This window comes from Chengkuizengella axinellae, from assembly GCF_030730905.1.
In the GTDB taxonomy this organism is placed as follows: Bacteria; Bacillota; Bacilli; order Paenibacillales; family KCTC-33759; genus Chengkuizengella; species Chengkuizengella axinellae.
In genome coordinates this window covers 1-56619 of sequence record NZ_JAVAMP010000020.1, presented here as the reverse complement: position 1 = coordinate 56619, position 56619 = coordinate 1, and the positions used below count along the sequence as shown (strand labels likewise).

The window sequence follows — 56619 nt, the reverse complement described above, 5'->3', positions numbered from 1 at the left end:
TACCATAAGTAGGATATGATTCGAGCCTTTCTACATTTCAACCCGCTAGATCTCCGTCAAAATATCTTAATATCGCATGATAAATGGACTCCGCAATTTTAAGCTGATATTCTTTCATAGCTAAAAGCCTTGCCTCTTCAGGGTTTGACAAAAAACCTACTTCAACCAGTGCACCTGGCATATTTGTGTTTTTCAACATAATAAGCGCATCCTTTGTTAAAGCTTCACGTTCTGTATTTAAATTTGATTTAAACTCATCTTGAATCAATTTAGCCAATCTTTGACTGTCTTCAGATTTTGAATGATAAAAAGTTTGAGCACCGGACCATCGGCTAGAGCCAATACTATTTAGATGCACACTAACTATTAAGTCCGCATCACTTTCATTTATTAGTTTTAGCCTATTGTTAAAATCTGTCCTCTTCTTATTCTTCGTTGCATCACCTTTCAAATCGACATCTGATTCCCTTGTCATGACAACAAATGCACCTGCTTGCTGCAAATAATCTCTCAAATAAAGTGAAATATCTAAACTTATTGTCTTTTCAAGTAAGCTTCCATCCTCACTGACAGCACCAACATCAAACCCACCATGTCCAGGGTCTAATGCGATCACCTGACCAGAAAGAGGGGAAAAACTGCTAGTCCATGTTTTTACAGCAGGGTAACCAACATATAATATAGCAACAACCGAAACCAACAATAATAAAACAAACGTAATATGTAACTTTTTGAATCTAAAGATACGTATGATATTACTCTTTATGTTTTTAAACATAAAAACACCCCACTCCATATAACTTATATATCTATATGGAGTAGGGTGGACAAATATTACTATAAGTAAACATGCTACTTTACATAAATTTGTATATTATAAATTAATTTGTTTGAACTAGATTTTCTGACATTCCCTCAATTAATACTTTTGCAACTTCTGGTCTTGAAAACTCTGGAGGAGGACAATTTCCTTCTCTTAACATCGCTCTTACCTTTGTACCTGACAAATGAAGATGCTCAGATTTGTCATGAGGACAAGTTTTGCTTGAAGCCATGTTACCACACTTTTTACAAAAGAAACTATGCTCAAAGAATAATGGGGTGATTCCAATCTCTTCTTTAGTAAATTGGCTGAAAATCTCCTGAGCTTCATAAGTTCCATAGTAATCTCCGACCCCAGCATGATCTCGACCCACTATAAAATGAGTACAACCATAATTTTTACGGACAATAGCATGGAAGATAGCTTCTCTTGGACCTGCATATCTCATCGCAGCAGGAAAAACGCCTAAATGTACACGATTTTGAGGGTAATAGTTTTCAAGTAGAACAAGATAACTTTTCATCCGTACATCTGCAGAAATATCATCAGACTTTGTTTCACCAACTAAAGGGTTTAAGAATAATCCGTCTACAATTTCCATAGCACTTTTTTGAATATACTCATGCGCACGATGGACAGGATTTCTAGTTTGGAAACCACATACTGTTTTCCATCCTTTTTCTTCAAAAAGCGCTCTAGTTTGAACAGGATCAAAATAAAAATCATTAAATTTTTCTGGTTGTGGTCTGTTTAATACCTTAATAGATCCACCAACGTATGTTGATGGTTTTGTATATAGTTTTTGTACTCCTGGATGCTCACTATCACTAGTTTTAAATACTTTTTCGGCTTCATATGATTGATCTACATCATAGATGCTCTCCACTTGTATAATAGCATAAGGAATACCATCTTGTTCTCCAACCAAAACAGCTTGTTTTCCGACTTCTAATCGACCTGTATCTTCTTTTTCAACACCAAGCGTAATTGGTAAGCTCCATACCATGCCATTTGCCAAACGCATATTTTCAACAACAGATTTATAATCCTCTTCGTTAAAAAAACCAGTTAATGGTGAAAATGCTCCTACACCAATTAAGTCAATATCTGATATCGCCCAAGTATTCACTTTAATTTGCGGCAGTGCCGGAACAAGGTTTAATAATTCCTCTCTTTCTTGCCCAGTTACTAACCGATTGATTAATTCTCCTCCATGAGCATTAATGGTTGTCATTTCACAGCTCTCCTTATAATAAATTTCTCTTTTTAATTACTTATGCAATCCGCATTCTGTTTTACTTGTATCTGACCAACGTCCCGCTCTAGGATCTTCTCCTTCTTGAACTTGACGAGTACAATACAAACAACCAATACTCGGATAGTTTTGATCATGCAGAGGGTTATAAATCACGTCGTTTTCACGAATATAATTCCACACATCATCAGATGTCCAGCTTGCTAATGGGTTAAACTTTACTAATCCAAATTTATTATCGTATTCTACTTTTTTGGAATTTGCTCTTGTTGGTGCTTGATCTCTTCTTATACCAGTTATCCATGCATCGTATTTTCCTAACGTGTTCGTTAAAGGCTGAACTTTTCTAATGTCACAGCATTTATCAGGACTAGACTCCCAAAGCGCATCACCATATTGTTCAGCTTGTTCTTCAGGTGTTAATGCAGGTTTAACTTGAACTAACTTGATTCCTTCATATCGTTCTTTAATTTTTTCAATCGTTTCATATGTTTCTTTAAAGTGAAAATCTGTATCTAAATAAAAAATATCTACATTAGGATTTATTTTGTATAACATATCCACCAAAACAACATCTTCAGCTCCAAAACTGCTTGCTAAAGTAATGCTCGGAAATGTTTCTGCTGCATATTTTATTAATTCCTGTGCTGTTCTCTCTTCAAAATCCACACTTGCTTTTTCTATTAATGATTCCTTCTCCAATAAATTCATAATAATGAACCTCCGTTATCCTTAATTCCAAGTAAATCGATATGAATTATTAACTTATCTTTTAATTATAAAAATTATATATAGAAAGTCAATATTTTTTTTATAAATAAATGAAAAAAACTATAAGTGTCTATATAAAAATTCATTTTTCAGTGTAAGGGAAATGTATAGGTTTATAACGCTATAGGCTATTATCATTACTATGCAAAGCAGTATCTTCTGGTGTATTGAGTAGAAAAGGACAGGAACGATTCCAAATAGATAACGTATAAAAAAAATAATCTATTATTATTGAGGATGTAGAATTCTTATTATAGTCTGGGGGCGACGAACAAGTAATTGGAGTAAACTTTGAAAGTTTAGCTTCACTTTTTTGGGTATCTGAAGGGGTGAAGTATTGATTTTTTGAGATGTTGAATTTGATCAATGTTGAGACTTAGAATTTGAAAATATATAAATTCTTAAGTTATAAAAAAAACCAGTGTTGTAACCAACACTGGTTTTTTGTAAATTGAAATAATGATTAACGTTTTGAGAATTGAGGAGCACGACGTGCTGCTTTCAAACCATACTTCTTACGTTCCTTCATACGTGGATCACGTGTTAAGAAACCAGCTTTTTTAAGATCAGAACGATATTCAGGATCAACTTTTAACAATGCACGAGAAATTCCATGACGAATCGCTCCTGCTTGACCAGAATAACCGCCACCATGTGTATTAACTAAAACATCATAGCTTCCAAGCGTATCAGTTAAATTTAATGGTTGTTTTACGATTAATTTTAAAGTTTCTAAACCAAAATATTGATTGATATCTTCATTATTAATGATTATACGTCCCTCACCTGGAACTAAACGAACACGTGCAACAGAATGTTTACGTCGACCTGTTCCGTAATATTGTACTTGTGCCACGAATCTAACCTCCTTTTATATTAACCTTTTAGTTCGTAAACTTCAGGTTGTTGTGCTTCATGCGGATGCTCGCTACCAGCATAAGCTTTAAGTCTTAATTTCATTTTTTCACCTAAACGCGTTTTAGGCAACATACCATGAACCGCTAATTCCATCATTTTTTGAGGTTTCTTTTCCAACATTTCACCAGCTGTAGTAACTTTCAAACCACCTGGATGCATGGAGTGACGGTAATACTTCTTGTCCGTTAATTTTTTACCTGTTAATACAATTTTGTCAGCATTGATAACAATAACAAAATCACCTGTATCTACATGCGGTGTAAACTCAGGTTTATGTTTACCGCGAATAAGAGTTGCTGCTTCGCTCGCTAAACGTCCTAATGTTTTATCAGTCGCATCAATGATGTACCATTTGCGCTCAATTTCGTTTGGCTTCGCCATATAAGTAGTACGCACTGCTTGTATCCTCCTTTAACTGCTTAAACAATTCTATTTGTTATTCAAATAATAAATCTATTCATTTTACATTACATTTATATGTTAAATTTTAAGGGTCGAACTTTAACTCGGGGCGTGGGATGCCAGTTAAAGAACACCATTAAATATATTACTATATTATGAGTTCAGAATCAAGCAAAAAATTATTTTTTACAACATTTTCATCTCACTAACCTTATAATGCACTTCCCATAAGGTTAATCCATCTGACAAAGCTGTTGAACCTGCTTTTAAACGGTCTTTAGCAGCTAATATAATTTTCATATCCTCGCTTTTTCTTTTCCCTGCCCCAATCTCAATTAATGTGCCTACAATGATTCGAACCATTTGTCGTAGAAAACCATTACCCGTAATAGTAATGTCTATCCTATTTTCAAATTCTGAAGGGTTGTATACTTCTAAATCTGCACGTTGAATCGTTCTTATATGTGAACTTTTATCTGACTTTAAAGAACAAAAAGATGTAAAATCATGCTCTCCTACAATATGTTCCAATGCTAATTTCATCTCGTCCGTATTTAAAAAAGTAGGATAATGTAATTGATACTTTTGTTTAAATACATCCTTGTATCGATGATTATTAATGGAGTATACATACGTCTTTGATTTAGCCCATTTTCTAGCATGAAAGTCTAAAGGTACATCATATGCAGCACGAACAACGATATCCTTAGGTAACCAATCATTGATCGCCAAACACCATCTTTTTGTAGGGATCGATGAATTTGTGTGAAAGTTAAAAACCTGAGCTCTAGCATGAACGCCTGCATCCGTGCGCCCTGAGCTTATGATTTTAATCTTTTCTCCAGTTATTCTTTGAAGTTTGTCTTCAATGACATCTTGGATTGTTTCTTGGTTAACTTGTGTTTGAAATCCGCTATAAGATGTTCCATCGTAACTTACAATCATACATATATTCCGCATAAATCCTCCAGAAGTAACTAATAATGCGTAGGTCTTAGTTCGTTAAAGCTTTTTTAACTTTTAAATCTAGTTTTACCAAACGAAAAAAAGGGCTTCATCAGAATCTACGATTCTGTCCACCCTTTTACTTCTGTTATTTACGCCTGATCCACTAATTCCAAATAAACCATAGGAGCAGCATCTCCTCTGCGAGGTCCAAGCTTTAGAATGCGAGTGTATCCACCTGGGCGCTCAGAGTAACGAGTGGCTAATTCAGAAAATAACTTTTGAAGAACTTCCTGGTCACCAGCTTGCTCTCTACGAACAAATGCAGCAGCTTGACGACGAGCATGAAGATCTCCACGTTTAGCTAGTGTAATCATTTTTTCAGCAATGGAGCGAACTTCTTTTGCTTTCGCTTCAGTTGTTTGAATACGTTCATTAATAAAAAGATCAGTGACTAGATCACGGAATAAAGCTTTACGTTGACTAGAATTTCGTCCTAGTTTTTGATATGCCATGTTCTCTTCCCTCCTTTTGTTGTTTGATCTTGTTAGTTTTTATTCTTCAGTGCGTAATCCTAAAGCCAGTTCAGCTAGTTTTTCTTGGACTTCCTCCAAGGATTTACGTCCGAGGTTTCTAACTTTCATCATATCCTCTTCCGTTTTAGTTATTAGCTCTTGAACTGTATTGATACCCGCACGTTTTAAACAGTTATAAGAACGAACAGATAGATCAAGCTCTTCAATCGTCATCTCAAGAACTTTTTCTTTTTTGTCCTCTTCTTTTTCAACCATAATTTCTACTTCTTTCACTTCATCAGTAAGTCCCACAAACAACATTAAATGTTCATTCATGATTTTTGCACCTAAACTTACTGATTCCTCCGGTCGAATACTACCATCAGTCCAAACTTCGAGGGTCAACTTATCATAGTTTGTCACTTGACCGACACGTGTATTTTCAACCTTATAGTTTACTCTAGTTATTGGAGTATAAATAGAATCCGTTGGAATAACTCCAATCGGTTGTCCTTCTTTTTTATTATTATCCGCTGGTACATATCCACGGCCTTTAGTGGCAAAGATACGCATATGAAATCTTGCACCTGCAGCTAAAGAAGCAATATGAAGATCAGGATTTAAGATTTCAACGTCACTATCTGCACGGATATCTCCTGCTAAGATGTCTCCTTCACCCTCAGCATCAATTTCAAGGATTTTTTCCTCATCTGAATGAATTTTTAACGATAATCCTTTGAGGTTTAAAATGATTTCTGTAACATCTTCTATAACTCCAGGGATTGTTGAAAATTCGTGAAGAACTCCATCAATTTGTATTGATGAAACTGCAGCACCTGGAAGTGAGGACAATAAAATTCGACGTAATGAATTCCCTAGCGTAGTTCCATATCCGCGCTCCAATGGTTCTACAACAAACTTACCATAAGTCCCGTCTTCACTTACAGATACCGTTTCAATTTTTGGCTTTTCAATTTCGATCATAAAAATGAACCCTCCTTCAAAACGTCGTTAAAAATGAATCTCATCATATTCATTAAACTTCGTAGTATTCCTATCCATTACAATTATTATTCACTTGTATAGGATAATTATACCACTCATTTGTCCATGTTTACACACGACGACGTTTCGGTGGACGACATCCGTTATGCGGAATTGGAGTCACATCTTTAATCATGCTCACTTCTAATCCAGCAGCTTGTAAAGAACGGATTGCAGCTTCACGTCCTGCGCCTGGACCTTTTACCATGACTTCAACATGTTTCATTCCATGCTCCATTGCTGTTTTTGCAGCAGCTTCCGCTGCCATTTGTGCAGCAAATGGAGTGCTTTTTTTAGAACCTTTAAAACCTAAATGACCTGCACTTGCCCAAGATACTGCATTACCATGCGGATCTGTAATCGTAACAATTGTATTGTTAAAAGTGGAACGGATATGAGCAACTCCATTTTCAATATTTTTACGATCACGGCGTTTCGTACGTGCCACTTTTGTTTTAGGTTTTGCCATCTTTATCCCTCCTTTTTATTTATTATTTTTTCTTGTTTGCAACTGTTCTACGTGGACCTTTACGCGTACGTGCATTTGTTTTTGTTTTTTGACCTCTTACAGGTAAACCACGACGATGACGGATTCCACGGTAACAACCGATTTCCATTAGACGTTTTACATTAAGAGCAATCTCTCTACGAAGATCCCCTTCAACCTTGATTTGATCAATAGCATCACGAAGTTTACTTACTTCATCCTCTGTTAGATCACGAACACGAGTATCTGCATTTAAGCCAGATTCGTTTATGATTTTTTGCGCAGTTGTACTACCAATACCATATATATAAGTTAGCGCAATAACAATTCGTTTATCACGAGGTAAATCTACACCAGCAATACGAGCCATAACTTAGTGAACACCTCCTATTATCCTTGTTTTTGTTTATGTTTTGGATTTTCACAGATTACCATCACATTTCCATTGCGTCGAATGACTTTACATTTTTCACAAATCGGTTTAACCGATGGTCTTACTTTCATATTCATTCCCTCCTAAGAGATTTACAAACGTAGAATCCTCATTATTTCCGATAAGTGATACGTCCCCTAGAAAGATCATACGGGGAAAGCTGAATGACCACTCTGTCTCCTGTTAAAATACGAATAAAATTCATTCTTAGTTTGCCTGATATATGAGCAAGTATTTCATGTCCGTTATCTAGTTCAACTCTAAACATCGCATTCGGTAAAGGTTCAATCACTGTACCTTCAACTTCAATTACATCTTCCTTGGCCACAATCATTCTCCTTTCAAGTGTTCATCAGTCTGAATGTTTTCGATATGACGACTAATGGAAAACCGCAATTTCCCATTGGTAACTCGACCTGTTTCATTCAAACTATTCACTACTTCTGCACTAATTTCATCCTGCAATTCAAGATGAAGAATGTTCTTCTTTTTCGGATTGTCAAATTTGCGTTTATCACCGTCAGCAATAAGCACATATCGCTCATCCACTACATGGATTACAACAGTATATTTACCATTGTCTCTACCACGAATCACTTTCGCAATTTGACCCAACCTAGGTATACTACTCGATTCATCCACTTCTAATATCACCTACACATCAACCTTGGTTAATATTTCATAACCATCGGCTGTAATCGCAACTGTATGTTCAAAGTGAGCACATAATGTACCATCAGTGCTTACTACTGTCCAATCGTCTTCCAACGTTTTGACAAAACGTTCACCTGCAACAACCATTGGTTCAATGGCTAGGACCATACCAGGTTTTAAACGCGGGCCTCTATTAGGTAGACCAAAGTTTGGGATCTGTGGTTCTTCATGCAGATTGGCTCCTATGCCATGTCCGACATATTCTCTAACAACAGAAAAACCTTCATCTTCAATGCATTTTTGAATAGCATGTGAAATGGTAAATAAACGAACATCCGGTTTAGCTTCATCCAGTCCAACATACAACGATTTTTCAGTGACATCTAAAAGTCTCTGAGCATCATCTGATATGTTACCTACTGGATAAGTCCAAGCTGAATCACCATGATAACCATTGTATTGTGCACCAATATCAATGCTGATGATATCACCTTCGTTTAAAACTCTTTCACTCGGAAAACCATGTACCAATTCTTCATTCACTGAAGCACATACGCTAGCAGGAAAGCCATTATAACCTTTAAAGGAAGGCGATGCATTCTGACTTCGAATAAATTTTTCAGCGATTTGGTCAATCTCTAATGTCGTAATACCCGGCTGAATCACCTTCGCAATTTCACGATGAGTTTCTGCTACGATACGACCTGCCTCACGCATATAATTTAATTCAGCTTCAGATTTGCAAATGATCATTTATTTTGACCTCTCAATAAAGAAATGATTTCACCAGTAACATTATCAATGGATTGTTCTCCATTTACCTGTCTCAATAAGTCTTTCTTGCTATAAAAATCAAGCAACGGAGCCGTTTTACTCATATATTCATCAAGGCGAGTTCCTACCTTTTCCTCTGTATCATCAGAACGCTGATACAATTCACCAGAACATTTATCACAAACATTTTCCTGTTTTGGAGGATTGAAAATTACATGGTAGGTAGAGCCACAACTTTTACAAATTCTACGGCCAGTTAATCTCGCCAAAAGAAACTCACGGTTTACAGAAAGATTAATTACATGATTTATCGTTTTTCCGTTATCTTTTAAAAATACATCTAAAGCTTCTGCTTGTGGAATTGTTCTAGGAAAACCATCCAATAAAAATCCATCATTACAGTCATCCTGCAACAAACGTTCAGTTACAATTCCAATTGTTATTTCATCAGGAACCAAAAGTCCTTGATCAACATACTCTTTAGCTTTTAATCCTAGTGAAGTGCCTTGACTCATAGCCAAGCGAAATGCATCACCAGTTGAGATGTGAGGAATGTTAAATTCTTCTACAATTCTCTCGGCCTGAGTCCCTTTACCTGCACCAGGAGGACCCATGAAAATAATATTCAATTAAGAAAACCTCCTATTTGCTGAACCCACAGACACTTACTTATTGATGAAACCTTTGTAGTGTCGTTTAATTAACTGACTTTCTACTTGTTTCATTGTTTCCAAACCAACACCTACTACGATAAGTAAAGAAGTTCCACCAATCGTTACGGATGAAGGCAAACCTGCAAGTTTAATGAAAAACACAGGTAATATTGAAATTAATGCTAAGAAAATAGCACCTGATAATGTGATTCTAGTCATCAATTTCGTAATATATGCAGCCGTTGTTTTCCCTGGTCTAATACCTGGGATATAACCGCCGTTTTTCTTCATTTGATCCGCCATTTGTACTGGATTTATTTGTACGAAAGTATAGAAGTAAGTAAACCCTATAATCAATACAACATATAAAAACATACCAAGAGGCTGATCATAATATAAATTATTTAAGATCCAATCTGCTGCGCCATTTCCTTGGAAAAAGCTAGCGATTGTAGTAGGGAAGATAATAAGTGATAAAGCAAAAATAACAGGTATTACCCCTGCTGCATTTACCTTTAAAGGAATATGAGTGGATTGACCACCATACATTTTTCTTCCTACAACACGTTTTGCATACTGCACAGGGATTTTACGAACCCCTTGCTGAACAAAAATGACACCAACCACTATTAGTAAAACTGAAAGTAGAATCAAGATAAGTTTTAATACACTTAAGAAAATCGTAACATCCTCTGCAACAAAAAGAGAAGTGTATATTTGTTTTGACATACCTGGAATACCTGCCACAATACCTGCAAAAATGATAATGGAAATACCATTACCAATTCCTTTTTCAGTGATCTGTTCACCGATCCACATCAAAAATGCTGTACCTGCAGTTAAGACAATCGCAATGATTGTGTAAATCATAAAGCTTGGATTAATAACCATGCTATATTGCGTATTAAATCCAATAGATAATCCATAAGCTTGGATTAAACCTAAAATGATCGTTCCATATCTAGTTACTTGAGCCAATTTTCTTTTTCCAGCTTCGCCTTCTTTAGCCCACTGTACAAATTTGGGAATAACATCCATCGTCAATAACTGAACGATAATGGACGCCGTAATGTAAGGCATGATTCCCATTGCAAAGATGGAGAAGTTAAACAGTGCTCCACCAGAAAAAGTATTGATCAAGCCAAATATACCTTCTTGTGCTTCACCGAATCTTTTTAATGCATCAACATCAATGTTCGGTACCGGTATGAAATTACCTATTCTAAAAACAATTAGTATCAATAATGTGAATAGTATCTTTTTTCGTAAATCTTCAACCTTCATTATATTCGAAATTGTTCTAAACATTAAATCACCTCGGTTTTGCCGCCAGCAGCTTCGATTTTAGCCACGGCAGTTTGAGAAAACTTATTTGCTTTAACTGAAAGACTTACAGTTAGTTCGCCGGTTCCCAAAATTTTAATTCCGCTCTTTGCATTTTTCACAAGACCGGATTCTTTTAATGTTTCAGGAGTAATTTCGGTTCCTGCAGCAAACTTGTTCAGCTCATCCACATTAACTACTGCGTATTCCTTACGGTGAATGTTAGTAAATCCTCGTTTAGGTAAACGATTATAAATCGGGTTTTGTCCACCTTCAAATCCTGGACGAACGCCACCACCAGAACGTGAATTTTGTCCTTTATGTCCACGGCCTGCTGTTTTTCCGTTACCACTTCCAGTACCTCGCCCTACGCGTTTACGAGTATGACGGGAACCTGGAGCTGGAGATAGTTCATGTAGTTTCATTGTCGCACCTCCTTAATTGATTCTTATGGTTAATCCTAGGGTGATGCTTATACTTCTTTAACTTCGATTAAATGAGCCACTTTTTTAACCATTCCTCTGATTGCCGGATTATCTGGTTGTACTACAGTTGAATTAAGTTTTCCTAAACCTAATGTTTTAACTGTTACTCTTTGATCTTCCGGACGACCAATCAAACTGCGTTTGAGGGTAATTTCAATTTTATTAGCCAAAATGTTCCCCTCCTAACCTAAAATTTCTTCTACAGTTTTACCACGTAATTTTGCAACATCTTCAGCTCTTTTTAAACGTCCTAAACCTTCTAACGTTGCATTAACCATGTTGATAGGGTTTGAAGAGCCTAGTGATTTTGTTAGGATATCTCCTACACCTGCAAGTTCTAATACCGCACGAACAGGACCACCGGCAATAACACCTGTACCTTTTGATGCTGGTTTTAATAATACTCTTCCTGCACCAAAGCGACCAGTTACTAAATGTGGAATAGTAGTATCAATAATCGGTACTTTAACTAAATTCTTCTTCGCATCATCAATTCCTTTTCGAATTGCATCTGGAACTTCTGAAGCTTTACCGATTCCTGCACCAACCCAGCCGTTTCCATCTCCCACTACAACTAGTGCACTGAAGCTAAAACGACGTCCACCTTTAACTACTTTAGCAACTCGATTTATATTAACGACTTTTTCGTTTAATTCTAAAGCATTGGGATCTACGCGCAAAGGATAAACCTCCTTGTAATCAATTTTTTAAAATTCTAACCCAGCTTCTCTAGCAGCGTCAGCTAATGCTTTCACTCTGCCATGATATATATATCCACCGCGATCAAAAACAACTTGTTCAATTCCGTTTTCTTTCGCTTTTTTCGCAACTAATTCTCCTACTTTTTTAGCAGACTCTACGTTCCCGCCATTTTTAAGTTCTAGACCTTTGTCTAAAGTAGAAGCTGATACTAAAGTGACACCATTGGCATCGTCAATTACTTGTGCGTAAATGTGTTTTGATGAACGAAACACACATAGACGAGGGTTTTGACTAGTTCCATTAATTTTCTTCCGAACACGAAGATGTCTCTTTAAACGCATCTTGTTTTTATTAGGTTTTGTGATCATACCGTTAACACTCCCTTCTGAATAATGTTAACAAAAGACTTTATGCGGTTTTATTATTTACCTGTTTTACCTTCTTTACGAAGAATACGCTCATTTTCGTACTTAATCCCTTTACCTTTATATGGTTCAGGCTCACGTACTGAACGAATGTTAGCTGCAACTGCGCCTACACGTTCTTTGTCAATTCCTTTTACGATGATTTTCGTATTGGATGGAACATCAAATTCAATACCTTCTTCAGGCTCAATTTCAACTGGATGTGAATAACCTACATTAAGCACAATTTTCTTACCAGATTTATTTACACGGTACCCTACTCCAACAAGGTCCAAAGATTTTGTAAAACCTTCAGTTACACCACTCACCATGTTGTTAATGACACTACGAGTTGTTCCATGTAAAGAACGATGCAATTTATTATCAGAAGGACGCTCAACACGAACTTCGTTTTCTTCAACGATTACGCTCATATCTTTGTGAACATCTTTAGTCAGTTCACCTTTTGGTCCTTTAACATTAATTGTTTCAGTAGCTAGATTAATTGAAACTCCATTTGGAATAGCAATTGGTTTATTTCCAACTCGAGACATGTTGTTTTACACCTCCGTTCGATCAAAAGAATTCATTATTACCACACGTAACATAATACTTCTCCACCTGAATTAGCTTGGCGAGCACCTTTATCACTCATTAAACCTTTGGAAGTAGAGATGATTGCAATCCCTAATCCACCAAGCACACGTGGTAATTCATCATTTTTAGCATAAACGCGTAATCCTGGTTTACTGATTCTTTTCAGTCCAGTAATAACACGCTCGTTGTCAACTCCATATTTTAAGAAAATACGGATCAAACCTTGTTTATTATCATCTATATACTCAGCATCACGGATGAAACCTTCACTTTTTAAAATTTCAGCGATATCTTTTTTGATTTTTGATGCTGGAATTTCTACCGTTTCATGACGAACAGTATTTGCGTTACGAATACGTGTTAACATATCAGCAATAGGATCTGACATTGACATATTAAGTAACCTCCTTCCCGAAATAGGTTATTACCAGCTTGCTTTTTTAACACCTGGAATTTGACCTTTGTATGCTAACTCACGAAAACAAATTCTACAGATTTTAAACTTACGTAGTACGGAATGCGGTCTTCCGCATCGTTCACAACGTGTATATGCACGCACTTTAAATTTAGGTTTACGTTTTTGCTTAACGACCATCGAAGTTTTGGCCACTTGTATACACCTCCGATATAGGATTCTTCTTAAGCAATCCGATTTTTATATGGAATCCTTATTTTGCAAAAGGCATTCCGATTTGAGTTAATAACTCTCTAGCTTCTTCATCTGTGTTTGCTGTAGTAACAACTACAATGTCCATACCGCGAACTTTATCAATTTGATCATATTCAATCTCTGGGAAAATGATTTGCTCTTTTAATCCCAAAGTGTAGTTTCCTCTACCATCAAATGACTTCTTGGATACACCACGGAAGTCACGTACACGAGGTAAAGTAACATTCACTAATTTATCTAAAAAGTGATACATGCGATCACCACGTAGAGTTACTTTCACTCCAATTGGCATTCCTTCACGAAGTTTAAATCCAGCGATTGATTTTTTTGCTTTCGTAATTACTGGTTTTTGACCTGTAATAGTTTGCAAATCCTCAACAGCAGAATCTAAAACCTTAGAATTTGAAATCGCTTCGCCGACTCCCATATTCACTACGATTTTCTCGATTTTAGGAACTTGCATCACTGTAGTATAGTTGAATTTTTGAATTAAAGATGGTGTTATTTCGTTTAAATAACGATCCTTTAATCTAGCTGCCATGATTGTTTTAACCTCCTTCCTGCAAACGATTAGTCAATCACTTGACCTGATTTCTTTGCCACACGAACCTTTTTCCCATTATCCAATACTTTATGACCGATGCGAGTTGGTTTTCCACTCTTAGGGTCTGCCAACATTACGTTAGAAACATGGATTGGGGCTTCTTGTGTGATAATGCCACCCTGCGGATTATCTTGACTTGGTCTAGCATGTTTTTTAATCAAGTTTACACCTTCAACAAGCACTTTGTTTTGTCTAGGTAAAGCTGAAATAATGCGACCTTTTTTACCTTTATCTTTACCAGCGATAACAATAACTGTATCATCCTTTTTTACATGCAATTTATTGTTATGGCTTTCTAATTTTTTTGGCTTCGGCATCTCTTCTTTACACCTCCTGGCTTTTTAAAGCTATTTTCATTAAATTACTTCTGGAGCTAGAGATACAATCTTCATGTAATTCCGATCACGAAGTTCACGTGCTACAGGACCAAAGATACGTGTTCCTCTTGGACTCTTATCATCTTTAATAATAACTGCAGCATTTTCATCAAAAGTAATATATGAACCATCATTACGTCTAGAACCACGTTTAGTACGAACTATAACGGCTCTAACGACATCACCTTTTTTGACAACTCCACCTGGCGTTGCTTGTTTCACTGAGCAGACGATCATATCTCCGATGTTAGCTGTACGACGTCCAGTACCACCTAACACTCGAATACACATCAATTCTTTTGCACCAGAGTTGTCAGCGCCTTTTAAGCGAGTAAATGCTTGGATCATGTTAGTCCCTCCTTCCGTCTATCATACGTGCTTATATAATTACAGCTTTTTCAGTAATCTCTACTAATCTCCAACGCTTATCTTTTGAAAGCGGACGAGTCTCCATGATTTTAACCGTATCACCGATTTTAGCTTCATTGTTTTCGTCATGTGCTTTGAATTTTTTAGTAACCTTTAATCTTTTATGATAAAGAGAGTGTGTTTTATAAGTTTCCACAGCAACAACAACTGTTTTGTCCATTTTATCGCTGACTACTTTACCAATTTGGACTCTGCGTTCATTACGTTCACTCATTGAGTGCCCTCCTCTCTGGATATATCATACAGTTTTATCACTGTCTTAATTAATCCCAAGTTCTCTTTCTCTTAGAACCGTTTTAGCGCGAGCAATTGCTTTGCGAACGATTCTTATTTGACCAGGGTTATCTAGTTGACCTGTTGCCATTTGAAAACGAAGATTAAAAAGCTCTTCTTTGTAACCTGTAATTTTTTGCTCTATCTCAGCAGTGGTTAAGTTACGAAAATCAGTTGCTTTCATTTGCTTCACCACCCAATTCTTTGCGTTTAACAAAAGTCGTTTTACAAGGTAGTTTGTGAGATGCAAGTCTCAATGCCTCACGAGCAACTTCCTCTTCTACACCTGCAATTTCAAATAATACTTTACCAGGTTTAACGACCGCAACCCACTTCTCAACGTTACCTTTACCGCTACCCATACGAACTTCTAAAGGTTTAGCAGTAATCGGCTTAGCAGGGAAAATTTTGATCCATACTTTACCACCACGTTTCATGTAACGTGTCATTGCAATACGAGCAGCCTCTATTTGACGATTTGTAATCCAACAAGCTGTTTGAGCTTGGATTCCATATTCACCGAAAGCAACCTCCGTACCGCCTTTTGCACGTCCTCTAAGAGAACCGCGGTGCTCTTTACGATGTTTTGTACGTTTAGGCATTAGCATGATTAGTTGCCTCCTTCCTTAGAAGCTCTTTTCTTCGCAGCTGGTAATACCTCACCACGATAGATCCAAACCTTTACACCAAGACGACCATATGTTGTGTGTGCTTCAGCAGTACCATAATCGATATCTGCACGTAATGTATGAAGAGGTACAGTACCTTCACTATAACCTTCACTTCTTGCGATTTCAGCACCACCAAGACGTCCGCTTACCATCGTTTTAATTCCTTTTGCTCCAGAACGCATTGTTCTTTGGATTGCTTGTTTCATTGCACGACGGAAAGAGACACGACGCTCTAATTGTTGCGCAATATTTTCTGCAACAAGCGTTGCTACGATGTCTGGATTCTTGATTTCTGTAATATTAATATGAACCTTTTTGCTGGTTAACTTCGTAATTTGGTTACGAAGGCTTTCTACTTCAGATCCACCCTTACCGATAACCATTCCAGGTTTAGCAGTGTGAATTGTAATGTTTACTCGATTTGCAGCACGTTCGATATCAAAGTGAGAAACCGCGGAATCTTTCAATTTTTCTTTTAGATAATCACGAATTTTCACGTCTTCTACTAGATACTCACCATACTCTTTATCTGCGTACCATTTGGATTCCCAGTCTCTAATAACTCCGACTCTAAGTCCTATTGGGCTTACCTTTTGTCCCACACGTCATCCCTCCTTATGATTGATTTTCAGTAACCACTAATGTAATGTGGCTAGTACGTTTATTTATACGAGACGCACGTCCCATAGCACGTGGTCTAAATCTTTTCATGATCGGACCTGCATTAACATATGCTTCGCTAATCACTAAGTTATTTGGATCCATTTCATAGTTATGCTCTGCATTTGCAATAGCTGAGTTTAAAACTTTTTCAATTACTGGTGAAGATGCTTTTGGTGTGTGTCTTAAGATAGAAATGGCTTCACCAACTTCCTTCCCACGAATCAAGTCAATCACTAACTTGACCTTACGGGGAGCAATACGAATATATTTCGCTTGTGCTTTTGCTTGCATGGAAGTAAAACCTCCTCTCAAACAATGTTCAATTTTTTTATAGAATTATTATCTTTTACCTGTTTTCTTATCATCATCATGACCTTTAAAAGTACGAGTTGGAGCAAATTCACCTAATTTATGTCCAACCATATCCTCAGTCACATAAACCGGAACATGTTTACGACCATCATACACACCAAATGTATGACCAACAAATTGCGGAAAAATCGTTGAGCGGCGAGACCAAGTTTTAATGACTACTTTCTTTTTAGATTGATCAGCTTCTTCAACTTTTTTCATTAAGTATTCATCTACAAATGGCCCTTTTTTTAAGCTGCGTCCCATTTATGATCCTCCCTTCCTGCAAAATTATTTCTGCTTACGTCTACGAACAATATATTGATCTGAAGCTTTGTTTTTCTTACGAGTTTTATATCCTAATGTAGGTTTACCCCATGGTGACATTGGAGACTTACGTCCGATTGGTGATTTACCTTCACCACCACCGTGTGGATGGTCATTCGGGTTCATTACAGATCCACGAACTGTAGGTCTTTTACCTAACCAGCGTGTACGACCCGCTTTACCAATGTTCACAAGCTCATGATCTTCATTACCTACAGTACCAATTGTAGCACGGCAAGTTTTAAGAATCTTTCTTACTTCACCTGAAGTTAAACGGATGATTACGTATTGTTCTTCTTTACCTAGTAGTTGAGCTTCTGTTCCAGCAGCACGAACTAATTGTCCACCTTTACCAGGTTGTAATTCGATGTTGTGGATAACTGTACCAACAGGTATATTTTCTAGAGGAAGCGTGTTCCCAACTTTAATATCTGCATCTGGTCCAGATACGATTTCAGTACCTACTTTTAACCCTTTAGGTGCTAAAATGTAACGTTTTTCTCCATCTAAATAATGGATAAGCGCAATATTAGCAGAACGATTTGGATCATACTCAATCGTAGCAACGCGTCCTGGTATTCCGTCTTTCAAACGTTTGAAGTCAACAATACGATACTTTTTCTTATGTCCACCACCATGATGACGAGTAGTGATTTTACCTTGGTTGTTACGTCCAGCTTTTTTGCTTAATGGTGCAAGCAAGGATTTTTCCGGTTCCAAAGTTGTAATTTCTTCAAATGTAGAAACTGACATTCCACGGCGAGCTGGACTCGTCGGTTTGTATTTTTTAATCGGCATTTTAATTTTCCCTCCTTACCTCGAAAATTTCTTATACTGTTTCAAAGTATTCCAACGGTTTGCTGTCAGCACTTAATGTGATAATCGCTTTTTTCCATTCGGATGTATATCCATTGTAGCGCCCATAACGCTTAGGTTTTTTAGGCATTCTGATCGTATTTACTTTCACGACCTTCACTTTGAAAATTTCTTCAACAGCCTGTTTGATTTCCGTTTTATTCGCACTTAAAACTACTTCAAAAACGTACTTGTTGTCAGCCATCATATCGCTAGAACGTTCAGTAACGATAGGGCGCTTGATAATATCGTGAGCATATTTCATTACGCAAGCACCTCCTCTATTTTCTGAGCAGCTTCTTTAGTAATAATCAAATTATCATAAGCCAGAACGTCCAAAACATTAATTCCGTCAGCAGCAACGAATTTAACACCTGGGATATTGCGAGCAGATAATGCTGCATTATTGTCAGTATCCAATCCAACTACCAACGCTTTACGTTCAACTTTTAATTTATTTAAAATAGAAGCAAATTGTTTCGTTTTTGGTTGTTCTAACACTAATTGATCTAATACAATAATTTCATTTGAAACCACTTTTGAAGAAAGCGCAGATTTAATCGCTAAACGACGAACCTTCTTCGGCAATTTCGTAGCATAACTTCTAGGTGTAGGTCCAAATACCACGCCTCCACCTTTCCATTGAGGTGCTCTAATTGTACCCTGACGAGCTCTACCCGTTCCTTTTTGTTTCCATGGCTTACGTCCGCCACCGCGCACTTCAGAACGTCCTTTTACTTTGTGTGTACCTTGACGTAATGATGCTTGTTGCATCACAACTGCTTGATGAAGAACATGCTTATTTGGCTCAATTCCAAATACCGCATCTGATAATTCTACATCACCAACTTGTGAACCATTAACATCAAATAAGGCAACCTTTGGCATTATGAAATCCTCCTTTCTGAATAACCTCTATTTTTTAATAGATGCTTGAATTTTTACAAAGCTATTTTTAGCTCCTGGAATAGAACCTTTTACTAAAAGTATATTTTTCTCAGCATCCACTTTAACCACTTCAAGATTTTGTAATGTCACTGTTTCTGAACCCATGTGACCAGGTAACTTTTTACCTTTGAATACACGATTGACAATCGCTCCCATAGAACCAGGGCTACGATGATAATGAGAACCGTGACTCTTAGGTCCAATACGCTGTCCATGTCTTTTAATAGCCCCTTGGAATCCTTTACCCTTGGAAGTTCCAGTTACATCTACAAATTCACCTTCAGCAAATATGTCTGCTTTTAACTCTTGCCCTACTTCATATTCGCCTGAGCTGACGCGAAATTCTTTCACGTAGCGCTTAGGTGTTGCATTCGCTTTTTTCGCATGACCTTTTTCAGGTTTAATTGCGTTGTTTTCTTTTTTATCTCCGAAACCAAGCTGAATCGCTTCGTATCCGTCTGTTTCAAGATCTTTCTTTTGTAAAACTACATTTGGCCCAGCTTCAACAACAGTTACAGGAATCACGATTCCTTCTGGTGTAAAAACTTGAGTCATCCCTAGTTTTTTACCTAAGATACCTTTCGCAGTCATTTTGACACCTCGTTTCTAAATGTAAACTTTCATTTGTAATTATAATTTTATTTCAATATCCACACCAGACGGCAAGTCTAGACGCATTAGCGCATCAACTGTTTGCGGTGTTGGATTCACAATATCGATCAGACGTTTATGTGTACGCATTTCAAATTGTTCTCTTGAATCTTTGTATTTGTGCACAGCTCTTAAGACGGTAACAATTTGTTTCTCTGTCGGTAATGGTATCGGACCAGAAACACTTGCACCAGAACGTTTTGCAGTTTCAACAATTTTCTCAGCAGATTGATCTAAAACTCTATGATCATACGCCTTTAATCGAATTCTAATCTTTTGCTTTGCCATTCAAATTCCCTCCTTCTATCGCCCAAATTTTAATCGGACCTACTCCATGAAAATATCCTAACACATGACTCATGGCAAAGGAGCCGTGTGTGTCAGCAACCTCTCACATCATCGCACTGTCTCAGACCAACTCCAATATTATATAAAAAATATAAGTAGAATGCAAGAAAAAAATATTTTTTTTTCAAAAAGGAACAAATGTTAAACATTATGCAATAAGATAATGAAAAGCCCTTGTCTAGATTGACAAGGGCTTTTCTTATATGAATCAATATTATTTTTCGATTGTAGCAACCGCACCAGCACCAACTGTACGACCACCCTCACGAATCGCGAAACGAGTTCCTTCTTCGATTGCGATTGGGTTGATTAGTTCAACAGTTACAGTGATGTTATCTCCTGGCATAACCATTTCAGTACCTTCTGGAAGTTCAATGATTCCAGTTACGTCAGTTGTACGGAAGTAGAATTGAGGACGGTATCCAGTAAAGAATGGCTTATGACGTCCACCTTCTTCTTTAGTTAAAACGTAAACTTGCGCACTGAATTTAGTATGCGGATTAACAGAAGCTGGCTTAGCTAAAACTTGACCACGAACGATATCACTGCGATCAACACCACGTAGTAATGCACCAATGTTGTCACCAGCTTGAGCAGAGTCAAGAAGTTTTCTAAACATTTCAACACCTGTTACAGTTGTTTTCTTAATTTCTTCTTCAATACCTACGATGTCAATTTCGTCACCTACAGTAACAGTACCACGCTCAACACGACCAGTAGCAACTGTACCACGACCAGTGATTGAGAATACATCCTCAACTGGCATTAAGAAAGGTTTGTCAGTTTGACGCTCAGGCTCAGGAATGTACTCATCAATAATCTTGAATAATTCAATGATTTTTTGACCGTATTCACCATCTGGATCTTCTAATGCTTTTAATGCAGAACCTTGGATGATTGGAGTGTCGTCACCTGGGAATTCGTATTCGTTTAATAGATCGCGAATTTCCATTTCAACTAATTCTAATAACTCTTCATCTTCAACCATGTCACATTTGTTCATGAATACTACGATGTAAGGAACACCAACCTGACGAGAAAGTAGGATGTGCTCACGAGTTTGTGGCATTGGACCATCCGCTGCAGATACAACTAAGATTGCTCCGTCCATTTGCGCTGCTCCAGTGATCATGTTTTTAACGTAGTCAGCATGTCCTGGACAGTCAACGTGTGCATAGTGACGAGTTTCAGACTCATACTCAACGTGAGATGTAGCGATTGTGATACCGCGCTCTCTTTCTTCTGGTGCATTATCGATTTGGTCGAATGCACGCGCTTCTCCACCACCGTATGTTTTAGTTAATACAGTTGTGATTGCTGCTGTTAAAGTAGTTTTACCATGGTCAACGTGACCGATAGTACCAACGTTTAAATGTGGTTTATTACGTTCAAATTTAGCTTTAGCCATTTTAAATTTTCCTCCTTAATTGTATAAACAATAATTTATTTATTATGCACCTTGGTTTTTAGCAGCGATTTCTTCTGCAATTGACTTAGGTACTTCTTCATAATGAGATAATTCCATAGAATAAGTTCCTCGACCTTGTGTCTTAGAACGAAGTGTTGTGGAATATCCAAACATTTCAGATAAAGGCACTTTTGCACGAATAACTTGCGCACCAGCACGTGTATCCATACCTTCTACACGTCCACGTCGGGAGTTAACATCACCCATAATGTCGCCCATGTATTCTTCTGGTACAGTTACTTCAACCTTGAAGATCGGTTCTAAGATGACAGGATTACATTTTCCTTTTGCATTTTTCAATGCCATGGAACCTGCAATTTTAAATGCCATTTCACTTGAATCGACATCATGGTAAGAACCATCAACTAGTCTTGCCTTTACATCAACAAGCGGGTAACCTGCTAACACACCACTTTGCATTGCTTCTACGATACCATTTTGTACTGCTGGAATATATTCTCTTGGAACTACTCCACCGACAATTTTGTTTTCAAATTCAAAACCAGTACCAGCTTCCTGTGGTTCAAATTCAACCCATACGTGACCATATTGACCACGACCACCAGACTGACGTACGAATTTTCCTTCCACTTTTGCCGCAGTTTTAAATGTTTCTCTATAAGCAACCTGTGGTTTACCAACATTAGCTTCCACTTTAAATTCACGCATTAGGCGGTCAACGATAATTTCAAGATGTAATTCACCCATCCCTTTAATAATCGTTTGTCCAGTTTCCTCATCCGTTTCAGTTTTAAAAGTAGGATCTTCCTCAGCTAATTTAGCTAACGCAATACCCATTTTGTCTTGGTCAGACTTTGTTTTTGGCTCAATCGCAACGGAAATAACTGGGTCAGGGAAAGTCATAGACTCTAGAATGACTGGTTCCTTCTCATCACTCAATGTATCTCCTGTTGTTGTATCTTTCAGACCAACTGCTGCAGCAATATCTCCAGCATAAACAGTTCCTACTTCTTCTCTACTGTTTGCATGCATCATTAAGATACGCCCAACTCTTTCACGTTTTCCCTTAGTTGTATTTAAAACATATGAACCTGAGTCCAATGTTCCAGAATATACACGGAAGAACGTTAACTTACCAACAAATGGGTCAGTCATGATTTTAAATGCTAATGCAGAAAATGGTTCTTCGTCGGAAGACTTTCTTACAACTTCAGTCCCATCTTCCAATTCACCACTAATGTCAGGAACATCAGTAGGAGCTGGAAGGTAATCTACTACAGCATCTAATACTGCTTGAACCCCTTTGTTTTTATAAGAGGACCCACATAGTACAGGTGTGATTTGAACTTCAACAACACCTTTACGAAGCGCTGATTTCAGCTCTTCAATTGTAAGTTCTTCTCCCTCTAAGTATTTCATCATCAATTCTTCATCAAGCTCAGCAATCTTTTCAATCATTTCAGTGCGCAGCTCTTCTATTTTATCAGTCAGATCAGCAGGGATTTCTGATTTTTCAATCTCTTTACCTAGATCATCCTTATATAACCAAGCAACATTTTCAATTAAGTCTACAAAACCTTGAAAATTGTCTTCTGCACCAATTGGAAATTGAATAGGTACTGCATTCGCTTGTAGTCTTTCACGCATTTGTGCAACAGCACCTTCAAAGTCAGCACCAATAATGTCCATTTTGTTCACGTATGCAATACGCGGAACTTTATAACGGTCAGCCTGACGCCAAACGGTTTCTGATTGTGGTTCTACTCCACCTTTTGCACAAAATACTCCAACTGCTCCATCTAGTACACGCAGGGAACGTTCTACCTCAACTGTGAAGTCAACGTGTCCCGGGGTATCAATAATGTTAATGCGGTGATCTTTCCACTGAGCCGTTGTAGCAGCGGAGGTAATTGTAATCCCACGCTCCTGCTCTTGCTCCATCCAGTCCATTGTTGCTCCACCTTCGTGAACCTCACCAATTTTATGAGTACGACCTGTGTAGAACAATATACGTTCTGTTGTGGTAGTTTTACCGGCATCAATATGCGCCATGATTCCAATATTACGTGTATCATTTAAGGAGAATTCTCTAGCCATTATATAATCTCCTTTCTTAAGTTCATATTTATTTTACCAGCGATAATGAGCAAATGCTTTATTTGCTTCCGCCATTTTATGAGTATCTTCACGTTTCTTAACTGAAGCACCAGTATTATTACTAGCATCCATAATTTCAGCAGCTAAGCGCTCTTCCATTGTTTTCTCTCCACGAAGACGTGAATAGTTAACTAACCAACGCAATCCTAAAGCAGTACGGCGTTCTGGTTTTACTTCTATCGGTACTTGATAGTTTGATCCACCAACACGACGAGCTTTAACTTCAAGAACTGGCATGATGTTTTTGATTGCTTGCTCAAAAACTTCCATCGGATCGTTACCACTACGTTCTTTAATAATGTCAAAAGCATTATATAAAATAGATTGAGCAACGCCTTTTTTACCATCAATCATAATTCTATTGATTAATCTTGTAACTAGCTTACTGCTATATATCGGATCAGGCAATACATCTCTACGTGTTACAGGTCCTTTACGAGGCATGGTCATCCTCCTTTCCGAGTAATTTCAAATGATGATTCATTTATGATTTCGGTCTTTTAGCACCGTATTTGGATCTTCCCTGTTTACGGTCGTTCACACCAGCAGTATCTAAAGCACCGCGAACGATATGATAACGTACCCCCGGAAGATCTTTAACTCTACCACCACGAACTAAAACAACGCTATGTTCTTGTAGGTTGTGACCAATACCAGGTATATAAGCAGTAACCTCAATACGATTTGTTAAACGAACACGAGCATATTTTCTCAAAGCTGAGTTCGGTTTTTTAGGTGTCATTGTTCCAACACGAGTACAAACTCCACGTTTTTGAGGTGCACTTAGATTAGTTTCTTCTCTTCTTAGCGCATTATACCCTTTTTGTAAAGCAGGTGAAGTTGATTTCACAACTTTTGCTTGACGTCCTTTTCTAACTAACTGATTAATTGTAGGCATTCCTGCACCTCCTTCCTAAAATAATACATTCAAATTGAATTCATTTTATGTCCACAGATCCAGGCGGTTCAAAAATGAACAAAGGAAATGTTTTTGTCTACCTCAGGTCATAATAAACCATGAAACCTAAGGCAAACAAAAACATATTGTTAGTCGTTTATAATAGCTGCTACAGCAGCTCCAACTTCAATTCCACATGCTTTTCCAAGCTGTTTCATTGAATCTACATAAATCAAATTAACGTTTTTTTCCTTACAAAGCGAAATGACTTTGTTCGTCACTTTAGGATCTGCATCCTCTGCTACGTAAACTTCAGTGGCACTGCCACGTTCAATCACTTTTAAAGTCTGCTTCGTGCCTATCGATAAACGATCAGCCTGCTTTACTTTTTCATAAGACATTAATCATCCTCCAAAGCATCAGGAAATTTGTTTTTGGCACACTCGAATATAATATCACCTGGATTAACCATTGTCAATATTATTTTTATTCAACAGTAACTGTTTCTTTCATTGCTTCTTCCAGGTCTACATTTTCAGTCGTTTGATCCACAATTTTTACATTACGGTAACGATTCATCCCTGTACCTGCTGGAATTAATTTACCAAGAATAACATTTTCCTTCAGACCAACCAATTGATCTACTTTACCTTTAATAGCCGCATCTGTCAACACTCTGGTTGTTTCTTGGAATGAAGCTGCAGATAAGAATGAATCTGTTTCTAAGGAAGCTTTTGTTAACCCAAGTAATACAGGTTTCGCAACTGCAGGTTCCTTTCCTGAGAATAATGCTTTTTTATTCTCTTCTTCATATTCATGAATATCTGCAAACGCACCAGGAAGTAAATTCGTATCTCCTGAAATCACGATTCGTATTTTTCTCAACATTTGTCTTACGATGACTTCAATATGCTTATCATTGATTTCAACACCCTGATTTCGGTAAACACGCTGCACTTCTTGTAAAATGTAATTTTGGACACCTTGAATCCCTTTAATACGCAGCATTTCTTTAGGGTCGATAGAACCATCTGTCAATTCATCCCCAGCTTCGATTTGCTGACCTACAGCTATTCTCATTCTAGAACCGTAACTTAACGTATACACCTTAGATTCCGCGTCACCCTCAATCTCAACTTCGCGACCATCTTTCACCTCGCGAATTTCTTTTACAACACCATCAATTTCAGAGATGAGCGCTTGACCTTTAGGGTTTCTAGCTTCAAATAATTCCTGAATACGAGGTAAACCTTGAGTAATATCATCTCCAGCAACTCCACCCGTATGGAATGTACGCATCGTTAACTGCGTTCCAGGCTCTCCAATAGATTGAGCTGCTATAATCCCAACCGCTTCCCCGATCTCAACGTTAAAACCAGTAGCCAAGTTTCGACCATAACATTTTTTACATATGCCATGACGAGCACGACAGCTTAGAACAGAACGGATTTGAATTTTTTCAATCCCTGCAGCAATGATATTTTGTGCAATTCGGTCATCAATCATATCGTCACGTTTGACGATAATTTCATTCGTCTCTGGATGACGAACTGTTGCAAATGCATAACGACCTTCAATACGATCATACAGATTTTCAATGACTTCTTTACCATCTTGTATTTTAGATACCAAGAATCCCTTATCTGTCTTACAGCTATCCTCACGAACTACCACATCCTGAGCTACATCAACTAAACGTCGAGTTAAATACCCAGAATCCGCAGTACGTAAAGCTGTATCCGCAAGTCCTTTTCTCGCTCCATGTGTAGAAATGAAATATTCTAATACTGTCAGACCTTCACGGAAGTTAGATTTAATCGGCAATTCATGAATATGACCTGATGGATCGGCCATTAGACCACGCATACCACCTAATTGAGTAATCTGCGATTTATTACCTCTGGCTTTAGAGTCAACCATCAAGGTGATATTGTTAAATTTATCAAATTTACTCATCAAGATTTCAGAAAGATCATCTTTAGCTTTACTCCAAATCGCAATGATACGTTCATGTCTTTCATCAGGAGTAATCAATCCACGACGATACTGTTTCATTACGGTTTCTACTTTATCTTCATTTTCTTTCATGAGTACATATTTTTCTTCTGGAACCGTAACATCTGACACTGCTATTGTAATTCCTGCTTTAGTAGAGTATGTGAAACCAACCTCTTTTATTTTATCTAAAATAATAGAACATTGTGTCGTTTTATACTCTCTGAAACACTCTGCAATGATATTCCCTAAATAATCCTTCCCAATACCACCGACAATTGGCAAGCTCTTGATGTACTCTCTTACATTTGTTCCTTTTTCATAAATATAATACTCATCTGGTGTTTTATCTAAATTTCTCTTAGTAGGTTCATTTATAAACGGAAATACACTTGGGAAAGTTTCATTAAATATGATTTTTCCTACCGTTGTAACTAAAAGAGCATTTTGTTGTTTTTCCGTTATGTTCTCTTTTCTTAATGCCTTTACAGGAATTGCAACTCTCGCATGTAATGACACGTGTTCCATCTGGTAAGCAGAAATGGTTTCATGAACTGTTTTGAATATCCTTCCGCTACCTTTTGCTTCAGGATTATCAATTGTTAAATAGTACGTACCTAATACCATATCCTGAGATGGTGTTACAACTGGTTTCCCATCTTTTGGATTTAGAATATTCCCTGACGCTAACATCAAGATTCTTGCTTCTGATTGTGCTTCGGCAGATAAAGGTACATGTACAGCCATTTGGTCTCCATCAAAGTCAGCATTATATGCAGTACAAACTAATGGATGCAAACGAATTGCTTTTCCTTCTACTAAAATAGGTTCAAATGCTTGTATTCCCAATCTATGCAACGTAGGTGCACGGTTCAAGAGGACAGGATGCTCCTTGATCACATCTTCTAATACATCCCACACATCTGGACTTACTTTCTCTACTTTTCTTTTTGCGCTCTTAATATTATGAGCTAAACCTTTACTAACTAACTCTTTCATTACAAAAGGTTTAAATAATTCTAAAGCCATCTCTTTAGGCAGACCACATTGATACATCTTCAAGTAAGGTCCAACTACGATTACAGATCTACCAGAATAGTCAACCCTTTTCCCTAAAAGGTTTTGACGGAAGCGACCTTGTTTCCCCTTTAACATATGGCTAAGAGATTTTAATGGTCTATTTCCAGGTCCAGTAACTGGTCTACCGCGTCGTCCATTATCAATCAACGCATCTACTGCTTCCTGCAGCATACGTTTTTCGTTCTGAACGATAATATCAGGTGCTCCTAAATCTAGAAGTCTTTTCAAACGATTATTTCTATTTATAACTCTGCGATATAAATCATTTAGATCTGAAGTAGCAAATCTACCTCCATCCAATTGAACCATCGGACGAAGCTCTGGAGGAATGACAGGTAGCACATCTAAAATCATCCATTCTGGATCATTCGCTGAACTCTTGAAAGCTTCTAAAACTTCCAATCGTTTAACTGCTCTGTTCTTCCTTTGACCTTGAGCTGTTTTCAATTCTTCTTTCAAAACACCAATTTCTTTATTGACATCTAAACTTTGTAAAAGTTTTTTTATAGCTTCTGCTCCCATACCAGCATGAAAACCAAAACCATATTTTTCACGATAACTGCGATATTCCTTTTCAGAAAGCAGCTGTTTTTTCTCGAGTGGAGTTTCACCTGGATCTGTCACCACATAGGATGCAAAATAGATAATCTCCTCCAACGATCTAGGAGACATATCCAACGCAAGACCCATGCGGCTAGGAATTCCTTTAAAATACCAAATATGAGATACTGGTGCAGCTAATTCTATGTGTCCCATACGTTCACGACGTACTTTAGCACGAGTTACTTCAACACCACATCGATCACAGACAACACCTTTATAACGTACTCTCTTGTATTTCCCACAATGACATTCCCAGTCTTTTGTAGGTCCAAAGATTTTCTCGCAGAATAACCCTTCCTTTTCAGGTTTTAATGTTCGATAGTTAATGGTTTCAGGTTTTTTTACTTCTCCACGAGACCATGAGCGTATTAAATTCGGTGAAGCCAATCCTATTTTCATTAATTCAAAGTTATTAACGTCCATCAAGGAGCGACCCTCCTCTAGAGTGTTTTTTTATTAATCCACATTCACTTCAGCACCTTCAATTTGAAGGCTTAACTTGTCTTTATTTGAATCTTCTTCATCATCGTCCGCTTCTTTTAAGTCAATTTCCTCTTCATTTTCGGTAAGCATTTTTACATCCATACCTAAACTCTGAAGCTCTTTGATTAATACTTTAAAGCTCTCTGGGATACCAGGCTCAGGAACATTTTCCCCTTTGACAATGGATTCGTATGTCTTCACGCGACCGACCACATCATCTGATTTTACGGTTAAAATTTCTTGAAGCGTATAAGCTGCACCGTAAGCTTTAAGCGCCCATACTTCCATTTCCCCAAAACGCTGACCACCAAACTGTGCCTTACCACCCAACGGTTGTTGTGTTACCAGTGAGTAAGGACCAGTAGAACGAGCATGAATTTTATCATCAACCATATGAGCTAGTTTAATCATGTACATTACACCCACAGTGACTTCACGTTCAAACTGTTCTCCTGTACGACCATCGTAAAGCTTAGTTTTACCATTTCTCTGCATGCCTGCTTCTTCCATCGTATCAAATACATCAACCTCAGTAGCTCCATCGAATACCGGCGTAGCAACATGTATGCCAAGATATCTAGCTGCCATACCCAAATGAACTTCAAGCACCTGACCGATGTTCATTCGTGAAGGAACACCAAGTGGATTCAATACAACTTGAACTGGTGTGCCGTCTGGTAAGAAAGGCATATCTTCTTCTGGAAGAATTCTAGCGATTACCCCTTTGTTACCGTGGCGACCCGCCATTTTATCTCCTTCAGAAATCTTACGTTTCTGAGCAATGTATACACGCACAAGTTGGTTTACTCCTGGAGGAAGTTCATCGCCATTTTCACGTGTAAACACCTTCACGTCTACAACAATACCATCTGTACCATGAGGAACACGAAGTGAAGTATCTCTAACCTCTCGAGCCTTTTCTCCGAAAATAGCATGAAGCAATCTTTCTTCAGCCGTAAGTTCCGTTACCCCTTTTGGTGTAACTTTACCTACCAATATATCTCCGGCAGAAATTTCAGCACCAACTCGGATAATACCTCGCTCATCTAAGTTTTTCAGTGCATCTTCACCAACGTTAGGAATATCTCTAGTGATTTCCTCAGGACCTAATTTAGTATCGCGAGCTTCTGATTCGTACTCTTCTATATGAACTGAGGTATACACATCTTCTTTTACTAGCTTTTCGCTTAAAAGAATAGCATCCTCATAGTTATAACCTTCCCATGTCATAAAGGCTACGACAACATTTTGTCCTAATGCTAGTTCACCCTTTTCTGTTGAAGGACCATCCGCTAGAATGTCTCCAACTTTAACTGGCTCTCCTGCTTTAACAATTGGACGTTGGTTAATACATGTACCTTGATTAGAACGTAGAAACTTATGGATTCTATGGCGAACTAGATCACCATTCACTACCCTTCCATCTATTGTTTCTTGTCTTCTAACAAGAATTTCATTTGCTGTAACTTTTTCAATATAGCCATCGTGCTTTGAAACAATACAAACCCCTGAATCTTTAGCTGCCTTATGCTCCATCCCAGTTCCTATTAGTGGAGATCTTGGAATAAGTAATGGTACAGCTTGACGTTGCATGTTCGATCCCATTAATGCACGATTCGAATCATCATTCTCAAGGAACGGGATCAAGGCAGTTGCGACAGAAACAACCTGCTTTGGAGACACGTCCATATAATCTACGCGTGCTTTCGGCATTGTTTGAATGTTATCAGCAGATTTATTATAACGAACAATAACCATATCATTTGTAAATGTACCATCTTCGTTTAATGGTGCATTCGCTTGTGCTACTACATAGTTATCTTCCTCATCCGCTGTTAAGTAATCTATTTTTTCAGTTACTTGACCAGTTTCTGGATTCACCCAACGATAAGGAGCTTCTATAAAACCAAACTCATTTACTCTTGCAAACGTTGATAGAGAGTTAATTAATCCGATATTCGGTCCCTCAGGTGTTTCAATTGGACACATGCGTCCATAGTGAGAGTTGTGAACATCACGAACTTCAAACCCTGCACGCTCTCTAGTCAAACCACCCGGTCCCAATGCAGAAAGACGTCTCTTGTGAGTCAATTCTGCCAAAGGATTCGTTTGATCCATAAATTGTGATAACTGGGAACTTCCAAAAAACTCTTTAATTGATGCGATGACAGGACGAATATTGATCAACGCTTGTGGAGTAATCGCATTCGTATCTTGAATGGACATCCGCTCTCTTACAACCCTCTCCATTCTGGAAAGCCCAATACGAAATTGATTTTGCAAGAGCTCACCAACAGAACGAAGTCTGCGATTTCCTAAGTGGTCAATATCATCTGTATGCCCAATACCATGCAATAAATTAATAAAATAATTAATAGATGCAATGATGTCAGCCTGTGTGATATGTTTGGTATCTTTTTCAATGTAGCCATTTGAAATGACTTTTACTACTTTCGCATCTTCAATTGGAGAAAATACATTAATGGCTTGAACCGGGATTGTATCCTCATCTAAAACTCCAGTAGAAACATTATATTCTTTGAAACCTACATTTTTCTCCAAATAAGGCAAAATGGAATCAAGCAATCTACGATCAACAACTTGACCAGCTTCAGCTATAATTTCACCAGTTTCCTGATCAATTAATGATTCAGCAAGTCGTTGATTGAACAAACGATCCTTGATATGTAGTTTTTTGTTGATTTTATATCTACCAACATTAGCAAGATCATATCTTCTTGGATCAAAGAATCGAGAAATCAATAAGCTTTTTGCATTCTCAACTGTTGGTGGTTCACCAGGTCTTAATCTTTCATAAATTTCTAACAACGCTTTATCGGTATTTTCAGTGTTATCTTTATCAAGGGTGTTGCGAATATACTCATCTTCACCTAATAAATCAATAATCTCTTGATCCGAACTAAACCCAAGCGCTCTTAAAAGAACCGTCACAGGAATTTTACGAGTACGGTCAATACGAACATAAATGATGTTCTTAGCATCCGTCTCTAATTCAAGCCATGCTCCACGGTTCGGAATCACTGTTGTAGTATAGGCTGTTTTACCATTCTTATCAGCCTTTGTGCTAAAATACACACTTGGAGAACGAACAAGCTGACTGACAATAACACGCTCAGCACCATTAATAATAAAAGTACCCGTTTCAGTCATTAGCGGAAAATCACCCATGAAAACTTCTTGCTCTTTTACCTCTCCAGTTTCCTTGTTTATCAAACGAACTTTAACTCTTAGCGGTGCTGCGTAAGTCACGTCCCTTTCTTTGGCATCATCGACTGTATACTTAGGTTCTCCTAAGTTATAATCAATGAACTCCAATACTAGGTTCCCTGTAAAATCCTGAATGGGAGAAATGTCGTGAAACATTTCACGTAAACCTTCCTCAAGAAACCACTGATATGATTTCCTTTGAATCTCGATTAAATTTGGAACCTCCAACACTTCACTAATTCTTGCATAACTTCTACGCTCGCGTCGTCCTAATTGAACAAGTTGTCCTGCCAAACTATTTCACCTCTCATGCAATTGACCTATAACAACATAACAAAATCACCTTTCGATGACTTTCCGAAGATGTCGTCGAATCCTTTTCCTTTAAGAAAAACAAGAAAAGCCCTATCAAGCAAAATTTTTAAAAATTGCAGATTCAGGCAGCTTCCAGAATATAAGTTGTAGTAGCCAAGATATTTCTCCGTATGATACACTTATACATATAATGTAGATTTTCCTAAAATCTTAACATTATACGTCATTAGAGAAAAAAATATTCATGAATATTTTCTTGACATTTTAATGAACTAAAGAAATTACGCCCACTTTAATTCTGACATTTATCTATCATAACATAGTGACAAATAAGAGTCAAACGAATATTATGAAAATTATACGTTTATCGCTTTAAATATTTTATATCCTTTTTTCTTCGAAACTTCCTCAACTGTTGAAAATAAACTTTCCAGCTTCTCAAACGCTGAAGGAGCCCCCTGTTTCTTTTGTATAACTACCCATAGTAAACCACCATCATTCAACCTTTCAACAGCACCTGAAAAAATAGAATGTACAACTTCTTTCCCAGCTCGAATAGGTGGATTCGTTAGGATCACATCATATTTTTGACCAGCCTCTAAACGATTATAAATGTCACTTCGATATATTTCTACATTAGAGATGTGGTTAAGTACTGCGTTCTCTTTAGCAAGTCCAATCGCTCTCTCATTAACATCTATCATTGTAACATTGCAACTTTTTTCAATTGAAGCTGCACATAATCCAATAGGCCCATATCCACAACCTACATCTAAAATCTTACCACTACTTGGAATTTCCATATGCTCAATGAGCAGTTTAGAGCCATAATCAATCATATTTTTAGAAAACACACCATTATCAGTGTAAAATTTTAATTCTTTGCCTCTGAGTGACAATTGAATCTTTTGTCGATTACTTTCTACAGAAGGATCCTGCGTGAAATACTGCTCACCCATCACACTCTTCCTTTCATAATAAGAAAATCCTCTACCGGTGACTTTTCGAAGATGCCTCATAAAAGAAAACCCCCTCGAAAATATTCCAGGGGGGGATTCTAAGAAGTTCTACTTCATTTCTACAGAAGCACCAGCTTCTTCAAGTTTACCTTTAAGAGCTTCTGCATCATCTTTAGATACGCCCTCTTTAATAGGAGTAGGAGCACCATCAACTAATGCTTTTGCTTCCTTTAATCCTAAACCAGTTGCTTCACGAACTGCTTTAATTACATTGATTTTAGATGAACCAGCGCTAGTTAGGATTACATCAAATTCAGTTTGTTCTGCAGCAGCATCGCCACCAGCAGCACCACCAACAACTGCAACTGGTGCAGCAGCAGTAACACCAAATTCTTCTTCGATCGCTTTAACAAGATCGTTTAATTCTAAGACACTCATACCTTTAATCGCTTCTAAAATTTGTTCTTGACTCATGAGTAAACCTCCATTATTTTATTTTAATTTTTTTAAATTATATTAAGCTTCTTGTGCTTCTCCGTTTTCGTCTTTATCTGCAACTGCTTTAACAGCAAGTGCAAAGTTGCGAACTGGAGCTTGAAGAACGCTAAGCAACATAGAAAGTAGACCTTCTCTTGATGGTAGGGAAGCTAACTCATTGATTTGATCTACACTAACAACTTCACCTTCTAGTACACCCGCTTTAATTTTTAGGTTATCATTCTTTTTAGCAAAGTCTGATAAAATTTTAGCCGGTGCAATAACGTCCTCTTTACTAAACGCTACTGCAGTAGGACCGACAAAATGTTCACTTAAGCTTTCAAGCTCTGAACCTTTCGTCGCACGTCTAGCTAGAGTGTTTTTGATAACACTGAATTCCACGCCTGCTTCACGAAGAGATTTTCTAAGTTCAGTTACATCTGTAACATTTAACCCACGATAATCTGCAACAACTGTACAAGCATTTGTTTCTAATTTTTCTTTCACTTCAGCAACAACTTGTTGCTTTTGCTCAAGTACCTGTGCGTTGGCCAAATTTCACACCTCCAATTAAGTTAAATTTAACTTGTCGATGACATTCTCAAAGATGTCGTCGAATCCTTCTTAACGATAGATTTTCTTTAAATATGGAATTCAATAAAACCCCTATATCATAAGAAAAACCTTCGTAGACACTTTACGAAGGCAGGATAATGTAAATTTCAATGACAAGAAATTTCAATTTATCACATCACCTCGGCGGGATATTAAGCCATAATGGCACCAGCTGTCTACGGATCAATATATTCATGTTTATTTCATTTCAATAGGTTCTAGGTTATCAAATGAATCAGTACATGTCAAGATCACATTCAATTCCTATTGCTAGCAATTATTTGTAAGCTTGTGTACTCACTTTCACACCAGGACCCATAGTTGAAGAGATTGAGACATGTCTTAAATAAGTCCCTTTTGCAGATGCAGGCTTAGCTCTCAACAATGAATTCATTAAAGAACCAAGGTTTTCATTAAGTTGCTCAGCACTGAATGATGCTTTCCCAATTGGAGCATGAATTTGACCTTGTTTATTTAAGCGGAATTCTATTTTACCAGCTTTGATTTCCTTCACTGCTTTCTCAACATCAAAAGTTACTGTACCTGCTTTCGGATTTGGCATTAGACCTTTACCACCTAGTAAACGACCTAATTTACCAACCTCACTCATCATATCAGGTGTAGCCACACAAACATCAAATCCAAACCATCCTTGTTGGATTTTGTTGATCATATCTTGATCTCCAACAAAGTCAGCACCAGCAGCTTCTGCTTCTTTTGCTTTTTCACCTTTTGCAAAAACTAATACTGTTTTAGTATTACCAGTACCGTGTGGTAGTACAGTTACTCCACGTACAGCTTGGTCTTGTTTTTTAGGGTCAGCACCTAAACGAATCGCTACTTCAACTGTTTCATCAAACTTAGCAGTTGCTGTTTTTTTCACTAATTCAACCGCTTCTGCTGATTCATATAGTTTTTCACTATCGATCAATTTAGCAGCTTCAACATACTTTTTACCTTTTTTAGCCATGATGACTTTTCCTCCTATTGTGGTACTAACGGATAATCCTCCCACGAATTTAAAAAACGAAATTAGTCTTCTACGACAATCCCCATACTTCTAGCTGTTCCTTCAATCATAAGCATTGCAGCTTCAACTGTTGCTGCATTCAAGTCAGCCATTTTAGATTCAGCGATTTCACGAACCTTATCACGCTTAACCGTAGCAACCTTAACTGTATGAGGTTCACCAGAACCTTTTTCAATGCCTGCAGCTTTTTTCAACAATACTGCTGCCGGTGGAGTTTTAGTGATGAATGTAAATGAGCGATCCTCAAACACAGAAATTTCTACTGGAATGATTAAACCAGCTTGTTCTTGTGTTCGAGCATTAAACTCTTTACAGAAAGCCATAATATTAACTCCTGCCTGACCTAATGCTGGACCTACTGGAGGTGCCGGATTTGCTTTACCTGCAGGAATTTGCAATTTAACTTGCTTGATCACCTTTTTTGCCATGCGTAACACCTCCTTGCTGTAATTTTGAATATGAATGGATAGATCCTACACCTTTTCCACTTGATCATACTCAAGTTCTAACGGAGTTTCTCTTCCAAACATATTTACGAGGACTTTGATCTTGTTTTTATCTGGCATAATGTCCTCAATCGTTCCGACAAAATCAGCAAATGGACCTACCTTCACTCGAATATTATCTTTAATATCGAAGTCGAATATAGGGCTTGGCTCCTGAATGCCCATATGTTTAAGAATGGATTCTGCTTCATCCGGTAATAAAGGAGATGGTTTGGAACCTGCTCCTGCTGAGCCGACAAAGCCAGTAACACCTGGTGTATTGCGAACAACATACCAAGAATCATCTGTTTGCACCATTTCTACTAAGACATATCCAGGATAAACTTTGCGTTGAACTGTCTTCTTTTTGCCATCCTTACTCACTACTTCTTCTTCAGTAGGAACAAGCACTCTGAATATCTTGTCTGTCATATTCATTGATTCTACACGTTTTTCCAAATTCGCTTTGACTTTATTTTCATACCCTGAATAAGTATGCACAACATACCAACCTTTGTCCATGTCCATATTCATCCTATGACTCTGATCCAAATAATAATTCTATAAGACCAGAAATACCTAGATCTAGTAAATAAAAATAAATCGTAACGAAAAGTACTGTTGATATGACAACAATCGTATAACTAACTAATTCTTTTCGTTTTGGCCAACGCACTTTCTTAAGTTCAGACCAACTACCTGAAAAAAATGAGAATGTTGAACCAAAACCTTGTTTAATCCTATCAATTACTGCCACAGTAAACACCTCCAAAAACTACCTAGTTTCACGATGAACCGTATGCTGATTGCAATGGCTGCAATATTTCTTCATCTCCATGCGGTCAGGGTGGTTTCGTTTGTTTTTGTTTGATGTATAATTTCTACGTTTACAAACCGTGCACGCAAGAGTCATAATCACCCGCATGATGTCACCTCCCGAGACAACTTCTTAGTATTCATGTCTATGTTAACATATACGCGTAACAAAATAAGGCTACCCAAAAAAATTTATCACAATGAATAAACCATGTCAAGGAAAAGGTAACAAAAAGATGATATTACCCATTATTCTCAATCCATCCAAAGAATAAACAACAACCTTTGTCCAAGATGACATTTCAAGTAATGTGGAAAATTATGGACACTAAAAAAGCATCCTTATGTACTCATTCGGATGCTTAGTTTATTGATTTAATTCACGCACTTCCAAATACCTTTCTAGTTTCCTCTTTACTCTTTGCAAAGCATTATCGATAGATTTAATGTGTCGATCTAAATCGTGTGCAATATCTTGATAGGATCGCCCATCTAGATATAACATCAAAACCTTGCGTTCCAGCTCACTTAAAATCTCACCCATTTTATCCTCAAGCCCGCTGAACTCTTCTTTGTTGATCATTAACTCTTCAGGATCAGTCACTCTCGATCCACAAATCACATCTAACAAGGTACGATCGGATTCCTCATCGTAAATAGGCTTGTCCAAAGAAATATAAGAGTTTAAAGGTATATGTTTCTGTCGAGTAGCCGTTTTTATTGCAGTAATAATTTGCCTTGTAATACACAACTCAGCAAATGCTTTAAAGGAAGCTAACTTGTCCCCTCTAAAATCGCGAATAGACTTATACAAGCCTATCATTCCTTCTTGGATAATGTCTTCTCGATCAGCTCCTATTAAAAAATAGGATCGCGCTTTAGCTCTTACAAAGTTTTTGTATTTATTGATTAGGTACTCTAGAGCAATATTATCGCCTTCTCGGACCGATTCGACAATTTCTTCATCTGTTTTGAGGTAATACTCGTGCATCTTTTCGTTGAGGTCAACACTCACTATAATCCCTCCGGTCCTGCCAAGGTTACTGTCTATTTTTGAGATTTTACTCTAAAATTAAGATAAAAATAGTATACATGATTATTAGCAAAACCGTCAACCACTTGTCTTTATTGAACTTTATGTTTTTTTCGAGGTTAGGTTCGCTATTTTTCTCCTCTGCGCCATTTTTCGAAAATATCTTTTACATCACTTGAAAGTTTACTATCAAAGGTGTAGCTGCTTTTTTTTGATTGTTTTTCTATTCTGGTCTTTACTCTTTTCCTACTCTCATGTATATCTAACAGCAATTCTCGTGCAGATTTACGCAGTGCTCCTTTGCCAAATATTACGCGCTGTTCCACATAATCTGAGGTAGCTACATGAATGTTTCTTTTTCGATGAGCTAACTCCGTTACCAATCTTTCAATACATTCATCTGCTGTTTCTTTTTCTTTTGTATATATCACTTTAATTTTGTATTCTTTTTCTTTCGCTCCCAATCCTGGAACTTGATGGGCATCGAACACAACGATAACCTTCATCCCAGAATACCCCTGATAATCTGCCAGCATTTTAATTAACTGATTGCGTGCTTCTTCTAAACTTGCCTCTGATGTTCTTATAAGTTCAGGCCAATCCCCAACCATATTGTAACCGTCCACAATCAAATATTCTTCCATCATATTTCCACTTTTTAATGTCGCTGCCGAACCACTTCGTACATGATGACACCTGCAGCAACAGAAGCATTAAGAGAATTAATGCGTCCAAACATAGGGAGTTTGATTAGAAAATCACATTTTTCCTTAATCAATCTACCAATTCCCTTATGTTCATTACCGATAACAATTCCAATCGGAAGTGTGAAATCGGTACGGTATATATTTTGTTCTGCTGAGACGTCTGCTCCGGCTATCCATATTCCTTGTTTTTTTAATTTATCTATGGTTTGTCCTAAATTTGTTACCCTAGCAACAGGAATGTGTTCTACCGCTCCAGCAGAAGTTTTTGATACTGAGGCCGTTAATCCTGCTGAACGCCTTTTAGGTATAATCACACCGTGCACTCCTGTACAATCACAAGAACGCAAAATAGAACCCAAGTTGTGTGGATCCTCAATTTCATCCAGTATAAGAAAAAAAGGATTTTCATCTTTGTCAGCAGCTGCAGCAAGAAGGTCATCTAACTCCGCATATTGATAGGATGCAACCTGTGCCACTACCCCTTGATGTTTTACACCTGGAACCATTTGCTCGAGTTTCTTTTTATCTACATATTGCAAAATGGTTCCAGAGGTTTTGGCTTCTGACAAAATCTGGTGAATGGATGATTTTTGAGTTTGATCAGCAATCCAAATTTTATGGATCGACCTTTGTGAACGCAATGCTTCCAACACAGAATGTTTACCTGCTATATATTCTGTCTCCATATTATCTTCCTTTCTATATTTGTGAAGAAATACTAATGTTCATTTTCTTTATAATCTATAATCATTTTTAGTAATTGACTTAATCGTTTGTGCTGCTGTTTATAATACAGGTATCCTATCAAGCATTCAAATGCAGTGCTGTGGCGATAATCCAATACGTTCGCATTTTTGGGAATGGTTGCTGATTTCGCATTTCGTCCCCGTCTTACCATGTCCTGCTCTTCTTCACTTAAATGAGGAAGCCATAATTTAAGAAAATGTGCCTGCGCTTTTGCTGAGACATATTTGGTTGCTTCATGATGCAAATGATTCGGCTTGTGGTGTGGGAGCGATACTAAATACGTACGTATATAGGTGTCGTATATAGCATCTCCAATGTACGCTAGTACTAATGGATTAAGTAATCTGGGCACTTTGCTTGGCGGAAAAGAAAACAGAGGGAAATGCTGATCAAATTCACTCATCATTTTCTTTTCCATCGCATTCCCTGTGGTGTATCCTCTAACAAAATCCCTTGTTGTTGCAACTCATCTCTAATTTCATCCGCTCTTGCCCAGTTTTTATTTTTTCTAGCGTTGACCCGCTCCTGAATAAGATTTTCAACCTCTTCGTCTAACAGTTCATTATTTTCATCCTTAATCAACCCTAGGATTGTATTCATTTCTTGAAATACACTTTTCATTTTTCCCAATATGTTTGAATCCACTTTATCATTTTGCAAATATTGATTTGTTTCAGTCACTAAATCAAAGATAGAGGTAATCGCATCTGCTGTATTAAAGTCATCCTGCATCCGCTTATGGAATGTTTCCAAAATGAGTGCAACTTTTTGCTCTACATCTTGTTGAGACTCACTATGATTGGATACATTCTCTAATCTATAGTCTAAATTAGAAATACAATTTTGAATCCTAGCTAAGCTCTGTTTTGCTTGCTCCATCACTTCTCCAGAAAAATTAAGCGGATTACTATAATGAGTACTTAATATAAAATAACGAATCACTTCAGCTTTATAATTTTTAAGCAGCTGTTTTACGTTTACACCATTGCCAAGTGATTTTGACATTTTTTCATTATTAATATTCACGTATCCATTATGAAGCCAGTAGTTAGCTAATGGCGTATGATTAACAACTTCAGATTGAGCAATTTCACATTCGTGATGAGGGAATTGAAGATCCTGCCCTCCACCGTGAATATCCATCGTCTCTCCAAGATATTTTTTTGCCATTGTGGAACATTCGATATGCCAGCCTGGTCTGCCGTCACCCCATGGACTCTCCCAAAATACTTCGCCTGGTTTCGCCTTTTTCCATAATACAAAATCCTGCGGATTTTCCTTGCGATCGTCTACTTCAATCCGTTTGCCAAACTGAAGCTCTTCTAGGTTTTGATGAGATAGCTTTCCGTAATCTTTAAATTCACCTGTTCTATAAAATACATCTCCGTCATTTGCATAAGCATAACCGCCATCTACTAACTTTGTTATGAATTCAATAATCTCTTTCATGTTTTCCGTAACTCGTGGATAAATAGTCGCTGGTTTGACCAAAAGATGTTTTGAGTCATCAAGATATGCTTCAATAAATTGATCTGCCACTTCGGTAACTGTTCTGTTCATTTCGTTGGCTTTTTTTATGATTTTATCATCAACATCTGTAAAGTTAATGATGTATTCAACCTCATAGTTTAAAGCCTCCAAATACTTTCTTACTACATCAAAAAAGATAAGTGGTCTGGCATTCCCGATATGAATATAACCATATACGGTAGGACCACACACGTACATCTTCACTTTTCCAGATTCTATGGGTTTAAAATCCTCTTTTTTTCGTGTTAATGTATTAAAAACTTTTAATGCCATCCTTTTGCTTCCCTCCACTTTTTTTAACAGCTTCTAAATCACTTCTTAATGCATCGATTTCGTCTTGCAATTTTCTGCATACATCCTGTACTGGATCGGGTACATTTCCATGATCTAGTTTACTTACCCGTACTCCATTTTGTTTTACTATTTTACCAGGAATACCCACAACTGTACTATGTTCAGGAACCTCTCTCAACACTACCGCATTAGCACCAACTCTCGAATGATCCCCGACTTTAAACGATCCTAGTATTTTAGCACCGGAGCTTACAACAACATTATTCCCAATTGTGGGGTGCCTTTTTCCTTTTTCCTTCCCAGTTCCACCTAATGTTACACCTTGATATAAAACTACATCATCACCAATTTCACAGGTTTCCCCAATCACTACACCCATTCCATGATCTATAAACAGTCTTTGGCCAATTTTAGCACCGGGATGAATTTCAATCCCTGTTAAAAAACGATTGATTTGAGATATGATTCTTGCAATGGTTAGTAGTTTTCTTTTAAAAAACCAATGTGCGATTCGATGCGACCACAAAGCATGTAAACCTGAATAAGTAAAAATAACTTCAAAAGTATTGCGGGCAGATGGGTCATTATCAAAAACAGCTCGCACATCTGATCTAATTGTCTTAAACATTTGGTGTCTCTCCTTTCCTATTTTTTATAAACAAAAAAGCCTCTGCAGCATAAATGCTACAGAGACGTAAAGTACGCGGTCCCACTCTGTTTGGAAAATCGTTAGATTCCCCCACTCACAGCTCGTAACAAGAGCCAATCGTTACAACCTAAAAAATTTCAGTTGCAAAGCTCACAGGTGCACTTCATTTTAAGGGTAGAATTGGATAACTCTCAGCCAGAGCTCTGCTCATGGTTATCCTTCTCTGGACATTCACTCTTAGAACTACTTTCCTGTTCAACGCTTCTATATTTATCATTGGAATAATATCATTTCATAATTAATCACAGTATAACGAATTTTCAAGCAGAAAACAATGAGTCTAATGCCTGAAGTCGTTGAATTACTTTTTCTTTCCCTAATAAAAAGATCGTTTGATTTAAATCTGGTCCATGGATTTGTCCTGTTAATGCTGCACGAACAGGCATAAACAATTGTTTCCCTTTAAATCCCGTTTCTTTTTGTACATTTTTTAATAGCTTCTTTATTACGTCTGCTGCAAACTCCTCTGACTGTTGAAGTTGATTAACAAAGCTCTGCAGAACAACTGGTACTTGCTCATCTTTTATAACCTGCTCTGCCTCTTCCTCTATTTTATATTCTTCTTTAAAAAATAGTTCAGACAATTCTACAATTTGAGCACCATAATCCAGCTTTTCTTTTAAAAGAGCAATAACTCCAGTCACCCAAGCTTTCTTATCCTCATCTATAGTTTCGGATATAAAACCTGCTTTTTGCAGGTGAGGTAATGTTAGATCCACTACAGTGTCCAACTCTGCATTTTTAATATAGTGATTGTTCATCCAATGCAACTTTTTCGTATCAAAAACAGCAGGGCTTTTAGATAAACGAGCTGCATCAAAGATTCCAACTAGCTCTTCTTTTGAAAATATTTCTTCCTCGCCCTCAGGAGACCATCCTAATAACGCAATAAAATTAAATAATGTCTCAGGTAAAAACCCTAAATCATGATACTGCTCAATAAACTGAATCGTTGACTCATCTCGTTTACTTAACTTTTTACGTTGTTCATTCACGATTAGAGTCATGTGACCAAAAATAGGCGTTTCCCATCCAAGCGTTTCATATATCATAAGCTGACGAGGAGTGTTAGAAATATGGTCGTCACCTCTTAATACATGAGAAATTTCCATCAAATAGTCGTCAATAACAACGGCAAAGTTATAGGTTGGAATACCATCCTTTTTAACAATGACAAAGTCACCCGTATCACTTGTATCAAAAGAAACCGTTCCTTTTACCATATCATCAAAGGTATAAGTTTTATCAGCAGGGACCTTGAAACGAACACTAGGAACTCTCCCTTGCTGCTCAAGTTCTTTTTTCTCATCAACAGACAAATGTTTGCACTTGCCAGAATATTTTGGCATCTTTCCTTCTGCCATTTGCTTTTCACGTTCTGCCTCCAGCTCTTCCTCAGTACAGTAACAATGATAAGCCATATCTTTTTCAAATAGTTCCTGCCAATATTTTTTATAAATATCAAGGCGATCTGTTTGGCGATAAGGACCATAGCCACCATCTTTATCAACACTTTCGTCCCAATCCAATCCCAACCAACTTAAATTTCTTAATTGGCTGGCTTCTCCACCTTCCACATTCCTTTTTAAATCCGTATCTTCAATACGAACGATAAACTTCCCATTCAAGCTGCGAGCAAATAAATAGTTAAATAGAGCAGCTCTAGCATTACCTATATGTAAGTGGCCTGTTGGACTAGGCGCATAACGAACACGAACTTCTTTAGACATGCCTTTTTCTCCTCCTATATACTCCTAATTCATATTTTCAAATCATAGCATATCTTTTGTTAAACAAACAACTGATAAGGCTGCAATGCCTTCACTTCTCCCAGCAAAACCAAGCTTTTCAGTAGTAGTGGCTTTTACATTCACCTGTGATGGATCCGCTTCTAACAGATCTGAAATAACGGTAACCATCTTTGGTATATAGGGAGCCATCTTTGGTTTTTGCGCTATAATTGTAGCGTCTACATTCCCTAATGTATAGCCTTCATCTTTGACCATCTTCCAAACTTCTTGCAACAATACTTTACTATCCGCATCTTTAAATTCTTCTGAAGTATCAGGGAAGTGCGTTCCTATATCTCCTTTACCAATTGCACCTAAAATGGCATCTGTGATGGCATGCAAAAGTACATCTGCATCAGAATGACCTAGCAATCCTTTATCAAAAGGGATTTCAATCCCACCTATTATACAAGCTCGCCCTTCTACCAATTGATGTACGTCATAACCTTGTCCGATACGTACCATGTTCATATTCCCCTCTCCCAAATGTATATAACCCTGGATTATTTCCAGTTCAACTCTCTTGTTTAGACAATATAAACTGAGCAAACTCAAGGTCATCAGGTGTTGTTATTTTAATATTTTGATAATCTCCTGGTACCACATGAATTGAAGCTCCCACAGTTTCCATCAACATTGCATCGTCAGTTCCGAGTATCTTTTGTTCTCTAGCATAATCATGTGCTTTTTTTAATTCCTTCAATCCAAAAACCTGGGGAGTTTGAATCGCCCATAGCTGTTTACGGTCTGGCGTTGACAATACTTCTTTTTTTTCGTTTACCATTTTAATTGTATCCTTCACAGGAACAGCCAATACTGCAGCACCTTTTTCTTCAGCTTTTCTTAAGCAAGATAGAATATGCTCCTCTTTCACAAAAGGACGAACGCCATCATGAATCATAACCCATTCTATCGTTTCTGGAAATGACAGCAATCCTTCGTAAACTGAATCTTGCCTCTCCTTCCCACCTGCAATCACACAAGCCACTTTATGAAGATGATATTGTTCAACATAAGATTTAACCAGCTTCACATCATCTGCTCCAACAACAACATGAATATGTTCGATTTCACTTATTTTTTGAAATTGCTCCAATGTATGTACAAGTATAGGTTTATTTTGCAGTTCAATATACTGTTTGCTTTGCTTTGTTCTCATTCTTGTTCCTTTACCTGCAGAAACAATCACTACACCTAGATTTGACATTTCATCCCCTGCCCATAAAAACAAAATAGAAATGTCCAAATTGATAACAATCAACTTTGAACACTCCTATATATCATAATGTTTTTATAGCGCTTTTTCCAACAATTTTGGTTTAGCAAATATCATGCGACCAGCTGAAGTCTGTAAAACACTTGTCACCAATACCTCTATATTTGTTCCTATAAAATCACTTCCACCCTCTACAACGATCATCGTGCCATCGTCAAGATAAGCCACTCCTTGTCCATTTTCTTTACCATCTTTGATCACTTGCACCAACATTTCTTCACCTGGTAAAACAACTGGTTTTACTGCATTGGCGAGATCATTGATGTTAAGTACAGATACACCCTGGAGTTCACAAACTTTATTTAGATTATAATCATTGGTTACTACTTTTCCCATTAAAACTTTTGCTAGTTTCACTAACTTAGAGTCAACTTCAGAAATTTCATCAAAATCCCCTTCATAAATCAGTACTTTTACATCTAGTTCTTTTTGTATTTTGTTTAAAATATCCAATCCTCTACGTCCCCGATTTCTTTTTAGCAAATCGGAAGAATCAGCAATATGTTGCAGTTCCTCTAGCACAAATTCAGGTATGACTAAAATCCCTTCTACAAATCCAGTTTTACATATATCCGCAATTCTGCCGTCAATTATTACACTTGTATCTAAAATTTTATGATCACCCTTATTAAAGTCGTCCTGTTCTCCATTTCCTACAGCTGGTTCTTTTTTTGATATGATAGAACGAATTTCTTCTTTTTTACTAAATCCTATCTTAAAGCCTATGTATCCTAATCCTATAGAAAAAACAATCGGCACCAAGTTTCCCATCCCATTTATTGTTGAGACGGCTGGATATAACATGACTGAGACGAGCAATCCGAAGATGAGTCCTACAATACCAGACAATAAGTCAGACAGCGGAACTCTAGCTAATTTTTCCTCAACCTTTTGTATCACAATTTTATAAAAAAAGATTGCAATTAAAGAGATAAGGAAAAATAACACAATCCCTGCCCCCATTACAACATATTCACTGTTTTGCTGTGTTTCAATACCGATTAAGGATTCGAAAAAGCTACTAAATCTATATCCTATGACACCTCCTATCATCACAAACCCAATTTGAATTAACCTTTTTAACATATAAATTTTCACCTCCTAGTTTTATAAAAAAAAATTCCTCTTTACAATTATGAACCAATTACGAGCAACCTAATCTTATTTTCAACATATTTTCATCGTACAATTTCGTTTTAAACCTTTGAATTATTAGCATATTTCTTATATAATGGAAAAAAATACAGCATAATGAGGTGAATTTTTTAACGTTATGCAACTCAAACAATTTCAAAATCAAGTGTCAGATTTACTACTCCGTCACCGAAGTCTTATGGACGTATTGTCCAAATTTGATCAATCCAATTCATCCATCCACCGTGCCGTGGTGAAAGCAGTCACTGAATGTGGTTGTATTGAAATTCAGGCACAAAAACAAACCTACTCTTCTGATATGACATTAGAACAAGCTAAAGACTTGCTAGAAAATCATTTGCAAGGCAAGCTTTGTGATCAGTGTAAGGAAGCTGTAGTTTCAGAACTCGGTAAAAATTTATTTTATATGTCTTCACTTTGCAATTTATTAGATATTGAGCTTGAGGATGCAGTGAATAAAGAATCAAAAAAGTGTGCAACACTTGGATTTTTTAATTTATCTTAGAAGAAAAGCCGCCCAAAACTTAGGGCGGTATTTTTTTTCATTTTTGTACAAAAAAAGCCTTCAAAATCACTATTCATTTGATTTTGAAGGCTTTTCGTTATTCCAATTAAAAGTGGGGCATTCATTATTCAATTGTGATGATCTGTTATAATGAATTATTTCTTGCTTCTTTATATTTGTTTAATGCTGCTTTTATTAGGTGATCACCGTTTTTTTTTAAGCCATAAACTGCGTATACAATCAATGGAACAAATAAATATTTAGTATACCCTCCGAATTGGTCCGGTAATAAAAAGACCAATACAACAATACCCACAACCAATACCATAGCAACCAGCAATGTATATTTAGAAATACCTACTGATTTTAAACTTGGATACTTAATATTGCTAACCATTAATAAAGATAAAATAATGGTTACGAGGACCAAAACACTTAAATGTATCCCATCATGAAATAAAGCCATTGAACTTAATATCCCACCAGCCGCAGGAATAGGCAAACCTATAAAATAGCCTTTAACATCATTCGTTACAACATTAAACCTTGCCAAACGCAACGCTCCGCAAATTGGGAATATGGCAGTAACAATCCAACCTATTGCACTCATTTCCTGAAAAGCAACAACGTACATTAAAAATGCAGGAGCTACCCCGAAAGAAATGACATCAGACAAAGAATCCAATTCTTTCCCAAACTCACTTTGCACATTTAATGCTCTTGCAACACGACCATCAATACCATCTGTCAACATTGCAACAATGACCAGTAGTGCAGCAATATCGGGTTGGTTATTAAACACAAAAATAATGGAAGTGATTCCAATAAATAAATTTGCAACTGTAAAAACACTTGGAAGTGATTTTGTTAACATGTTTTTCCACCTCGAATTAAAATGCCCTAAAAGTAGGGGGACGAACATGAACCTAATAATAACTGTTCAAATACAAAAACAAAAATCTTACTCACTTTTTATATCAATTACTTATCATTTGTATGATTGTATTGAACTTAAATATGTCTGTCAATAAATACTTGTTCTTGAATTCTTTTTAACCCCTCTTTAATAGCTCTTGCTCGTACTTCTCCAATACCATCCACTTCATCCAGCTCTTCAATTGTAGCCATTAATATATATGGCAAGCTTTTAAAATTATCAATTAAATTTTTGACAATGACAGATGGCAGTCTTGGAATTTTACTCATGATGCGAAAACCTCGTGGAGAAACTGCTTCTTCTAAAGAAGTATTTGATTTTATTATCCCTATGATACGCAAAATGTTATGATGCTCCAATAAATCGTCGTCCGATAATTTCTTTAAGTTTTGTTTGACCTCTCGTATGTAACTCTCGTCAATCTCTTTGCAATAATCCTTTAAAAGTAAATAAGCTTCATGATCTACTGTTGCAACTAATTCATCCAGCTGCATACTTATCAATCTGCCCTCAGAACCTAATTCAATAATATATTTTTTTATCTCAGCTTTAATTCTGAGCACCATTTCCAATCTTTGAAGTACATTGGATACATCATGTAAAGTGACTAATTCTTCAAACTCCATTGCACTTAAATTGGTCAGTGACTGGTCTAATACAGCTTTATATTTTTCAAGCGTTTGAATAGCTTGGTTCGCCTTCGTTAAAATGACACCTATATCTTTTAATGAATATCGCAGTTTTCCTTGATAGAGAGTAATTACATTTCTTCTTTGTGAAATAGATATAACTAGTTTGGAGGTTTGCTTAGCCACTCTTTCTGCTGTACGATGACGGATTCCAGTTTCAGCGGATGGAATTGAGGGGTCGGGATTTAATTGTGTATTTGCATATACGATCCTTTTGATATCCTCACTTAATAAAATAGCTCCGTCCATTTTTGCTAATTCATATAAATTATTTGGAGAAAATTCGCTATTAATGGAAAAACCTCCATCTACCAGCTCCATAATTTCAGGAGTACAACCAACAACAATCAAAGCTCCTGTTTTTGCACGTAATACGTTCTCTAATCCATCTCTGAAAGGAGTACCTGGTGCTACTAGCTTTAAGATTTGACTTACGATATCCAACTGTTTTTCATCTTTCATAAGAAGACACACCCCCTTACTTCTCCTGCGGTTTTCTTATTCTAATCTCTATTTTACTGTAAAGCAACTTCAAGTGCCTGGGACACATTACGAACGCCAATAATCTCTATATTTTTGGGAGGCGTCCATCCTTTTAAGCTATTTTCCGGTACAATCATACGTTTAAAACCTAACTTTTGCGCTTCCTTTACTCGCTCTTCTATTCTAGATACTGCCCTTACTTCTCCTGTTAAACCGATCTCCCCACAAACCACATCATATGGTTGCGTTGGCTGGTCTTTAAAGCTTGAAACAATACTTACAGCAAGTGCCAAATCAATCGCAGGCTCATCTAATTTCACCCCACCTGCAACATTTAAGTATGCATCTTGGTTTTGCAAAAACAAACCCATTCTCTTTTCAAGAACCGCCATAATAAGCGATAATCTATTGTGATCCACACCCGTAGTCATTCTTCGTGGTGCAGGAAAATTAGTTGCAGAAATTAATGCTTGCAGCTCAACCAAAATAGGTCTAGTCCCCTCCATACTTGATACTACAATGGATCCTGCTACACCTAATGGTCTTTCCGATAAAAACAATTCAGATGGATTCGAAACCTCAACAAGCCCCAATTCCTTCATTTCGAAAATTCCCATTTCGTTTGTTGAACCAAATCGGTTTTTTACAGCCCTTAATATTCTAAAGGAATGCTGTTTCTCACCTTCAAAATACAGCACACAATCCACCATATGCTCTAACATTCTAGGACCAGCGATTGCACCTTCCTTTGTTACATGACCAACTAATACTGTAGCAATTCCCTTATTTTTAGCTATTCTCATAAATGCACTTGTGCATTCACGAACTTGAGAAACACTGCCCGGTGCTGATTCCAGCATCGGCTGATATACAGTCTGAATAGAATCAATCACTAAGAAATCTGGATCAACCTGCTGTACAGCTTCTTCAATGGACTCCATATTTGTTTCACAAAGGACATATAAATTTTCTGATAAAACACCTAATCGATCGGCTCTAAGTTTTAATTGTTTGACAGATTCTTCCCCAGAAATATACAGTACTTTGCATTTTTTTTGAACTAATGCGTATGATATTTGCAATAATAGAGTAGACTTGCCTATACCAGGGTCTCCACCAACTAAGACTAGCGAGCCCGGTACAATCCCTCCACCAAATACACGATCTAATTCTTTTAATTCTGTTAATATTCTAGGCTCTACAGCACCTTCGATCTCTAAAATGGATGTCGCTTTTTCATGTGAATCAAAATTAGATGTCCTCACTCCTTTTGTTTTAATTTGTTTTACCGTTTCTTCTACAAGACTATTCCATGATGAACATCCCGGACATTTCCCCATCCACTTTGGCGTTTCATAACCGCAATGTTGACATGTATATTTCACTTTATTTTTTGCCATGTTGTAACCAATCCTTAATTTTCATTCATTGAAGCTTATTTTTATTTAGAATGTGAATATTACTTCAAAGTTTACCATTTTGTTCAAAAACTGAAAAGTCCATTTAAAATAAATATGAGGTGACTTATTTCTCAAATGAATTATAATAATAATTATATGCAAGAATATGGAGGTAAAATTAATATGATTGTAAAACCAAAAATTAGAGGTTTCATCTGTACAACAGCTCACCCAACTGGTTGTGAGAAAAATGTACAAAATCAAATCAACTACGTTAAAAAAAATTCAAAAATAGAAGGTCCAAAAAAAGTACTTGTTATAGGTTCATCCCAAGGTTTTGGTTTATCTTCTCGCATTGTTTCAACATTTGGAGCAGGTGCTGACACAATCGGTGTATATTTTGAAAAACCAGCTACAGAAACAAAAACTGGATCTGCTGGATGGTACAATAACATCGCTTTCGAAAACGAGGCAAAACAAGCGGGTTATTATGCAAAAAGCTTTAACGGGGATGCTTTTTCTGACGAGATCAAAAACGAAACGATAGATTTAATCAAAAAAGATTTTGGAAAAATAGATTTAGTAGTATACAGTCTTGCTGCACCTAAAAGAGTGGACCCTAAAACAGGAGAAGTATACAGCTCAGTAATCAAACCCACTACAGATGCTTACACAAATAAAACGGTAAATACCCAAAAAGGAATCGTCTCAGAAATTACCGTAGATCCTGCAATTGAAGAAGAAGTTGAACAAACCATCAAAGTAATGGGTGGTGAGGACTGGAAATTATGGATTGATGCATTAGAGAACGCTGGGGTATTAGCAGAAGGTTTTACAACGGTAGCTTATAATTACATAGGTCCTGAAGTGACCCATGCTATTTATAAAAATGGTACGATAGGAAGAGCAAAGGAGCATTTAGATCAAACAGCTTATCAATTAAGTGAACAGCTAAAAAAAATAGATGGACGAGCCATTGTTTCAGTAAATAAAGCGTTAGTTACACAATCCAGTTCTGCAATTCCAGTTGTTCCTTTATATATCTCTATCTTATATAAAGTGATGAAGGAGAAAGGACTTCATGAAGGGTGTATTGAGCAAATGTATCGTTTATATGATGAACACCTATATACTTCCTCTCCAAAACCGTTAGACGAGAACGGGCGTATCCGAATTGATGATTGGGAAATGAAAAAAGAAGTGCAAGATGCAGTAGCTTCTCTCTGGAAGGATATTAACACAGAGAATTTAGAGCAATTGACTGACATAGAAGGCTATAGAAAAGAATTTTTACAAATCTTTGGCTTTGAATTCGATGGAGTAGATTACGAAGCAGACGTAGATCCGATTTTACCTGAAAAGTAAAATAATTGAATTAAGATCCTCCATATGATCCTTCTGGGGTCCCCGAAAAGTATTATTGCTTTCTCTTCACTTTTTGGGGTGTTAAAAAACCCGACTTTAGAATGATACTAATTCAAAAGTCGGGTTCATTATTACGGGAACTATTTATCCATTTTTAATTCTGAACAAGAAGCTCTCCATCTTTTTCATCAATTACAACCGTTCCACCTTTAGATATATTGCCTCTTAACAGTTCTTCTGATAAACGATCCTCAATGTGCTTTTGAATCGCTCTACGTAGAGGTCTGGCTCCGTAGGTTGGATCATATCCTTCTTTAGCAAGAAATGCTTTGGCAGTGTCTGTTAGTTTGAAATCCACTTCCTGCTCTTTCAAACGTTTGCGGAGTTCCTCTGCCATTAATGTTACGATTTCTGCAATGTGTTTTTTTTCTAGAGAATGGAATACGATGGATTCATCAATACGATTTAAAAACTCCGGACGGAAGCTTTTTTTCAATTCTTCGATGACTTTATCCTTCATATTATTATAATCTCTTCCTGCATCACTTGCAGCTGTAAACCCTAGAGATGAATTTTTCTTGATTGTATCCGCGCCTACATTGGACGTCATAATGATTAATGTATTTCTAAAATCAACCACACGACCTTTAGAATCTGTCAAACGTCCGTCTTCTAATACTTGTAAAAGTACGTTGAATACTTCTGGATGAGCTTTTTCAATTTCATCGAGTAATACGACTGAATATGGCTTACGGCGAACCATTTCTGTCAATTGACCGCCTTCATCATATCCAACATACCCTGGAGGGGCTCCTACTAATCTCGAAGTAGAATGTTTCTCCATATATTCTGACATATCTATTCTTAAGATTGCATTCTCATCTCCAAATAACGCTTCTGCCAATGCTCGAGCTAACTCGGTTTTACCGACCCCAGTTGGACCCAAGAAAATAAATGAACCCATTGGTCTTTTTGGATCTTTCAATCCAGCTCTGGCTCTTCGAATAGAACGACTTACTGATTTAACTGCCTCATCTTGACCTATTACTCTTTCATGAAGAATAGATTCCATTTTCAACAAACGTTCTGTTTCTTCTTCAGCTAGCTTGCTTACAGGAATTCCTGTCCAGCTCGCTACGACCTGTGCAATATCTTCTGGAGTTACTTCTGAATCTGTACTGCTTTGCTCTTCTTTCCATTCTTTCTTGGTTGAGTCCAATTCCTCACGTATTTTCTGCTCAGTATCTCTCAACCCTGCCGCCTTCTCAAACTCTTGGCTTTGAACTGCTGCATCTTTCTCTTTTCTAACGTCCTCTAAATGGCTTTCTAGCTGCTTTAAATCAGGTGGTACAGTGTAAGAGCGCAATCTCACTTTAGAGCCAGCTTCATCAATTAAATCAATCGCCTTATCTGGCAAAAATCGATCTGTAATGTAACGATCTGAAAGCTTTACGGCTTCCTCTATTGCATCGTCCGTAATTTTCACACGATGATGTGCTTCATAACGATCACGTAAACCAAACAGTATTTGAACAGCTTCCTCAGGGGATGGCTGATCTACAGATATCGGTTGAAAACGTCTTTCCAAAGCTGCATCTTTTTCAATATATTTTCTATATTCATCTAAAGTTGTTGCACCTATACATTGCAGCTCGCCTCTAGCTAAGGAAGGTTTTAAGATGTTGGATGCATCGATCGCTCCTTCAGCCCCACCTGCCCCAATTAATGTGTGCAGCTCATCAATAAACAAAATGATGTTGCCAGCTTGACGAATTTCTTCCATGATTTTCTTTAAACGATCCTCAAATTCACCACGATATTTTGTGCCAGCTACGACAGATCCCATATCTAAAGTCATTACTCTCTTATCACGAAGAATTTCTGGAATTTCATTATTAACTATTTTTTGCGCAAGACCTTCAGCAATGGCTGTTTTACCTACACCTGGCTCTCCAATCAGAACAGGATTGTTTTTTGTTCTACGGCTTAACACCTGAATGACACGTTCTATTTCTTTATTTCTACCAATCACAGGATCTAAATTATCTTCTTTAGCAATGGCTGTTAAATCTCTTGCCAATCCATCCAGTGTTGGTGTATTTGCATTTGTAGCCGTATTATGACTTGATGATGTATTCTCATTACTTCCTAACAGCTGCAATACTTTTTGACGAGCTTTATTTAAATTCACACCAAGGTTTCCTAATACCCTTGCTGCTACACCTTCACCTTCTCTAATGAGCCCTAATAAAATATGCTCTGTACCAACATACGTATGACCTAACTTTCTTGCTTCATCCATAGAAAGTTCAATCACTTTCTTTGCTCTAGGTGTGTAAGCGATATTTGAGGGCTGCTCTTTGCCTCTTCCGATTAAGCTTTCCACTTCATCTTGAATTTTTTCCAAACCTAGTCCTAAAGAGACAATGGCTTTAGCTGCAATACCCTCGCCTTCTCTAATTAATCCTAATAAAATATGTTCAGTCCCAATGTTGTTGTGTCCTAAACGAACGGCTTCTTCTTGAGCTAGTGCTAACACTTTTTGTGCGCGTTCAGTAAATCTCCCAAACATCATAATGACATACACCTCCAAATAATTCGTTAATTTATTATTCCCTTTCGCATGCTGTATCTCCTTCAAGGGGGAAATAACAGCATAATTTCGCCTAGAATATGGTTTACATCTAAAATCAGTCACTTCCTGTGACTAACGATGCATCAGTACATCCTGTACTAGTTAACTTTCAGAGGATTATGAAAACTCCATAGAAAGCAAGATTCTCTTTAATATTGATGATTTATGTTGTAATTCTTTCTCTTATCATATCAGCTCTGGTTACATCTCTTTCATTCGTTGAGAGCTTTTTACCTGCGTATTGCTGCAAAAATCCCGGTTGTGTCATAATCATCAATTCATTCAAAACATTTGCTGATACATTGGAAATTAACTCTAAATCAATCCCTAGTCGAACATCTGATAACCTTTGAGCAGCTTCTTTTGAATCCATAATTGCTGCATAGGATAAAGTGCCATATGAGCGATTTACTCGATCAATTAAAAAAGTTCTTGATTCTGTCAACATCTTTGCACGTGCTGATCTTTCATGCTCAATAATTTGTTTAACAACACTATATAGGTTGTGAATGATCTCAGATTCCGATTGCCCTAATGTGATCTGATTCGAAATTTGAAAAAGATTTCCTAATGATTCGCTACCTTCACCATATAATCCTCTAACAGCTAAACCCACTTGGCTAACAGCCGTAAGTATTCGATTGATTTGCTGTGTAAGTACTAGGGCGGGAAGATGAAGCATAACTGAGGCTCGGATTCCTGTTCCTACATTGGTAGGACAGCTAGTTAGATAACCTCTCTTTTCATCGAATGCATAATTCAACTTTTCCTCAAAAATATCATCAATTTGATTGGCTAATTCATAAGCCTCATTAATCTGAAAACCTGGAAATAAGCATTGAATGCGAATATGATCTTCTTCATTAATCATAATGCTGATAGATTCATTTTCACTTAAAATAACAGCACCATTACGGGATTCCTCTGCTAAATTAGGACTAATCAAGTGTTTTTCAACTAGAACCTTGCTTTCTAATTCATTGATTTCAGAAAGAGGAATTCGTTCAAAATGACTTAACATTTTTAGATCTTCAGCGTGAATGACATCGGATACTTTTCCCAAAACTTGTTCAGATTGCTGATTGGTTGCAAGCATTGGAAATGGATAATTGGTTAAATTCCTAGCTAAACGGATCCTGCTGCTGATTACGATATCAGAATCTGGCCCTTCACCTTTCATCCATTCACTTAAAGCATCCTCAATAAATCTTTCCAAAGACAATCCCCCCTATAAAGGATGATTTATTTCAGCTTAAACTTCAGATATTTTTTGCTCTAGATCTCTTATTTCATCACGAAGCCTAGCTGCTTCTTCAAACTCTTCATGATCAATTTTGGACTGAAGCTCTTTTTTCAGATCTTTAATTTGACGTTTAAACTGGATTTTCCCACCTGACTTTATAGGAATTTTCCCAACATGCACTGAATTTCCATGCACTCTTTTGAGCAGTGGATCTAATTGACCTGAAAAATGATTATAACAGGAGCTGCATCCAAAACGTCCAATTTTCCTGAATTGAGAGTAAGTAAGTCCGCAGTTTTCACATCGTATTACTTTCTTTTGCTGCTTTATGTTTTGACCCATGGCGGGCTCAAACTCTAATATTCCTGATAATAAATTGTGTATGGAAAATCCATTCGGTGCTCCAGGAATGGAATCACCTTTTTCTCTGGCACAGGATTCACACAAATGAAATTCTGTTTTTTCACCATTTACAATTTTAGTAAAATGCAATGTTGCTGGTTTTTCCCCGCATTCTTGACATATCATACGATAAAACCCCCTATTTGCTAATTAAAGAAATGAGCATTGCTTTTAAGATTTTAGCTCTAATTTCGTCTCTTAAGGGTAACTTTAATGCTAATACATCTCTTGTTATGGCGGCTTTAAACAGATTCGCTTCTCGAGCAGTTAGGATACCTGTATCCTCTAGTTGATATATGAGTCCTTCCGCAGCAGATTGATCTATTTGATGGCCAATCGTTTGTAAAATGTGATTTTGAAGAGAATCATGGGATGGAAACATGACTTTCTGAATTCGAATATAACCTCCGCCGCCTCTTTTACTTTGAACTAAGAATCCTTTTTCCAAAGTAAAACGAGTACTAATCACATAATTAATTTGAGAAGGAACACAATTAAACTGATCTGCTAAATCATTTCGTTGAATTTCAACGATTTTATCTTCACTTTCATGCAAAATATGTTTCAGATATTGTTCAATAATATCAGAAATATTACGCATACATCAGTTCCCCCAAGCCTTAACTTTGTTTAATTCATCAGCTTTAACTGACTTTGACTTTCTTTGACCTTATAATTATTATACCCAATTTTTATAATATTGCAAATTTGTCTCCAATATTTGTTTCACAGTGTACTATTATTTACAAAAAAAGCAAAATTCATGAGTTTTTTTATATCTGGACTTTTTTATATAG

The 56619-nt window shown here is 37.1% G+C and carries 71 protein-coding genes and 2 other annotated features; of the genes, 2 read left to right on the top strand and 69 right to left on the bottom strand.

Translation table 11 applies throughout. The annotated features are described in order from the left end of the window. Window positions 1–37: 37 nt before the first annotated feature. The 62 genes from cwlD to Q5Y73_RS22430 form a co-directional block, all read right to left on the bottom strand. The gene (gene cwlD, locus Q5Y73_RS22735) at window positions 38–778 is read right to left on the bottom strand and encodes an N-acetylmuramoyl-L-alanine amidase CwlD (RefSeq protein WP_305994215.1); all 741 of its coding nucleotides are present in this window, start codon (window positions 776–778) and stop codon (window positions 38–40) included. A 103-nt stretch (window positions 779–881) separates the two neighbouring features. Beyond that, entirely contained in the window at window positions 882–2057 is a 1176-nt protein-coding gene (sat, locus tag Q5Y73_RS22730; protein WP_305994214.1) for a sulfate adenylyltransferase, read from the bottom strand. A gap of 36 nt (window positions 2058–2093) precedes the next feature. Further along, window positions 2094–2789, bottom strand: a complete 696-nt coding sequence (locus Q5Y73_RS22725) for a phosphoadenylyl-sulfate reductase (RefSeq protein WP_305994213.1) — start codon at window positions 2787–2789, stop codon at window positions 2094–2096. Window positions 2790–3312: 523 nt separating this feature from the next. Then, a complete protein-coding gene (gene rpsI / locus Q5Y73_RS22720) occupies window positions 3313–3705 on the bottom strand; it encodes a 30S ribosomal protein S9 (protein WP_305994212.1) in 393 nt (130 codons plus the stop codon). A gap of 20 nt (window positions 3706–3725) precedes the next feature. After that, a complete protein-coding gene (rplM, locus tag Q5Y73_RS22715; protein WP_305994211.1) occupies window positions 3726–4163 on the bottom strand; it encodes a 50S ribosomal protein L13 in 438 nt (145 codons plus the stop codon). 192 nt (window positions 4164–4355) lie between these two features. Beyond that, complete coding sequence (truA, locus tag Q5Y73_RS22710) at window positions 4356–5129, bottom strand: tRNA pseudouridine(38-40) synthase TruA (RefSeq protein ID WP_305994210.1); 774 nt, start codon at window positions 5127–5129, stop codon at window positions 4356–4358. Between the two features lie 137 nt (window positions 5130–5266). Further along, window positions 5267–5629: a 50S ribosomal protein L17 gene (gene rplQ / locus Q5Y73_RS22705; RefSeq protein WP_160647190.1), complete on the bottom strand. Its 363-nt coding sequence runs from the start codon at window positions 5627–5629 to the stop codon at window positions 5267–5269. Window positions 5630–5668: 39 nt separating this feature from the next. Beyond that, window positions 5669–6613, bottom strand: a complete 945-nt coding sequence (locus Q5Y73_RS22700) for a DNA-directed RNA polymerase subunit alpha (RefSeq protein WP_305994209.1) — start codon at window positions 6611–6613, stop codon at window positions 5669–5671. A 130-nt stretch (window positions 6614–6743) separates the two neighbouring features. Next, on the bottom strand, window positions 6744–7142 hold the full coding sequence (rpsK, locus tag Q5Y73_RS22695; protein ID WP_305994208.1) for a 30S ribosomal protein S11: 399 nt from the start codon (window positions 7140–7142) through the stop codon (window positions 6744–6746). Window positions 7143–7164: 22 nt separating this feature from the next. After that, window positions 7165–7530 (bottom strand): 30S ribosomal protein S13, encoded by a 366-nt coding sequence (gene rpsM / locus Q5Y73_RS22690; RefSeq protein ID WP_305994207.1) that lies wholly within the window; start codon window positions 7528–7530, stop codon window positions 7165–7167. A gap of 20 nt (window positions 7531–7550) precedes the next feature. Then, the gene (gene rpmJ, locus Q5Y73_RS22685; RefSeq protein ID WP_054956045.1) at window positions 7551–7664 is read right to left on the bottom strand and encodes a 50S ribosomal protein L36; all 114 of its coding nucleotides are present in this window, start codon (window positions 7662–7664) and stop codon (window positions 7551–7553) included. Between the two features lie 41 nt (window positions 7665–7705). Next, on the bottom strand, window positions 7706–7921 hold the full coding sequence (gene infA, locus Q5Y73_RS22680) for a translation initiation factor IF-1 (protein WP_305994206.1): 216 nt from the start codon (window positions 7919–7921) through the stop codon (window positions 7706–7708). A gap of 2 nt (window positions 7922–7923) precedes the next feature. Continuing rightward, the gene (locus Q5Y73_RS22675; RefSeq protein WP_305994205.1) at window positions 7924–8235 is read right to left on the bottom strand and encodes a KOW domain-containing RNA-binding protein; all 312 of its coding nucleotides are present in this window, start codon (window positions 8233–8235) and stop codon (window positions 7924–7926) included. 12 nt (window positions 8236–8247) lie between these two features. Next, complete coding sequence (gene map / locus Q5Y73_RS22670) at window positions 8248–9000, bottom strand: type I methionyl aminopeptidase (protein WP_305994204.1); 753 nt, start codon at window positions 8998–9000, stop codon at window positions 8248–8250. Further along, window positions 8997–9650 (bottom strand): adenylate kinase, encoded by a 654-nt coding sequence (locus Q5Y73_RS22665; protein ID WP_305994203.1) that lies wholly within the window; start codon window positions 9648–9650, stop codon window positions 8997–8999. The genes map and Q5Y73_RS22665 overlap by 4 nt, the downstream gene beginning before the upstream one ends. Window positions 9651–9686: 36 nt before the next feature. Beyond that, complete coding sequence (gene secY, locus Q5Y73_RS22660; RefSeq protein ID WP_305994202.1) at window positions 9687–10982, bottom strand: preprotein translocase subunit SecY; 1296 nt, start codon at window positions 10980–10982, stop codon at window positions 9687–9689. After that, window positions 10982–11422, bottom strand: a complete 441-nt coding sequence (rplO, locus tag Q5Y73_RS22655; protein WP_305994201.1) for a 50S ribosomal protein L15 — start codon at window positions 11420–11422, stop codon at window positions 10982–10984. Before rplO ends, secY begins: the two co-directional genes overlap by 1 nt. A gap of 47 nt (window positions 11423–11469) precedes the next feature. Next, a complete protein-coding gene (gene rpmD / locus Q5Y73_RS22650) occupies window positions 11470–11652 on the bottom strand; it encodes a 50S ribosomal protein L30 (protein ID WP_305994200.1) in 183 nt (60 codons plus the stop codon). 12 nt (window positions 11653–11664) lie between these two features. Further along, window positions 11665–12162, bottom strand: a complete 498-nt coding sequence (gene rpsE / locus Q5Y73_RS22645; protein ID WP_305994199.1) for a 30S ribosomal protein S5 — start codon at window positions 12160–12162, stop codon at window positions 11665–11667. 27 nt (window positions 12163–12189) lie between these two features. Beyond that, entirely contained in the window at window positions 12190–12552 is a 363-nt protein-coding gene (rplR, locus tag Q5Y73_RS22640; protein ID WP_305994198.1) for a 50S ribosomal protein L18, read from the bottom strand. 53 nt (window positions 12553–12605) lie between these two features. Then, window positions 12606–13142, bottom strand: coding sequence for a 50S ribosomal protein L6 (gene rplF, locus Q5Y73_RS22635; protein WP_305994197.1), 537 nt, complete (start codon window positions 13140–13142; stop codon window positions 12606–12608). 38 nt (window positions 13143–13180) lie between these two features. Continuing rightward, window positions 13181–13579, bottom strand: coding sequence for a 30S ribosomal protein S8 (rpsH, locus tag Q5Y73_RS22630; protein ID WP_305994196.1), 399 nt, complete (start codon window positions 13577–13579; stop codon window positions 13181–13183). A gap of 30 nt (window positions 13580–13609) precedes the next feature. Further along, a complete protein-coding gene (locus Q5Y73_RS22625) occupies window positions 13610–13795 on the bottom strand; it encodes a type Z 30S ribosomal protein S14 (protein WP_160647174.1) in 186 nt (61 codons plus the stop codon). A 58-nt stretch (window positions 13796–13853) separates the two neighbouring features. After that, window positions 13854–14396 carry a 50S ribosomal protein L5 gene (rplE, locus tag Q5Y73_RS22620; RefSeq protein ID WP_305994195.1) on the bottom strand — a complete coding sequence of 181 codons (543 nt, stop codon included), beginning with the start codon at window positions 14394–14396 and terminating at the stop codon, window positions 13854–13856. A gap of 29 nt (window positions 14397–14425) precedes the next feature. After that, window positions 14426–14776 (bottom strand): 50S ribosomal protein L24, encoded by a 351-nt coding sequence (gene rplX / locus Q5Y73_RS22615; protein ID WP_305994194.1) that lies wholly within the window; start codon window positions 14774–14776, stop codon window positions 14426–14428. A gap of 39 nt (window positions 14777–14815) precedes the next feature. After that, a complete protein-coding gene (gene rplN / locus Q5Y73_RS22610; RefSeq protein WP_305994193.1) occupies window positions 14816–15184 on the bottom strand; it encodes a 50S ribosomal protein L14 in 369 nt (122 codons plus the stop codon). A 31-nt stretch (window positions 15185–15215) separates the two neighbouring features. Next, window positions 15216–15479: a 30S ribosomal protein S17 gene (gene rpsQ / locus Q5Y73_RS22605; RefSeq protein WP_305994192.1), complete on the bottom strand. Its 264-nt coding sequence runs from the start codon at window positions 15477–15479 to the stop codon at window positions 15216–15218. A 45-nt stretch (window positions 15480–15524) separates the two neighbouring features. Continuing rightward, entirely contained in the window at window positions 15525–15722 is a 198-nt protein-coding gene (rpmC, locus tag Q5Y73_RS22600) for a 50S ribosomal protein L29 (protein WP_305994191.1), read from the bottom strand. Beyond that, complete coding sequence (gene rplP, locus Q5Y73_RS22595) at window positions 15709–16146, bottom strand: 50S ribosomal protein L16 (protein ID WP_305994190.1); 438 nt, start codon at window positions 16144–16146, stop codon at window positions 15709–15711. Before rplP ends, rpmC begins: the two co-directional genes overlap by 14 nt. A gap of 2 nt (window positions 16147–16148) precedes the next feature. Continuing rightward, the gene (rpsC, locus tag Q5Y73_RS22590) at window positions 16149–16811 is read right to left on the bottom strand and encodes a 30S ribosomal protein S3 (protein ID WP_305994189.1); all 663 of its coding nucleotides are present in this window, start codon (window positions 16809–16811) and stop codon (window positions 16149–16151) included. Window positions 16812–16824: 13 nt separating this feature from the next. After that, window positions 16825–17163: a 50S ribosomal protein L22 gene (gene rplV / locus Q5Y73_RS22585; protein WP_305994188.1), complete on the bottom strand. Its 339-nt coding sequence runs from the start codon at window positions 17161–17163 to the stop codon at window positions 16825–16827. Between the two features lie 48 nt (window positions 17164–17211). Continuing rightward, window positions 17212–17490 (bottom strand): 30S ribosomal protein S19, encoded by a 279-nt coding sequence (gene rpsS / locus Q5Y73_RS22580; protein WP_305994187.1) that lies wholly within the window; start codon window positions 17488–17490, stop codon window positions 17212–17214. 24 nt (window positions 17491–17514) lie between these two features. Continuing rightward, entirely contained in the window at window positions 17515–18348 is an 834-nt protein-coding gene (gene rplB, locus Q5Y73_RS22575) for a 50S ribosomal protein L2 (RefSeq protein WP_305994186.1), read from the bottom strand. Between the two features lie 31 nt (window positions 18349–18379). Next, complete coding sequence (gene rplW / locus Q5Y73_RS22570) at window positions 18380–18670, bottom strand: 50S ribosomal protein L23 (protein WP_305994185.1); 291 nt, start codon at window positions 18668–18670, stop codon at window positions 18380–18382. Continuing rightward, window positions 18670–19293 (bottom strand): 50S ribosomal protein L4, encoded by a 624-nt coding sequence (gene rplD / locus Q5Y73_RS22565; RefSeq protein WP_305994184.1) that lies wholly within the window; start codon window positions 19291–19293, stop codon window positions 18670–18672. Before rplD ends, rplW begins: the two co-directional genes overlap by 1 nt. Window positions 19294–19320: 27 nt before the next feature. Continuing rightward, the gene (gene rplC, locus Q5Y73_RS22560; RefSeq protein WP_305994183.1) at window positions 19321–19944 is read right to left on the bottom strand and encodes a 50S ribosomal protein L3; all 624 of its coding nucleotides are present in this window, start codon (window positions 19942–19944) and stop codon (window positions 19321–19323) included. A gap of 39 nt (window positions 19945–19983) precedes the next feature. Continuing rightward, the gene (gene rpsJ, locus Q5Y73_RS22555; protein ID WP_162038368.1) at window positions 19984–20292 is read right to left on the bottom strand and encodes a 30S ribosomal protein S10; all 309 of its coding nucleotides are present in this window, start codon (window positions 20290–20292) and stop codon (window positions 19984–19986) included. A gap of 274 nt (window positions 20293–20566) precedes the next feature. After that, entirely contained in the window at window positions 20567–21760 is a 1194-nt protein-coding gene (tuf, locus tag Q5Y73_RS22550) for an elongation factor Tu (RefSeq protein WP_305994182.1), read from the bottom strand. A gap of 42 nt (window positions 21761–21802) precedes the next feature. Next, the gene (gene fusA / locus Q5Y73_RS22545) at window positions 21803–23878 is read right to left on the bottom strand and encodes an elongation factor G (RefSeq protein ID WP_305994181.1); all 2076 of its coding nucleotides are present in this window, start codon (window positions 23876–23878) and stop codon (window positions 21803–21805) included. Window positions 23879–23911: 33 nt separating this feature from the next. Further along, on the bottom strand, window positions 23912–24382 hold the full coding sequence (gene rpsG, locus Q5Y73_RS22540) for a 30S ribosomal protein S7 (protein WP_305994180.1): 471 nt from the start codon (window positions 24380–24382) through the stop codon (window positions 23912–23914). Between the two features lie 40 nt (window positions 24383–24422). Next, on the bottom strand, window positions 24423–24836 hold the full coding sequence (rpsL, locus tag Q5Y73_RS22535; protein ID WP_160647156.1) for a 30S ribosomal protein S12: 414 nt from the start codon (window positions 24834–24836) through the stop codon (window positions 24423–24425). Window positions 24837–24985: 149 nt separating this feature from the next. Continuing rightward, window positions 24986–25237, bottom strand: a complete 252-nt coding sequence (locus Q5Y73_RS22530) for a 50S ribosomal protein L7ae-like protein (protein WP_305994179.1) — start codon at window positions 25235–25237, stop codon at window positions 24986–24988. Between the two features lie 85 nt (window positions 25238–25322). Beyond that, window positions 25323–28940, bottom strand: coding sequence for a DNA-directed RNA polymerase subunit beta' (gene rpoC / locus Q5Y73_RS22525; protein ID WP_305994178.1), 3618 nt, complete (start codon window positions 28938–28940; stop codon window positions 25323–25325). Between the two features lie 30 nt (window positions 28941–28970). Next, window positions 28971–32519, bottom strand: coding sequence for a DNA-directed RNA polymerase subunit beta (gene rpoB / locus Q5Y73_RS22520; protein ID WP_305994177.1), 3549 nt, complete (start codon window positions 32517–32519; stop codon window positions 28971–28973). Window positions 32520–32896: 377 nt separating this feature from the next. After that, entirely contained in the window at window positions 32897–33499 is a 603-nt protein-coding gene (locus Q5Y73_RS22515; RefSeq protein ID WP_305994225.1) for a class I SAM-dependent methyltransferase, read from the bottom strand. Window positions 33500–33607: 108 nt separating this feature from the next. Further along, window positions 33608–33973 (bottom strand): 50S ribosomal protein L7/L12, encoded by a 366-nt coding sequence (rplL, locus tag Q5Y73_RS22510; RefSeq protein WP_305994176.1) that lies wholly within the window; start codon window positions 33971–33973, stop codon window positions 33608–33610. A gap of 42 nt (window positions 33974–34015) precedes the next feature. Beyond that, window positions 34016–34531, bottom strand: coding sequence for a 50S ribosomal protein L10 (gene rplJ / locus Q5Y73_RS22505; protein ID WP_305994175.1), 516 nt, complete (start codon window positions 34529–34531; stop codon window positions 34016–34018). 112 nt (window positions 34532–34643) lie between these two features. Beyond that, window positions 34644–34791, bottom strand: a sequence feature (ribosomal protein L10 leader region). Between the two features lie 77 nt (window positions 34792–34868). Continuing rightward, entirely contained in the window at window positions 34869–35561 is a 693-nt protein-coding gene (gene rplA / locus Q5Y73_RS22500; protein ID WP_305994174.1) for a 50S ribosomal protein L1, read from the bottom strand. Window positions 35562–35623: 62 nt separating this feature from the next. Beyond that, window positions 35624–36049 carry a 50S ribosomal protein L11 gene (gene rplK / locus Q5Y73_RS22495; protein ID WP_305994173.1) on the bottom strand — a complete coding sequence of 142 codons (426 nt, stop codon included), beginning with the start codon at window positions 36047–36049 and terminating at the stop codon, window positions 35624–35626. Between the two features lie 45 nt (window positions 36050–36094). Next, entirely contained in the window at window positions 36095–36628 is a 534-nt protein-coding gene (nusG, locus tag Q5Y73_RS22490) for a transcription termination/antitermination protein NusG (protein WP_305994172.1), read from the bottom strand. 13 nt (window positions 36629–36641) lie between these two features. After that, window positions 36642–36863 (bottom strand): preprotein translocase subunit SecE, encoded by a 222-nt coding sequence (secE, locus tag Q5Y73_RS22485; protein ID WP_305994171.1) that lies wholly within the window; start codon window positions 36861–36863, stop codon window positions 36642–36644. A gap of 18 nt (window positions 36864–36881) precedes the next feature. Next, complete coding sequence (rpmG, locus tag Q5Y73_RS22480) at window positions 36882–37031, bottom strand: 50S ribosomal protein L33 (RefSeq protein ID WP_160647146.1); 150 nt, start codon at window positions 37029–37031, stop codon at window positions 36882–36884. 258 nt (window positions 37032–37289) lie between these two features. Then, window positions 37290–37937, bottom strand: a complete 648-nt coding sequence (gene sigH / locus Q5Y73_RS22475) for an RNA polymerase sporulation sigma factor SigH (RefSeq protein WP_305994170.1) — start codon at window positions 37935–37937, stop codon at window positions 37290–37292. Window positions 37938–38083: 146 nt separating this feature from the next. Further along, on the bottom strand, window positions 38084–38599 hold the full coding sequence (locus Q5Y73_RS22470) for an NYN domain-containing protein (protein ID WP_371320260.1): 516 nt from the start codon (window positions 38597–38599) through the stop codon (window positions 38084–38086). Between the two features lie 14 nt (window positions 38600–38613). Next, window positions 38614–39348: a 23S rRNA (guanosine(2251)-2'-O)-methyltransferase RlmB gene (gene rlmB / locus Q5Y73_RS22465; protein ID WP_305994168.1), complete on the bottom strand. Its 735-nt coding sequence runs from the start codon at window positions 39346–39348 to the stop codon at window positions 38614–38616. A 32-nt stretch (window positions 39349–39380) separates the two neighbouring features. Beyond that, window positions 39381–39812: a Mini-ribonuclease 3 gene (locus Q5Y73_RS22460; RefSeq protein ID WP_305994167.1), complete on the bottom strand. Its 432-nt coding sequence runs from the start codon at window positions 39810–39812 to the stop codon at window positions 39381–39383. Next, a complete protein-coding gene (cysS, locus tag Q5Y73_RS22455) occupies window positions 39812–41212 on the bottom strand; it encodes a cysteine--tRNA ligase (RefSeq protein ID WP_305994166.1) in 1401 nt (466 codons plus the stop codon). The genes Q5Y73_RS22460 and cysS overlap by 1 nt, the downstream gene beginning before the upstream one ends. Beyond that, window positions 41193–41861, bottom strand: coding sequence for a serine O-acetyltransferase EpsC (gene epsC, locus Q5Y73_RS22450; protein WP_305994165.1), 669 nt, complete (start codon window positions 41859–41861; stop codon window positions 41193–41195). Before epsC ends, cysS begins: the two co-directional genes overlap by 20 nt. A 57-nt stretch (window positions 41862–41918) precedes the next feature. After that, window positions 41919–42150: a binding site (T-box leader), on the bottom strand. 52 nt (window positions 42151–42202) lie between these two features. Beyond that, complete coding sequence (gene gltX, locus Q5Y73_RS22445) at window positions 42203–43672, bottom strand: glutamate--tRNA ligase (RefSeq protein ID WP_305994164.1); 1470 nt, start codon at window positions 43670–43672, stop codon at window positions 42203–42205. A gap of 42 nt (window positions 43673–43714) precedes the next feature. Next, the gene (gene ispF, locus Q5Y73_RS22440; RefSeq protein WP_305994224.1) at window positions 43715–44197 is read right to left on the bottom strand and encodes a 2-C-methyl-D-erythritol 2,4-cyclodiphosphate synthase; all 483 of its coding nucleotides are present in this window, start codon (window positions 44195–44197) and stop codon (window positions 43715–43717) included. Between the two features lie 49 nt (window positions 44198–44246). Continuing rightward, complete coding sequence (ispD, locus tag Q5Y73_RS22435; protein ID WP_305994223.1) at window positions 44247–44939, bottom strand: 2-C-methyl-D-erythritol 4-phosphate cytidylyltransferase; 693 nt, start codon at window positions 44937–44939, stop codon at window positions 44247–44249. 84 nt (window positions 44940–45023) lie between these two features. After that, on the bottom strand, window positions 45024–46094 hold the full coding sequence (locus Q5Y73_RS22430; protein ID WP_305994163.1) for a PIN/TRAM domain-containing protein: 1071 nt from the start codon (window positions 46092–46094) through the stop codon (window positions 45024–45026). A 187-nt stretch (window positions 46095–46281) separates the two neighbouring features. On the opposite strand from Q5Y73_RS22430, the gene Q5Y73_RS22425 reads away from it, so the two are divergent. After that, window positions 46282–46668, top strand: coding sequence for a nucleoside triphosphate pyrophosphohydrolase family protein (locus tag Q5Y73_RS22425; RefSeq protein ID WP_305994162.1), 387 nt, complete (start codon window positions 46282–46284; stop codon window positions 46666–46668). A 145-nt stretch (window positions 46669–46813) separates the two neighbouring features. Here the strand turns inward: Q5Y73_RS22425 and pssA are convergent, their stop codons facing one another. The 3 genes from pssA to radA form a co-directional block, all read right to left on the bottom strand. Further along, window positions 46814–47542 carry a CDP-diacylglycerol--serine O-phosphatidyltransferase gene (gene pssA / locus Q5Y73_RS22420; protein ID WP_305994161.1) on the bottom strand — a complete coding sequence of 243 codons (729 nt, stop codon included), beginning with the start codon at window positions 47540–47542 and terminating at the stop codon, window positions 46814–46816. A 137-nt stretch (window positions 47543–47679) separates the two neighbouring features. Continuing rightward, window positions 47680–48756, bottom strand: coding sequence for a DNA integrity scanning diadenylate cyclase DisA (disA, locus tag Q5Y73_RS22415; RefSeq protein ID WP_305994160.1), 1077 nt, complete (start codon window positions 48754–48756; stop codon window positions 47680–47682). A 53-nt stretch (window positions 48757–48809) separates the two neighbouring features. Continuing rightward, on the bottom strand, window positions 48810–50177 hold the full coding sequence (radA, locus tag Q5Y73_RS22410) for a DNA repair protein RadA (protein ID WP_305994159.1): 1368 nt from the start codon (window positions 50175–50177) through the stop codon (window positions 48810–48812). A gap of 183 nt (window positions 50178–50360) precedes the next feature. On the opposite strand from radA, the gene fabV reads away from it, so the two are divergent. Beyond that, window positions 50361–51542, top strand: coding sequence for an enoyl-ACP reductase FabV (fabV, locus tag Q5Y73_RS22405; RefSeq protein WP_305994222.1), 1182 nt, complete (start codon window positions 50361–50363; stop codon window positions 51540–51542). Window positions 51543–51696: 154 nt separating this feature from the next. On the opposite strand, the gene clpC is transcribed toward fabV, so the two are convergent. From clpC to Q5Y73_RS22385, 4 genes are all read right to left on the bottom strand, one after another. Beyond that, a complete protein-coding gene (gene clpC, locus Q5Y73_RS22400) occupies window positions 51697–54117 on the bottom strand; it encodes an ATP-dependent protease ATP-binding subunit ClpC (protein WP_305994158.1) in 2421 nt (806 codons plus the stop codon). A 223-nt stretch (window positions 54118–54340) separates the two neighbouring features. After that, a complete protein-coding gene (gene mcsB, locus Q5Y73_RS22395; protein WP_371320261.1) occupies window positions 54341–55357 on the bottom strand; it encodes a protein-arginine kinase McsB in 1017 nt (338 codons plus the stop codon). A 72-nt stretch (window positions 55358–55429) separates the two neighbouring features. Further along, a complete protein-coding gene (gene mcsA, locus Q5Y73_RS22390; RefSeq protein ID WP_305994156.1) occupies window positions 55430–55948 on the bottom strand; it encodes a protein-arginine kinase activator protein McsA in 519 nt (172 codons plus the stop codon). Between the two features lie 13 nt (window positions 55949–55961). Next, the gene (locus Q5Y73_RS22385; protein WP_305994155.1) at window positions 55962–56423 is read right to left on the bottom strand and encodes a CtsR family transcriptional regulator; all 462 of its coding nucleotides are present in this window, start codon (window positions 56421–56423) and stop codon (window positions 55962–55964) included. Between the last annotated feature and the right edge of the window lie 196 nt (window positions 56424–56619).

Excerpts from the sequence above, each read along its gene's own strand:
- rplD (WP_305994184.1), bottom strand. The coding sequence starts at position 19,293 with ATGCCAAAGGTTGCCTTATTTGATGTTAATGGTTCACAAGTTGGTGAT.
- epsC (WP_305994165.1), bottom strand. The coding sequence starts at position 41,861 with ATGTTTAAGACAATTAGATCAGATGTGCGAGCTGTTTTTGATAATGAC.
- sat (WP_305994214.1), bottom strand. The coding sequence starts at position 2,057 with ATGACAACCATTAATGCTCATGGAGGAGAATTAATCAATCGGTTAGTA.
- rpsJ (WP_162038368.1), bottom strand. The coding sequence starts at position 20,292 with ATGGCAAAGCAAAAGATTAGAATTCGATTAAAGGCGTATGATCATAGA.
- rplN (WP_305994193.1), bottom strand. The coding sequence starts at position 15,184 with ATGATCCAAGCATTTACTCGCTTAAAAGGCGCTGACAACTCTGGTGCA.
- Q5Y73_RS22460 (WP_305994167.1), bottom strand. The coding sequence starts at position 39,812 with ATGAGTGAATTTGATCAGCATTTCCCTCTGTTTTCTTTTCCGCCAAGC.
- rplA (WP_305994174.1), bottom strand. The coding sequence starts at position 35,561 with ATGGCTAAAAAAGGTAAAAAGTATGTTGAAGCTGCTAAATTGATCGAT.
- Q5Y73_RS22530 (WP_305994179.1), bottom strand. The coding sequence starts at position 25,237 with ATGTCTTATGAAAAAGTAAAGCAGGCTGATCGTTTATCGATAGGCACG.
- Q5Y73_RS22425 (WP_305994162.1), top strand. The coding sequence starts at position 46,282 with ATGCAACTCAAACAATTTCAAAATCAAGTGTCAGATTTACTACTCCGT.
- fusA (WP_305994181.1), bottom strand. The coding sequence starts at position 23,878 with ATGGCTAGAGAATTCTCCTTAAATGATACACGTAATATTGGAATCATG.
- rplX (WP_305994194.1), bottom strand. The coding sequence starts at position 14,776 with ATGCCGAAGCCAAAAAAATTAGAAAGCCATAACAATAAATTGCATGTA.
- Q5Y73_RS22470 (WP_371320260.1), bottom strand. The coding sequence starts at position 38,599 with ATGGAAGAATATTTGATTGTGGACGGTTACAATATGGTTGGGGATTGG.
- rplB (WP_305994186.1), bottom strand. The coding sequence starts at position 18,348 with ATGCCGATTAAAAAATACAAACCGACGAGTCCAGCTCGCCGTGGAATG.
- rplO (WP_305994201.1), bottom strand. The coding sequence starts at position 11,422 with ATGAAACTACATGAACTATCTCCAGCTCCAGGTTCCCGTCATACTCGT.
- rplR (WP_305994198.1), bottom strand. The coding sequence starts at position 12,552 with ATGATCACAAAACCTAATAAAAACAAGATGCGTTTAAAGAGACATCTT.
- map (WP_305994204.1), bottom strand. The coding sequence starts at position 9,000 with ATGATCATTTGCAAATCTGAAGCTGAATTAAATTATATGCGTGAGGCA.
- Q5Y73_RS22515 (WP_305994225.1), bottom strand. The coding sequence starts at position 33,499 with ATGGGTGAGCAGTATTTCACGCAGGATCCTTCTGTAGAAAGTAATCGA.
- rplV (WP_305994188.1), bottom strand. The coding sequence starts at position 17,163 with ATGCAAGCAAAAGCACAAGCGAAATATATTCGTATTGCTCCCCGTAAG.
- rpsM (WP_305994207.1), bottom strand. The coding sequence starts at position 7,530 with ATGGCTCGTATTGCTGGTGTAGATTTACCTCGTGATAAACGAATTGTT.
- rpmG (WP_160647146.1), bottom strand. The coding sequence starts at position 37,031 with ATGCGGGTGATTATGACTCTTGCGTGCACGGTTTGTAAACGTAGAAAT.
- rpsH (WP_305994196.1), bottom strand. The coding sequence starts at position 13,579 with ATGTCAATGTCAGATCCTATTGCTGATATGTTAACACGTATTCGTAAC.
- ispD (WP_305994223.1), bottom strand. The coding sequence starts at position 44,939 with ATGTCAAATCTAGGTGTAGTGATTGTTTCTGCAGGTAAAGGAACAAGA.
- Q5Y73_RS22700 (WP_305994209.1), bottom strand. The coding sequence starts at position 6,613 with ATGATCGAAATTGAAAAGCCAAAAATTGAAACGGTATCTGTAAGTGAA.
- rplK (WP_305994173.1), bottom strand. The coding sequence starts at position 36,049 with ATGGCAAAAAAGGTGATCAAGCAAGTTAAATTGCAAATTCCTGCAGGT.
- rplE (WP_305994195.1), bottom strand. The coding sequence starts at position 14,396 with ATGGCAGCTAGATTAAAGGATCGTTATTTAAACGAAATAACACCATCT.
- Q5Y73_RS22385 (WP_305994155.1), bottom strand. The coding sequence starts at position 56,423 with ATGCGTAATATTTCTGATATTATTGAACAATATCTGAAACATATTTTG.
- pssA (WP_305994161.1), bottom strand. The coding sequence starts at position 47,542 with ATGTTAACAAAATCACTTCCAAGTGTTTTTACAGTTGCAAATTTATTT.
- rplP (WP_305994190.1), bottom strand. The coding sequence starts at position 16,146 with ATGCTAATGCCTAAACGTACAAAACATCGTAAAGAGCACCGCGGTTCT.
- rpsS (WP_305994187.1), bottom strand. The coding sequence starts at position 17,490 with ATGGGACGCAGCTTAAAAAAAGGGCCATTTGTAGATGAATACTTAATG.
- Q5Y73_RS22430 (WP_305994163.1), bottom strand. The coding sequence starts at position 46,094 with ATGTTAAAAAGGTTAATTCAAATTGGGTTTGTGATGATAGGAGGTGTC.
- fabV (WP_305994222.1), top strand. The coding sequence starts at position 50,361 with ATGATTGTAAAACCAAAAATTAGAGGTTTCATCTGTACAACAGCTCAC.
- Q5Y73_RS22725 (WP_305994213.1), bottom strand. The coding sequence starts at position 2,789 with ATGAATTTATTGGAGAAGGAATCATTAATAGAAAAAGCAAGTGTGGAT.
- rplW (WP_305994185.1), bottom strand. The coding sequence starts at position 18,670 with ATGAAATATGCTCACGATATTATCAAGCGCCCTATCGTTACTGAACGT.
- rpsG (WP_305994180.1), bottom strand. The coding sequence starts at position 24,382 with ATGCCTCGTAAAGGACCTGTAACACGTAGAGATGTATTGCCTGATCCG.
- rpmC (WP_305994191.1), bottom strand. The coding sequence starts at position 15,722 with ATGAAAGCAACTGATTTTCGTAACTTAACCACTGCTGAGATAGAGCAA.
- mcsB (WP_371320261.1), bottom strand. The coding sequence starts at position 55,357 with ATGAAAGGTGAAGGGCCAGATTCTGATATCGTAATCAGCAGCAGGATC.
- rpsQ (WP_305994192.1), bottom strand. The coding sequence starts at position 15,479 with ATGAGTGAACGTAATGAACGCAGAGTCCAAATTGGTAAAGTAGTCAGC.
- cysS (WP_305994166.1), bottom strand. The coding sequence starts at position 41,212 with ATGGCATTAAAAGTTTTTAATACATTAACACGAAAAAAAGAGGATTTT.
- cwlD (WP_305994215.1), bottom strand. The coding sequence starts at position 778 with ATGTTTAAAAACATAAAGAGTAATATCATACGTATCTTTAGATTCAAA.
- disA (WP_305994160.1), bottom strand. The coding sequence starts at position 48,756 with ATGAAAGATGAAAAACAGTTGGATATCGTAAGTCAAATCTTAAAGCTA.
- gltX (WP_305994164.1), bottom strand. The coding sequence starts at position 43,672 with ATGTCTAAAGAAGTTCGTGTTCGTTATGCGCCTAGTCCAACAGGCCAC.
- rpsK (WP_305994208.1), bottom strand. The coding sequence starts at position 7,142 with ATGGCAAAACCTAAAACAAAAGTGGCACGTACGAAACGCCGTGATCGT.
- rplQ (WP_160647190.1), bottom strand. The coding sequence starts at position 5,629 with ATGGCATATCAAAAACTAGGACGAAATTCTAGTCAACGTAAAGCTTTA.
- secY (WP_305994202.1), bottom strand. The coding sequence starts at position 10,982 with ATGTTTAGAACAATTTCGAATATAATGAAGGTTGAAGATTTACGAAAA.
- rplC (WP_305994183.1), bottom strand. The coding sequence starts at position 19,944 with ATGACTGCGAAAGGTATCTTAGGTAAAAAACTAGGGATGACTCAAGTT.
- nusG (WP_305994172.1), bottom strand. The coding sequence starts at position 36,628 with ATGGACAAAGGTTGGTATGTTGTGCATACTTATTCAGGGTATGAAAAT.
- rplF (WP_305994197.1), bottom strand. The coding sequence starts at position 13,142 with ATGTCTCGAGTTGGAAATAAACCAATTGCTATTCCAAATGGAGTTTCA.
- truA (WP_305994210.1), bottom strand. The coding sequence starts at position 5,129 with ATGCGGAATATATGTATGATTGTAAGTTACGATGGAACATCTTATAGC.
- clpC (WP_305994158.1), bottom strand. The coding sequence starts at position 54,117 with ATGATGTTTGGGAGATTTACTGAACGCGCACAAAAAGTGTTAGCACTA.
- rpsL (WP_160647156.1), bottom strand. The coding sequence starts at position 24,836 with ATGCCTACAATTAATCAGTTAGTTAGAAAAGGACGTCAAGCAAAAGTT.
- ispF (WP_305994224.1), bottom strand. The coding sequence starts at position 44,197 with ATGGTACGTATCGGACAAGGTTATGACGTACATCAATTGGTAGAAGGG.
- rlmB (WP_305994168.1), bottom strand. The coding sequence starts at position 39,348 with ATGGAGACAGAATATATAGCAGGTAAACATTCTGTGTTGGAAGCATTG.
- rplL (WP_305994176.1), bottom strand. The coding sequence starts at position 33,973 with ATGAGTCAAGAACAAATTTTAGAAGCGATTAAAGGTATGAGTGTCTTA.
- tuf (WP_305994182.1), bottom strand. The coding sequence starts at position 21,760 with ATGGCTAAAGCTAAATTTGAACGTAATAAACCACATTTAAACGTTGGT.
- mcsA (WP_305994156.1), bottom strand. The coding sequence starts at position 55,948 with ATGATATGTCAAGAATGCGGGGAAAAACCAGCAACATTGCATTTTACT.
- radA (WP_305994159.1), bottom strand. The coding sequence starts at position 50,177 with ATGGCAAAAAATAAAGTGAAATATACATGTCAACATTGCGGTTATGAA.
- rpmJ (WP_054956045.1), bottom strand. The coding sequence starts at position 7,664 with ATGAAAGTAAGACCATCGGTTAAACCGATTTGTGAAAAATGTAAAGTC.